Annotated in this window: 52 protein-coding genes and 2 pseudogenes (2 of these 54 only partly in view); 17 read left to right on the top strand and 37 right to left on the bottom strand. The window is 70.8% G+C overall.

The window, feature by feature from the left end:
- The 4 genes from ABTZ59_RS10480 to ABTZ59_RS10465 all read left to right on the top strand — a co-directional run.
- Window positions 1-293 carry the 3' portion of an ABC transporter ATP-binding protein gene (locus tag ABTZ59_RS10480; protein ID WP_351393791.1) on the top strand. The gene continues 436 nt to the left of window position 1, outside the view, so only the last 293 of its 729 coding nucleotides appear in the window; its start codon lies off the left edge, out of view; it ends in the stop codon at window positions 291-293.
- Window positions 275-1,588 (top strand): hypothetical protein, encoded by a 1,314-nt coding sequence (locus ABTZ59_RS10475; protein WP_351393788.1) that lies wholly within the window; start codon window positions 275-277, stop codon window positions 1,586-1,588. The genes ABTZ59_RS10480 and ABTZ59_RS10475 overlap by 19 nt, the downstream gene beginning before the upstream one ends.
- Window positions 1,589-1,747: 159 nt before the next feature.
- On the top strand, window positions 1,748-2,872 hold the full coding sequence (locus ABTZ59_RS10470; RefSeq protein ID WP_351393786.1) for an LOG family protein: 1,125 nt from the start codon (window positions 1,748-1,750) through the stop codon (window positions 2,870-2,872).
- Between the two features lie 216 nt (window positions 2,873-3,088).
- Window positions 3,089-3,571, top strand: a complete 483-nt coding sequence (locus tag ABTZ59_RS10465) for a nuclear transport factor 2 family protein (RefSeq protein WP_351393783.1) — start codon at window positions 3,089-3,091, stop codon at window positions 3,569-3,571.
- Here the strand turns inward: ABTZ59_RS10465 and ABTZ59_RS10460 are convergent.
- The 9 genes from ABTZ59_RS10460 to rpsB all read right to left on the bottom strand — a co-directional run bounded on the left by ABTZ59_RS10460 (window position 3,520) and on the right by rpsB (window position 13,544).
- Entirely contained in the window at window positions 3,520-4,602 is a 1,083-nt protein-coding gene (locus ABTZ59_RS10460; protein WP_351393781.1) for an ABC transporter ATP-binding protein, read from the bottom strand. The two genes, ABTZ59_RS10465 and ABTZ59_RS10460, sit on opposite strands and share 52 nt — an antisense overlap.
- Window positions 4,602-6,215, bottom strand: a complete 1,614-nt coding sequence (locus ABTZ59_RS10455; protein ID WP_351393778.1) for an ABC transporter permease — start codon at window positions 6,213-6,215, stop codon at window positions 4,602-4,604. Before ABTZ59_RS10455 ends, ABTZ59_RS10460 begins: the two co-directional genes overlap by 1 nt.
- Before the next feature lie 125 nt (window positions 6,216-6,340).
- Window positions 6,341-7,456, bottom strand: a complete 1,116-nt coding sequence (locus ABTZ59_RS10450; protein WP_351393775.1) for a thiamine ABC transporter substrate-binding protein — start codon at window positions 7,454-7,456, stop codon at window positions 6,341-6,343.
- A 256-nt stretch (window positions 7,457-7,712) separates the two neighbouring features.
- Window positions 7,713-8,825, bottom strand: coding sequence for a dual-specificity RNA methyltransferase RlmN (rlmN, locus tag ABTZ59_RS10445; protein ID WP_351393772.1), 1,113 nt, complete (start codon window positions 8,823-8,825; stop codon window positions 7,713-7,715).
- Window positions 8,826-8,997: 172 nt separating this feature from the next.
- A complete protein-coding gene (locus ABTZ59_RS10440; protein WP_351393769.1) occupies window positions 8,998-10,068 on the bottom strand; it encodes a phosphatidate cytidylyltransferase in 1,071 nt (356 codons plus the stop codon).
- Entirely contained in the window at window positions 10,068-10,625 is a 558-nt protein-coding gene (gene frr / locus ABTZ59_RS10435; protein WP_351393766.1) for a ribosome recycling factor, read from the bottom strand. Before frr ends, ABTZ59_RS10440 begins: the two co-directional genes overlap by 1 nt.
- Window positions 10,626-10,752: 127 nt before the next feature.
- Window positions 10,753-11,460 carry a UMP kinase gene (gene pyrH / locus ABTZ59_RS10430; RefSeq protein ID WP_503002564.1) on the bottom strand — a complete coding sequence of 236 codons (708 nt, stop codon included), beginning with the start codon at window positions 11,458-11,460 and terminating at the stop codon, window positions 10,753-10,755.
- Between the two features lie 233 nt (window positions 11,461-11,693).
- Window positions 11,694-12,530 (bottom strand): translation elongation factor Ts, encoded by an 837-nt coding sequence (gene tsf / locus ABTZ59_RS10425; protein ID WP_249953710.1) that lies wholly within the window; start codon window positions 12,528-12,530, stop codon window positions 11,694-11,696.
- A gap of 93 nt (window positions 12,531-12,623) precedes the next feature.
- Entirely contained in the window at window positions 12,624-13,544 is a 921-nt protein-coding gene (gene rpsB, locus ABTZ59_RS10420) for a 30S ribosomal protein S2 (RefSeq protein ID WP_351393759.1), read from the bottom strand.
- Window positions 13,545-13,828: 284 nt separating this feature from the next.
- Between rpsB and ABTZ59_RS37350 the strand changes: the two are divergent.
- Window positions 13,829-14,389: pseudogene (locus ABTZ59_RS37350) on the top strand (peptidoglycan DD-metalloendopeptidase family protein); the annotation flags it as partial.
- A 206-nt stretch (window positions 14,390-14,595) separates the two neighbouring features.
- Here the strand turns inward: ABTZ59_RS37350 and ABTZ59_RS10410 are convergent.
- The 18 genes and pseudogenes from ABTZ59_RS10410 to proS all read right to left on the bottom strand — a co-directional run bounded on the left by ABTZ59_RS10410 (window position 14,596) and on the right by proS (window position 29,576).
- On the bottom strand, window positions 14,596-15,135 hold the full coding sequence (locus tag ABTZ59_RS10410) for a TetR/AcrR family transcriptional regulator (protein ID WP_351394010.1): 540 nt from the start codon (window positions 15,133-15,135) through the stop codon (window positions 14,596-14,598).
- Window positions 15,136-15,214: 79 nt separating this feature from the next.
- Window positions 15,215-16,051: an RNA polymerase sigma factor WhiG gene (gene whiG / locus ABTZ59_RS10405; protein ID WP_249953712.1), complete on the bottom strand. Its 837-nt coding sequence runs from the start codon at window positions 16,049-16,051 to the stop codon at window positions 15,215-15,217.
- Between the two features lie 245 nt (window positions 16,052-16,296).
- A complete protein-coding gene (gene dprA / locus ABTZ59_RS10400) occupies window positions 16,297-17,439 on the bottom strand; it encodes a DNA-processing protein DprA (RefSeq protein ID WP_351393755.1) in 1,143 nt (380 codons plus the stop codon).
- Entirely contained in the window at window positions 17,436-19,061 is a 1,626-nt protein-coding gene (locus ABTZ59_RS10395; protein WP_351393752.1) for a YifB family Mg chelatase-like AAA ATPase, read from the bottom strand. The genes dprA and ABTZ59_RS10395 overlap by 4 nt, the downstream gene beginning before the upstream one ends.
- Window positions 19,061-19,438, bottom strand: a complete 378-nt coding sequence (locus ABTZ59_RS10390; protein WP_351393749.1) for a YraN family protein — start codon at window positions 19,436-19,438, stop codon at window positions 19,061-19,063. Before ABTZ59_RS10390 ends, ABTZ59_RS10395 begins: the two co-directional genes overlap by 1 nt.
- 144 nt (window positions 19,439-19,582) lie before the next feature.
- Window positions 19,583-19,891 (bottom strand): DUF2469 domain-containing protein, encoded by a 309-nt coding sequence (locus ABTZ59_RS10385; RefSeq protein ID WP_014675276.1) that lies wholly within the window; start codon window positions 19,889-19,891, stop codon window positions 19,583-19,585.
- Window positions 19,892-19,945: 54 nt separating this feature from the next.
- Window positions 19,946-20,458: an NUDIX hydrolase gene (locus tag ABTZ59_RS10380; protein WP_351393745.1), complete on the bottom strand. Its 513-nt coding sequence runs from the start codon at window positions 20,456-20,458 to the stop codon at window positions 19,946-19,948.
- Window positions 20,459-20,564: 106 nt separating this feature from the next.
- Window positions 20,565-21,353 (bottom strand): signal peptidase I, encoded by a 789-nt coding sequence (gene lepB / locus ABTZ59_RS10375; RefSeq protein ID WP_351393742.1) that lies wholly within the window; start codon window positions 21,351-21,353, stop codon window positions 20,565-20,567.
- An 84-nt stretch (window positions 21,354-21,437) separates the two neighbouring features.
- A complete protein-coding gene (gene lepB, locus ABTZ59_RS10370; RefSeq protein ID WP_351394007.1) occupies window positions 21,438-22,379 on the bottom strand; it encodes a signal peptidase I in 942 nt (313 codons plus the stop codon).
- A pseudogene (lepB, locus tag ABTZ59_RS10365) lies at window positions 22,348-23,377 on the bottom strand (signal peptidase I). The gene lepB (ABTZ59_RS10370) and the pseudogene lepB (ABTZ59_RS10365) overlap by 32 nt, the downstream one beginning before the upstream one ends.
- Window positions 23,370-24,272 (bottom strand): signal peptidase I, encoded by a 903-nt coding sequence (lepB, locus tag ABTZ59_RS10360; protein ID WP_351393739.1) that lies wholly within the window; start codon window positions 24,270-24,272, stop codon window positions 23,370-23,372. The pseudogene lepB (ABTZ59_RS10365) and the gene lepB (ABTZ59_RS10360) overlap by 8 nt, the downstream one beginning before the upstream one ends.
- Window positions 24,273-24,344: 72 nt before the next feature.
- The gene (gene rplS / locus ABTZ59_RS10355) at window positions 24,345-24,695 is read right to left on the bottom strand and encodes a 50S ribosomal protein L19 (protein WP_129772195.1); all 351 of its coding nucleotides are present in this window, start codon (window positions 24,693-24,695) and stop codon (window positions 24,345-24,347) included.
- A 129-nt stretch (window positions 24,696-24,824) separates the two neighbouring features.
- The gene (gene trmD / locus ABTZ59_RS10350; protein WP_351393736.1) at window positions 24,825-25,646 is read right to left on the bottom strand and encodes a tRNA (guanosine(37)-N1)-methyltransferase TrmD; all 822 of its coding nucleotides are present in this window, start codon (window positions 25,644-25,646) and stop codon (window positions 24,825-24,827) included.
- Window positions 25,646-26,275: a ribosome maturation factor RimM gene (gene rimM, locus ABTZ59_RS10345; RefSeq protein WP_351393732.1), complete on the bottom strand. Its 630-nt coding sequence runs from the start codon at window positions 26,273-26,275 to the stop codon at window positions 25,646-25,648. The genes trmD and rimM overlap by 1 nt, the downstream gene beginning before the upstream one ends.
- A gap of 106 nt (window positions 26,276-26,381) precedes the next feature.
- Window positions 26,382-26,621 (bottom strand): RNA-binding protein, encoded by a 240-nt coding sequence (locus ABTZ59_RS10340; RefSeq protein ID WP_351393729.1) that lies wholly within the window; start codon window positions 26,619-26,621, stop codon window positions 26,382-26,384.
- 2 nt (window positions 26,622-26,623) lie between these two features.
- Complete coding sequence (gene rpsP / locus ABTZ59_RS10335) at window positions 26,624-27,070, bottom strand: 30S ribosomal protein S16 (protein WP_129772198.1); 447 nt, start codon at window positions 27,068-27,070, stop codon at window positions 26,624-26,626.
- Between the two features lie 210 nt (window positions 27,071-27,280).
- Window positions 27,281-27,874 (bottom strand): hypothetical protein, encoded by a 594-nt coding sequence (locus tag ABTZ59_RS10330; RefSeq protein WP_030351743.1) that lies wholly within the window; start codon window positions 27,872-27,874, stop codon window positions 27,281-27,283.
- A gap of 286 nt (window positions 27,875-28,160) precedes the next feature.
- Complete coding sequence (gene proS / locus ABTZ59_RS10325) at window positions 28,161-29,576, bottom strand: proline--tRNA ligase (protein ID WP_351393724.1); 1,416 nt, start codon at window positions 29,574-29,576, stop codon at window positions 28,161-28,163.
- Window positions 29,577-29,781: 205 nt separating this feature from the next.
- Here proS and ABTZ59_RS10320 point away from each other — a divergent pair, with 205 nt between their 5' ends.
- The 9 genes from ABTZ59_RS10320 (at window position 29,782) to ABTZ59_RS10280 (ending at window position 38,657) form a co-directional block, all read left to right on the top strand.
- The gene (locus tag ABTZ59_RS10320) at window positions 29,782-30,663 is read left to right on the top strand and encodes a class I SAM-dependent methyltransferase (RefSeq protein ID WP_351393720.1); all 882 of its coding nucleotides are present in this window, start codon (window positions 29,782-29,784) and stop codon (window positions 30,661-30,663) included.
- 143 nt (window positions 30,664-30,806) lie between these two features.
- Window positions 30,807-31,745, top strand: coding sequence for a GntR family transcriptional regulator YhfZ (gene yhfZ, locus ABTZ59_RS10315; protein WP_351393717.1), 939 nt, complete (start codon window positions 30,807-30,809; stop codon window positions 31,743-31,745).
- A gap of 160 nt (window positions 31,746-31,905) precedes the next feature.
- Window positions 31,906-32,292, top strand: coding sequence for a PRD domain-containing protein (locus ABTZ59_RS10310; RefSeq protein WP_351393714.1), 387 nt, complete (start codon window positions 31,906-31,908; stop codon window positions 32,290-32,292).
- 96 nt (window positions 32,293-32,388) lie between these two features.
- Window positions 32,389-32,745 (top strand): DUF2620 domain-containing protein, encoded by a 357-nt coding sequence (locus ABTZ59_RS10305; protein ID WP_351393711.1) that lies wholly within the window; start codon window positions 32,389-32,391, stop codon window positions 32,743-32,745.
- A gap of 34 nt (window positions 32,746-32,779) precedes the next feature.
- The gene (locus ABTZ59_RS10300) at window positions 32,780-34,147 is read left to right on the top strand and encodes a YhfT family protein (RefSeq protein WP_351393708.1); all 1,368 of its coding nucleotides are present in this window, start codon (window positions 32,780-32,782) and stop codon (window positions 34,145-34,147) included.
- Window positions 34,148-34,194: 47 nt separating this feature from the next.
- Window positions 34,195-35,172, top strand: coding sequence for a phosphotriesterase family protein (locus ABTZ59_RS10295; protein WP_351393705.1), 978 nt, complete (start codon window positions 34,195-34,197; stop codon window positions 35,170-35,172).
- A gap of 1 nt (window position 35,173) precedes the next feature.
- Window positions 35,174-36,274: an aminotransferase class V-fold PLP-dependent enzyme gene (locus ABTZ59_RS10290; protein WP_351393702.1), complete on the top strand. Its 1,101-nt coding sequence runs from the start codon at window positions 35,174-35,176 to the stop codon at window positions 36,272-36,274.
- 2 nt (window positions 36,275-36,276) lie between these two features.
- Complete coding sequence (locus ABTZ59_RS10285; protein WP_351393699.1) at window positions 36,277-37,437, top strand: alanine racemase; 1,161 nt, start codon at window positions 36,277-36,279, stop codon at window positions 37,435-37,437.
- A gap of 11 nt (window positions 37,438-37,448) precedes the next feature.
- On the top strand, window positions 37,449-38,657 hold the full coding sequence (locus tag ABTZ59_RS10280; protein ID WP_351393696.1) for a phosphopentomutase: 1,209 nt from the start codon (window positions 37,449-37,451) through the stop codon (window positions 38,655-38,657).
- Window positions 38,658-38,767: 110 nt separating this feature from the next.
- Here the strand turns inward: ABTZ59_RS10280 and ffh are convergent, their stop codons facing one another.
- The 5 genes from ffh to nsdA all read right to left on the bottom strand — a co-directional run bounded on the left by ffh (window position 38,768) and on the right by nsdA (window position 46,439).
- Window positions 38,768-40,306 (bottom strand): signal recognition particle protein, encoded by a 1,539-nt coding sequence (gene ffh / locus ABTZ59_RS10275; protein WP_351393693.1) that lies wholly within the window; start codon window positions 40,304-40,306, stop codon window positions 38,768-38,770.
- Window positions 40,307-40,482: 176 nt separating this feature from the next.
- Window positions 40,483-42,951 (bottom strand): [protein-PII] uridylyltransferase, encoded by a 2,469-nt coding sequence (locus ABTZ59_RS10270; protein WP_351393691.1) that lies wholly within the window; start codon window positions 42,949-42,951, stop codon window positions 40,483-40,485.
- Window positions 42,952-42,987: 36 nt separating this feature from the next.
- A complete protein-coding gene (locus ABTZ59_RS10265; RefSeq protein ID WP_351393689.1) occupies window positions 42,988-43,326 on the bottom strand; it encodes a P-II family nitrogen regulator in 339 nt (112 codons plus the stop codon).
- Window positions 43,323-44,615 carry an ammonium transporter gene (locus ABTZ59_RS10260; protein WP_351393687.1) on the bottom strand — a complete coding sequence of 431 codons (1,293 nt, stop codon included), beginning with the start codon at window positions 44,613-44,615 and terminating at the stop codon, window positions 43,323-43,325. The genes ABTZ59_RS10265 and ABTZ59_RS10260 overlap by 4 nt, the downstream gene beginning before the upstream one ends.
- 342 nt (window positions 44,616-44,957) lie before the next feature.
- The gene (gene nsdA, locus ABTZ59_RS10255; RefSeq protein WP_351393684.1) at window positions 44,958-46,439 is read right to left on the bottom strand and encodes a transcriptional repressor NsdA; all 1,482 of its coding nucleotides are present in this window, start codon (window positions 46,437-46,439) and stop codon (window positions 44,958-44,960) included.
- A 428-nt stretch (window positions 46,440-46,867) separates the two neighbouring features.
- On the opposite strand from nsdA, the gene ABTZ59_RS10250 reads away from it, so the two are divergent.
- On the top strand, window positions 46,868-47,530 hold the full coding sequence (locus ABTZ59_RS10250) for a bifunctional DNA primase/polymerase (protein WP_351393681.1): 663 nt from the start codon (window positions 46,868-46,870) through the stop codon (window positions 47,528-47,530).
- A 144-nt stretch (window positions 47,531-47,674) separates the two neighbouring features.
- On the opposite strand, the gene ftsY is transcribed toward ABTZ59_RS10250, so the two are convergent.
- Window positions 47,675-48,877, bottom strand: a complete 1,203-nt coding sequence (gene ftsY, locus ABTZ59_RS10245; RefSeq protein ID WP_351393677.1) for a signal recognition particle-docking protein FtsY — start codon at window positions 48,875-48,877, stop codon at window positions 47,675-47,677.
- Between the two features lie 164 nt (window positions 48,878-49,041).
- Here ftsY and ABTZ59_RS10240 point away from each other — a divergent pair, with 164 nt between their 5' ends.
- Complete coding sequence (locus ABTZ59_RS10240; protein ID WP_351393674.1) at window positions 49,042-50,526, top strand: purine-cytosine permease family protein; 1,485 nt, start codon at window positions 49,042-49,044, stop codon at window positions 50,524-50,526.
- Window positions 50,527-50,544: 18 nt separating this feature from the next.
- Here the strand turns inward: ABTZ59_RS10240 and ABTZ59_RS10235 are convergent, their stop codons facing one another.
- From ABTZ59_RS10235 to ABTZ59_RS10220, 4 genes are all read right to left on the bottom strand, one after another.
- The gene (locus ABTZ59_RS10235) at window positions 50,545-51,963 is read right to left on the bottom strand and encodes a sugar porter family MFS transporter (protein WP_351393668.1); all 1,419 of its coding nucleotides are present in this window, start codon (window positions 51,961-51,963) and stop codon (window positions 50,545-50,547) included.
- 169 nt (window positions 51,964-52,132) lie between these two features.
- Window positions 52,133-55,789 carry an SMC hinge domain-related protein gene (locus ABTZ59_RS10230; protein ID WP_351393665.1) on the bottom strand — a complete coding sequence of 1,219 codons (3,657 nt, stop codon included), beginning with the start codon at window positions 55,787-55,789 and terminating at the stop codon, window positions 52,133-52,135.
- Window positions 55,790-55,988: 199 nt separating this feature from the next.
- The gene (locus ABTZ59_RS10225; protein ID WP_030351764.1) at window positions 55,989-56,207 is read right to left on the bottom strand and encodes a hypothetical protein; all 219 of its coding nucleotides are present in this window, start codon (window positions 56,205-56,207) and stop codon (window positions 55,989-55,991) included.
- Between the two features lie 393 nt (window positions 56,208-56,600).
- Entirely contained in the window at window positions 56,601-56,882 is a 282-nt protein-coding gene (locus ABTZ59_RS10220; RefSeq protein WP_249953740.1) for an acylphosphatase, read from the bottom strand.
- 134 nt (window positions 56,883-57,016) lie between these two features.
- Between ABTZ59_RS10220 and ABTZ59_RS10215 the strand changes: the two genes are divergently transcribed.
- On the top strand, window positions 57,017-57,267 hold the beginning of the coding sequence (locus ABTZ59_RS10215; RefSeq protein WP_351393662.1) for a CAP domain-containing protein. Its footprint extends 655 nt past the window's final position; the window shows 251 of its 906 coding nt (coding positions 1-251); it begins with the start codon at window positions 57,017-57,019; its stop codon lies beyond the right edge, outside the window.

The following is a 57,267-nucleotide window of genomic DNA, read 5'->3' as shown; positions in this document are numbered from 1 at the left end:
TGTACCAGGCCCAGCGGCAGCGCGTCGCCGTCGCCCGCGCACTGGTCACCACGCCCTCGGTGCTCTTCGCCGACGAGCCGACGGCGGCGCTGCATCTCTCGGACGGGGCACAGGTGCTGCGCACACTGACCACCGCGGCACGCTCGCACCGGATCACCGTCGTCCTCGCCACCCTGGACGAGGAACTCACGGCACTCGCCGACCGTACGGTCGCACTGGTGGACGGACGACGGGTCAACTCGACCCGGCCGTCCGAGACGGAAGGCCGGGCCGCGTGCTCGCTCTCCGTCTAAGCCTCGGCACGCACCCCATGGTCCTGCTGCGCCGGCTGCTGGTCGCCGCGTCCTCGGCCGGGGTCGGTTTCCTTCTGCTGTGCACGCTGGGCTGGGCACTGGACCATCCGGCCGGGTCCCAGTCGCGGCTGCTCTGGTGTCTGATCCCGCTGGCCGCCGCGGTGCAGTTCGCGGTGGCCACGGCCCGTACCGATCAGAGCACCCTGCCACGCTCCGGGCTGTCCGCGGTGGGCCTCGGGCCGTCCCGGCTCGCCGCGCTGGCCGCCTCGTCGACCGCCGTGACCTGCACGCTGGGCAGCGCGGTGGCGCTGCTGTTCTTCCTGCATCTGCGCGGTGATCTGACCGGGATGCCGTTCGACGGCGACGCCGCGAAACTGCTCGCCGCCGGCCGGCCACTGCCGCTGGGCGCGGTGCTGACGCTGCTGGCGGCGGTGCCGGTGGTGGCGACGGTGACGACCTGGCTGGCGCTGCGCACGCGCACCACGACCGGGCTCCGGCCCGCTCCCGTCAGGGCGCCGGCCCGGCCCGCCGTCGCCACGGCGTCGACCGCGGACGCGGACCCGGATCCGGCGTCCGACCAGGCCTTGGAGACGGCTGCGGCCGAGACCGCGGACGCGGCGAAGGCCCAGGACACCGTCGACGAGGAGGCTCGGGCCATGACGCCCGTACGGGTCCCCGACCCGGCACCGGCGCCGGCCGGTCTGCCGTGGGGCGTCGCGATCGCGGCGGCGGGGCTCGCGGTCGAGACCTACGCGAGCCGGGGCGGTGGCGGCACCCCGCCGCCGCTGCCGGGCCACTTCGACGGCAGTTCGGCCGGAGTGCTGGCGGGCTGGGCGCTGACGGCGATCGGCCTGGCCCTGGCCGGACCGGGGATCACCCACCTCTGTGGCCTGCTGCTCCAGGCCATGCGCCCCGGGGCGGTCCGGCTGTTGGCGGGCCGCACGCTGATGGCCGAGGCACGCCGTATCGGGCGCCCGCTGGGTGTGCTGTGCGCGGTGGTCTCGGGCGCGTTCGCCGCGGCGTCCCTGTACGGGCCGGGTGACGAACGGCCCTTCGGCCCGCTCACCGGCCTCGGCGCCGCCCTGGTCATCGGCTGTACGGCGGCCACGGTCCTGACGGCGTTCCTGGAGGCCAGACAGGCCCGCTTCGCCACCACCGAGTCGCTGTACCGGCTCGGCGCCCCCGCCACGCTCCTGCGTACGGCGGCGGCGGTGCGGGCGACCACGATCCTCGTGGTGTTCGCACCGCTGACCTGGGCGGTGGCGGCCCTGGCGGCGATCCCGCTGACCACCTGAGCGACGCCGCTGCCGGAACCGGCCGTGCCCCGCCCGAGCGCGGGGCACGGCCGGTTCCCGCTGTCCGGGGCCGGGGCCGGTGCCGAGGCCGACCGCTCGGGGTACGCGGGCCGGGGGCCGGGCCTCAACTCCCCGCAGGCCACGCCCTATCGTGACCCCATGCCGAACGACGCAGCGTCTCCCGCGCACGCCCAGGACCGCGAGATCGAGTCCCTTGACGAGTTCGACCGGGTCGTCCGGGCCGGAACGCTCGGCGGATACCGGGTGCAGTCCGTCGATCTGACGGCCCGTACGCCCGAACTGCTCCGCACCGACACCGCCGACGCGGTCTTCCTGGGCTGTCCCATGGAGCCCCGTGCCGCCGACAAGGTACGGGCCGACGGCGCCATGGTCTTCCCGCCCGTTCCCCATCTCCCGTTCGATCCGTACCGGGGCTTCGTCTACTCGCCCGACCACCTCTTCGAGGGGCTGGCGGAGGGCGGTTACGAGGCCACGCCCGACGCCCGCGCGTACGCGTGGTTCCAGCGGACGACGTCGGACGGCGACATCCTCGCGTCCATGCTGCGCGCGGTGCACGACGACGCGATCTCCGACGCCCTGGACGAACTCCTGGTGGGCGCCCGGGTGGTGGGCGTGATGGGCGGCCACGCGATGGCGCGCGGCACCGACGCGTACGCCGGCGCGGCCCGGCTCGGCCGCTCGCTCACCCGTTCCGGACTGACCGTGGCGACCGGCGGCGGCCCCGGTGCCATGGAGGCCGCGAACCTCGGCGCGTACGCGGCGGCCCACCCCGACGAGATGCTGGACGAGGCGCTCGGCATCCTCGCGCAAGCACCGTCGTTCGTCCCCTCCATATCCGACTGGGCGCGGGCGGCCTTCGACATACGCGCGCGCTGGCCCAAGGGCGAGGCCTCGATCGGGATCCCCACCTGGTTCTACGGTCATGAGCCGCCCAACGCCTTCGCGGCGCACATCGCCAAGTACTTCGCCAACGCCACCCGCGAGGACGGCCTGCTGGCACGCTCCAACGCGGGGGTGATCTTCCTGCCGGGCGCGGCGGGCACGGTCCAGGAGATCTTCGACAACGCGACGCCGAACTACTACGAGTCGCGCGGCGAACCGACCCCGATGGTCCTGGTCGACCGGGCCCACTGGACGGAGCGACTGCCGGCCTGGCCGCTGCTGACGGCGCTCGCGCGAGAACGCCGGATGGAGTCCCGTATCGCGCTCGTCGACACGGTGGACGAGGCACCGGCGGCGCTCGCCCGGCTCGCGGCGGGCTGAGCAGCGCGCCTGCCGACGACTCAGCCGAGCAGTGCGGCCGCCGTGGCCTCCCGACAGACGATGCACAGGCCCTCCACCTCCGGGCCGCCCCCGCGGGTGCGGCCTGGCACCGCGGCGCCATGACCCGCGAGGTAATCGACGTGGCGGTGCGGCGCGCGGCAGGCTCGTCCTCGCAGGGCCCGTACGGGCTCGACGCGGCCACAGGGAGACGACGAGATGACCGACAGCGCGACCACCTTGCGTACCGACCACACCGGCACCGGCCACACCGGCACCGGCCACGCGGACACCGACCGGACCCGCGCCACCGTCCAGGAACTGCTGCGCCGTATCGCGGAGGGCGATCCCGGCCGGATCGCCGCCCTCTTCGCCGAACGGGTCGACTGGCACATCGCCGAGAACCCCGCCGTCCCGTGGATCCGGCCGCGCGCCACCCGCGCCGATGTCGCGGACCACTTCCGTGAACTGGCCGAGGGCCAGAGCCCCGATCCGGCCGCCGGTTCGGTCGACGCGCTCGTCGTGGAGGGCACGGAGGCGATGCTCAGCGGCACGCTCGCCGGGACGGTACGGTCCACCGGCAAGACGTTCCGCTCGCCCTTCGCGTTGCGGCTGACCGTCGAGGACGGCCTGATCACCGGCTATCGCGTCTACGAGGACAGCTTGGCCATCGCCGCCGCCTGCACGCCCGGTCGGTCCTGAGCGGCCAGCACCACCACGTCCTCGGCGGCGAAGGCGACACCCACCTCCGCCCCCTCCTCCGGCGCGTCGCGCAGCGGGCACTCGGCCTCGATGTCCGGCGCGCCGACGGGCCCGTCGGGCCGTAGCAGCACGGTGACCCGGCCGCCGGTGAAAGTGCGCGCCCCGACCGTGCAGCGCAGCCCTTCGCCGGGGGCCACGAGACGTACGCCGGCGGGCCGTATCAGCACCGTCCGCTCGCCCTGGGCCGATCCGTCGGGGACCGGGATCCTGCCCCAGACCGTGTCGGCGCCCGAGCCCTTCACGGTCGCGTCCACGACATTGTCGAAGCCGAGGAACCGCGCGACGAAGGCGGAGGCGGGCCGCTGCCAGACCTCCAGCGGCGTGCCGGTCTGGGCGATACGGCCGTCGCGCATCACCACCACCCGGTCGGCGAGCGCGAAGGCCTCGCCCTGGTCATGGGTGACGGCGAGGACGGTCGTGCCCAACCGTCCGAACAGGCCGCGCAGTTCGACCACGAGCCGTTCGCGCAGACCTCGGTCCAGCTGGCCGAGCGGTTCGTCCAGCATCAGCAGCCGCGGGCTCGGCGCGAGCGCGCGTGCCAGGGCGACCCGCTGCTGTTCGCCGCCGGACAGCTCGGCGACGGCCCGGCCGCCGGCCCCCGGCAGTCCGACGAGGTCGAGCAACTCCTCGACCCGGCGGGCCTGTTCGTCCCGGGCGGCGCCGCGCATCCGCAGGCCGAAGGCGACATTGCCGCGCACGTCACGGTGGGGGAAGAGCTGGTGGTCCTGGAACATCAGGCCGACCCCGCGCCGGTGTACGGGGACCCCCGACTGATCGGCGCCGTCGAGTGAAACCCGTCCGCCGGCCGGCGCCTGGAGACCGGCGACCACCCGCAGCAGCGTCGACTTGCCGCTGCCGCTCGGCCCGAGCACACAGACGGTCTCGTGCTCGGCGATCTCCAGATCCACCGCGTCGAGCGCGGTGCGGGCGCCGAACCGTACGGTCACGTCCGACAGGGTCAGCAGGGCCATCAGAACTCTCCCGAGCGGTCGGTACGGATACGTTCCAGCAACAGCAGCGACACCGCGCACACCACCATCAGGACCGTGGAAAGGGCCATCGCCTGCCCGTAGTTCAGCTCGCCGGGCCGTCCCAGCAGCCGGGCCACGGCCACCGGCAGCGTCGGCCGGTCCGGTCGCGCGATGAAGACCGTCGCGCCGAACTCGCCGAGCGAGACGGCGAACGCGAACCCGGCGGCGACCAGCGACGCCCGCCGTACCATCGGCAGATCCACCTCCCGCCAGGCGCGCAGCGGCGACGCCCCGAGGACGGCCGCCGCCTCACGCAGCCGCCCGTCCACCGCGCGCAGCACCGGCAGCATGGTCCGTACCACGAAGGGAACCCCCACCAGTGCCTGGGCGAGTGGCACCAGGATCCAGGAGGCGCGCAGATCCAGCGGCGGTTTGTCGAGCGTGATCAGGAAGCCGAAGCCGACGGTCACGGCCGACACCCCGAGCGGCAGCATCAGCAGCGCGTCGAAGCCCCGTACGAGACGGCCCGCGCGCCGGGTGAGCGCGGCGGCGGCCAGTCCGCCCACCACCAGCGCGATGACGGTCGCGACGAGCGCGTACCGCAGGGAGTTCCAGACCGCCTCCAGCGGCGGTACGAGGAAGGTGCCGCCGCTGGAATCCACCGAACCGAGGGCCCGGTAGAAGTCGAGTCCATACCCGCCGGAACCGCTCAGAGAGCGTTCGACGAGGCCCCCCAACGGCACCAGGATCAGCAGCAGTACGGTACCGAGCACCCCGCCGAGCAGCGCCCACTGCCCGGCTCCGCGCGGCCGGCGGGCGGTCAGCGCGGGGTCGACCAGCCGCAGGGCGCCCTCCCGCTTCCGTACGGTCCAGGCGTGCACCGCGAGGACCGCGCCGACCGCCGCGAACTGCACCAGCGTGAGGACGGCGGCGGTGGGCAGATCGAGGAGCTGCGCGGTCTGCCGGTAGATCTCCACCTCCAGGGTGGCGAAGCCGGGGCCGCCCAGGATCTGTACGACCCCGAAGGAGGTGAAGGTGAAGAGGAAGACCATCAGCGCGGCGGCCGCGACGGCGGGGCCGAGGGCCGGCAGGGTCACCCGCCACCAGGCGGCGACCCGTCCGGCGCCGAGCACCCGCGCCGCTTCCTCCTGGCGCGGGTCGAGCTGCGCCCACAGGCCGCCCACCGTCCTGACGACCACCGCGTAGTTGAAGAAGACATGCGCGAGGAGGATCGCCCAGACGGAGGTGTCGAGCCGTAGGCCCCACAGGTCGTCGAGGAGTCCGCCGCGCCCGAGCAGCGCCAGGAAGGCGGTGCCGACGACCACGGTCGGCAGCACGAACGGGACGGTGACGACCGCGCGCAGCAGTTGTCTGCCGGGGAAGTCGAAACGTGCGAAGACATAGGCGCCCGGCAGCGCGATCAGCAGGGTGAGCGCGGTGGAGGCGAACGCCTGCCAGGTGGTGAACCACAGGACGTCGAGGATGTCCGGGCGGGTCAGTACGTCGCCGATCCGGCCGAACCGCCAGCCGTCGTCCGTCTTCAGTCCCCGGCCGAGGATCGCGGCCACCGGGTAAGCGAAGAAGAGCGCGAAGAAGGCGACGGGCAGGGCCATGAGGGCGAGCCGGACGGCGTTCGCGCGAACCCCGGCCCGGCCGCGCCCACCGGCCCGACCGCGCCCACCCGGGCCACGCCCGCCCCGATCTCGCCCAGCCCGCCCGCCGCTCGGCGTCCTCGGTGTTACTTCACTACGAGTGAGGACCACGACTGGATCCACTGCTCACGGTGGGCGGCGATCGTCCCGGGCGCCACGGTCCCGGGCGTGTCGACGGTCGCGCCGAACTTCGTGAACAGCTCCGGCAGCGCGATGTCCTTGACCACGGGGTTGACGAACATGTTCAGCGGCATGTCCGCCTGGAACTTCTCGCCGATCAGAAAGTCCAGCAGCGCCTTGCCGCCGGCCTCGTTCTTCGCGCCGTTCAGCAGGCCGGCGAACTCGGTCTGCCGGAAGCAGGTGCCGGTGGCGACCCCGGTCGGCGCTTCCTCGGGCCGTGGCTCGGCGTACAGCACCTCGACCGGCGGGCTGGAGGCGTACGAGACGACGAGCGGCCGGTCGGCGTTGGCCTTCTTGCCGCCGGCGGACCCGGAGAAGGTGTCGTTGTAGGCCTGCTCCCAGCTGTCCACGACCTGGACGCCGTTGTCCTTCAGCTTCTTCCAGTAGTCCTGCCAGCCGTTGTCGCCGTAGCGCGCGACCGTGCCGAGGAGGAACCCGAGGCCGGGTGAGGAGGTGGCGGCGTTCTCGGTGACGAGCAGGTTCTTGTACTGGGGCTTGATCAGATCGTCGAAGGTGCGCGGCGGCGCCAGCTTCTTGTCCGCGAAGTACTTCTTGTCGTAGTTCACACAGATGTCGCCGGTGTCGACCGGGGTGACGCGGTTCTTGTCCTTGTCGAGGCGCGCGCTCTCCTCGACACGGTCCAGGCCCTTCGCCTCGTACTGCGTGAACAGCCCGTTGTCGAGGGCGCGGGAGAGCAGGGTGTTGTCGACACCGAAGAAGACATCGCCCTGGGGCGAACCCTTCGTCAGGATCTCCTTGTTGAGTGCCTCGCCGGCGTCGCCGCTCTTCAGCACCTTGACCGTGTACCCGGTCTCCTTGGTGAACTCCTCCAGCACGGCGGGCGAGGCGTTGAACGAGTCATGGCTGACGAGGGTGACGGTCCTCGACCGCGAACCGCCGTCGCCATCGGCGGACGACGGGGAACCGTCGGACCCGGCGCAGGCGGCGAGCGCCGAGACACCGAGCGCGGCGGCGAGCGCGCCGGCGGCGGCCCTTCTCGTACGGGTACGGGTACTGCTCACTGACTTTCCTCCTGGGATGTCCAGGAGAAGACGCGGCCCTGCCCGGGGTCCGTACCGGCGGACTCCGGGCAGGGCGCTACAGCTTGAGTGGTGTCCGAACTTCCTACCCAGAATGACCTGGGCAAGGTTCAGAGGGTCTGCGACCGCTGCCCGCTCCCACGGACATGTGCCGCACTCTCAGCGCTGTGGCGCTCCCCTGTCGGAAAATATGCAATGCGTTCAGGCCAAGGTTACCCCCCTGGCGTCGCACAGGCTCCTACCGCTCCGAGGCGGCCAACTGTCCGCACGCTCCGTCGATCTCCTGACCCCGCGTGTCCCGTACGGTCACCGGCACACCATGGGCCGCGATCGCCTCGACGAACGCCTTCTCGTCCTCGGGACGCGACGCCGTCCACTTCGAGCCGGGCGTCGGGTTGAGCGGGATCAGATTGACGTGCACCCGCTTGCCCTTGAGCAGTCGGCCGAGCCGGTCGCCGCGCCACGCCTGGTCGTTGATGTCGCGGATCAGCGCGTACTCGATGGAGACCCGGCGGCCGGACTTCTCCGCGTACTCCCAGGCCGCGTCGAGTACTTCCCGCACCTTCCACCGCGTATTGACCGGGACGAGAGTGTCGCGCAGCTCGTCGTCGGGCGCGTGCAGGGAGACCGCGAGCCGGCACTTGAAGCCCTCGTCGGCGAAGCGCAGCATCGCGGGCACCAGACCGACCGTCGAGACGGTGATCCCGCGCTGCGAGAGCCCCAGACCGTCCGGCTCGGGATCGGTCAGCCGGCGGATCGCCCCGACCACCCGCTTGTAGTTGGCGAGCGGCTCGCCCATCCCCATGAAGACGATGTTGGACAGCCGCGAAGGACCGCCGGGGACCTCGCCGTCGCGCAGCGCGCGCATCCCGTCGACGATCTGGTGCACGATCTCGGCGGTGGAGAGGTTACGGTCCAGACCGGCCTGGCCGGTGGCGCAGAAGGGACAGTTCATCCCGCAGCCCGCCTGCGAGGAAATGCACATGGTGACCCGGTCCGGGTAGCGCATCAGCACCGACTCGACGAGGGTGCCGTCATGCAGCCGCCAGAGGGTCTTACGGGTGGTGTCGTCGTCGCACGAGATGTGCCGTACCACCGACATCAGCTCGGGCAGCAGCTCCGTGGCGAGCTTCTGGCGCGCGGCGGCCGGGATGTCGGTCCACTGCTCGGGGTCGTGCGCGTACCGCGCGAAGTAGTGCTGTGACAGCTGCTTGGCGCGGAACGGCTTCTCGCCGGTCGCGGCGACGGCCTCGCGACGCTCGTCGGGGGTGAGGTCGGCGAGATGCCGCGGGGGCTTCTTGGCTCCGCGGGGCGCGACGAAAGTGAGTTCTCCGGGTGTCGGCGGGGCCATGAAAAACCATATCTCCTCGGTGCGGCGAGGCCGGGCGCCCCCCGCCGTGGCGGGGAGTACGGCAGGACTGTGCCGGTGCCGGGAGACCTCACGGGAGCGGCTTCACAGCCGCGGGGCTCAAAAGGGCCCGCCACCCGTGAGCGGCGAGCCCTTTCAGAGTAACCGGTACCGCTCAGCCCGAGCCCACGAAGAGGACCAGCAGCAGCCAGACCACCGGCGCCGTGGGCAGAAGGGAGTCCAGCCGGTCCATGATTCCGCCGTGGCCGGGCAGCAGTGTGCCCATGTCCTTGATGCCGAGATCCCGCTTGATCATGGACTCGCCGAGATCACCGAGGGTGGCACTGGCCGCGACCGCGAGACCCAGCAGCAGACCCTGCCACCAGAGTCCGTCGTCGATCAGGAACTCCATGCAGAGGGCGCCCGCCGCCATCGCGAAGACGACGGCTCCGGCCAGCCCCTCCCTGGTCTTGCCGGGGCTGATACGGGGCGCCAGCTTGTGGGTGCCGAAGCGCCAGCCGACCGCGTACGCGCCCGTATCGCTGACGACCGTCAGCACGAGGAACATCAGCACGCGCCAGGGACCGTCGTGCGCCGTGAGCATCATCGCGACGAAGGTGGCCAGGAACGGTACGTAGAACGCGGCGAAGACCCCCGCCGTGACATCTCTGAGATAGCCCTCGGGCGGCTCCGTCATCCGCCAGATCAGCACCGCGAGCGCGGTGAGGGCCATCGCGACCCAGGCACCCTCCGCCCCCCGCGCGTATCCGGCGATGACCATCGCGGCGCCGCCGACGGCCAGCGGGACGAGCGGCGCCTTGATGCCCTTCTTCTCGTCGAGCCGTGAGGTCAGCTCCCACAGCCCGATCACCACCGCGACCGCTATGACACCGATGAAGACGGCCTTGACGATGAAGAGCGAGGCCGCGACCACCGCGCCGAGCCCGATGCCGACCCCTATGGCCGCGCGCAGATCACGTCCGGCCCGCTTCTTCGGCGGGGGAGGCGTAGGCGCTGCCATGGGCTCCTGCGGAGTCTTGTCACGGAACAGGGGGCCGCCCGGCCGAGCGGCCCCCCGGTCGTCACGCTGGTCCCCGTTGTCGGCGGGTCCGTCGGGCACGATGGGCATGGGCCGAGTCTGCTGTGCGGGATGCTCATCGTATGCGGGACCCGCCGGAAGGACCCCCGGGTCGGTCGGTCCCCAGTATCCGGCTGTCGACGAGGCTCCCCGGAAAGAGTCGTTCATCAGACTTCGAGCAGCTCGGCTTCCTTGTGCTTGAGCAGCTCGTCCACCTGCGCGACATACTTCGCGGTGGTGTCGTCGAGCTCCTTCTCGGCGCGGCGGCCCTCGTCCTCGCCGACCTCGCCGTCCTTGATCAGCTTGTCGATGGTCTCCTTGGCCTTGCGGCGGACCGCGCGGATCGAGATCCTCGAATCCTCGGCCTTGGTCTTGGCGACCTTGATGAACTCCTTGCGGCGGTCCTGCGTCAGCTCGGGGAACACCACCCGGATGATGTTGCCGTCGTTGCTCGGATTGACGCCGAGGTCGGAGTCGCGGATCGCCTGCTCGATATTGCGCAGCGCGCTCTTGTCGAACGGGGTCACCACGGCCATCCGCGCCTCGGGCACGGCGAACGAGGCCAGCTGGTTGATCGGGGTCAGGGCACCGTAGTAGTCCGCCACGATCTTGTTGAACATCGCCGGGTGCGCCCGCCCTGTGCGGATCGCGGCGAAGTCGTCTTTGGCGACCAGGACGGCCTTCTCCATCTTCTCCTCGGCCTCGAGGAGGGTCTCTTCGATCACCACTTGCTCCTGCGTGTCTTGAGTGGGCCCGGCGTACGAATCGGCCGGCGGAACCTGCGTCGCGTCTTGTCCTGCACGGTGTCCGACCGGCAGGGCTTTGTCCATCCCCGTACGGGGCAGCCCCGGATCAGCTCCGGGTGCCCTGGTCGCTCACGAGTGTGCCGATCTTCTCACCCTTGACCGCACGCGCGATATTGCCTTCCTTCAGCAATTCGAAGACGAGGATCGGCAGCTTGTTGTCCTGGCACAGCGTGATGGCGGTCATGTCGGCGACGCGAAGATCACCGGCGATCACCTCGCCGTACTCCAGGGCGTCGAACTTGACCGCGGCGGGGTTGGTCTTGGGGTCGGAGTCGTACACCCCGTCGACCCCGTTCTTCCCCATCAACAATGCCTCGGCATCGATTTCCAGCGCACGCTGGGCGGCCGTGGTGTCCGTCGAGAAGTACGGCATGCCCATACCGGCGCCGAAGATCACGACGCGGCCCTTCTCCAGGTGGCGCACGGCGCGGAGGGGGATGTAGGGCTCCGCGACCTGGCCCATGGTGATGGCGGTCTGGACCCGGGAGTCGATGCCCTCCTTCTCCAGGAAGTCCTGAAGGGCGAGGCAGTTCATGACCGTGCCGAGCATGCCCATGTAGTCGGAGCGCGCCCGGTCCATGCCGCGCTGCTGGAGTTCGGCGCCCCGGAAGAAGTTGCCCCCGCCGATGACGACCGCGATCTGGGCGCCGTCACGGACGACGGCGGCGATCTCGCGGGCGATGGCGTGGACGACATCGGGGTCGACGCCGAGCGCTCCCCGGCCGGCGAACGCCTCACCGGACAGCTTCAGCATGAAGCGGCCGTGACCGTGGCCCCTGCCGTCGTCACTCTTGTTGCCGTTGCCGTCGTCGCTTGTGTCGGCCTGTTCCATGAGATCTCCTCGTGCGCATACGAAGAAGGCCACTGCCGGGGTCCTTGCGGTTCCCTGTGCGGCAATGGCCTCCTCGTCAGATCTGCGGCCGCCCGACAGGTACCCGGACGACTGCGTCAGACCCTATCGGGGTCTTTGGTTGATCGCGTACAGACTCAGACGCCGACCTTGATGCGCACGAAGCGCGTCAGGGCGACACCGGCCTCGTCCAGGATCTTCTGGACGGACTTCTTGTTGTCCTTGGCGAACGCCTGCTCCGTGACGACGACCTCCTTGAAGAAGCCGTTGACACGACCCTCGACGATCTTCGGCAGGGCGGCCTCGGGCTTGCCCTCCTCGCGCGAGGTGGCCTCGGCCACGCGGCGCTCGTTCTCGACCGTCTCGGCCGGGACCTCGTCACGGTTCAGGTACTTCGGGGCGAAGGCGGCGATGTGCTGCGCGATGTCCTTGGCGACCTCGGCGTTCTCCTTGTCCAGCTGGACGAGGACGCCGACCTGCGGCGGGAGGTCGGGCATGGTGCGGTGCATGTAGGCGGCCACGTAACCGCCGGTGAACTGCGCGAAGCGGTCCAGGACGATCTTCTCGCCGAGGTTGGCGTTCGCCTCGTCGACATACGCCTGCACGGTCTTGCCGGCCTCGATCTCGGAGGCGAGCAGCGCCGGGAGGTCGGCCGGGGAGGTCGCCGCGACATGGGCGGCGAGCGTGTTGGCGACGGTCTGGAACTTCTCACCCTTGGCGACGAAGTCCGTCTCGCACTTCAGCTCAAGCAGGACACCGGACGTCTTGTCCTCGGAGATGAGGGAGACGACGGCGCCGTTCTCGGCCGAACGGCCCTCGCGCTTGGCGACGCCCTTCTGGCCCTTGACACGGAGAAGCTCGACGGCCTTGTCGACGTTGCCGTCGGCCTCGTCGAGCGCCTTCTTGCAGTCCATCATGCCGGCGCCGGTGAGCTCACGGAGCTTCTTGACGTCAGCGGCGGTGTAATTCGCCATGATCTGTAATTCTCTCTCGAAGGTCTGAAGGATCTACGGGTGAACGGCGGGGGCCGGTGGGCCCCCGCCGTCAACTACCGAACCTGGTAAAGGTCAGGCCTGCTCGGTGTCCGCGGCCGGAGCGGCCTCGGCGGGCGCCTCGGCCTGCTCCGCGTCGGCGACCTTCTCCGTCTCCGCGGAGGTCTGGACTTCGCCCTCGGCCTTGGCCTCGGCCGGCTTCTCGGCGTCGTCCTTCTTCTCGCCCTCGAGCAGGTCGCGCTCCCACTCGGCGAGCGGCTCGCCGGCGGCCTTCTCGCCCGGCTTCGAGTCACCGGTGGCGACGCCGGAACGGGCGATGAGGCCCTCGGCGACGGCGTCGGCGATCACGCGGGTGAGCAGGGTGACGGAGCGGATCGCGTCGTCATTGCCCGGGATCTTGTAGTCGACCTCGTCGGGGTCGCAGTTGGTGTCGAGGATCGCGACGACCGGGATGTGGAGCTTGCGCGCCTCACCGACGGCGATGTGCTCCTTCTTGGTGTCCACGATCCAGACGGCGCTGGGCACCTTCTGCATCTCGCGGATACCACCGAGGGTCTTCTCCAGCTTGGCCTTCTCGCGGGAGAGGACCAGCAGCTCCTTCTTGGTGAGACCGGAGGCGGCCACGTCCTCGAAGTCGATCTGCTCAAGCTCCTTCAGACGCTGAAGGCGCTTGTAGACGGTGGAGAAGTTGGTGAGCATGCCGCCCAGCCAGCGCTGGTTGACGTAGGGCATGCCGACGCGCGTCGCCTGCTCGGCGATGGCCTCCTGGGCCTGCTTCTTCGTACCGACGAACATGATGGAGCCGCCGTGCGCGACGGTCTCCTTGACGAACTCGTAGGCGCGGTCGATGTACGACAGCGACTGGAGCAGGTCGATGATGTAGATGCCGTTGCGCTCGGTGAAGATGAAGCGCTTCATCTTCGGATTCCAGCGACGGGTCTGGTGACCGAAGTGGACGCCGCTCTCCAGCAGCTCCCGCATCGTGACGACGGCCATGGCCGTACTCCTTGAGATACTCGGTTGTCGCGTCCGCCGGACGGCAGTCGCGCCTGACGCCCCGATGCGCTGTGCCACGGAAGTCCGAGACCGAGAAGCGCTGACATCGGCGCGAAGGAGGCCGATGGCGGGGCGTGCGAAGTCGACCCGGTGACCCGGATCGCCACAAGAAGTGTACGGGACCTTCGCACCCCCGGGTGACGGCGCTGTCCACAACCCGTCAGTACTCCACAGATCCGGTTCATGATCAGCGCGATGGGGCCCTGGTGCGCGACCGTGGACCCATGACCACTCTCCGTAACCGTGTGGACGTGCGCGTCCCGAGGCTTCCCCGCCTCCCCCTTCTCTGCCCTCTCTCCCGCCCCCTCCCTCTCCCCCGCTTCGCACTCCTCGCTGCTGTCCTGGCTGTTGTCCTGTTGGTCGTTCTGGCTGGCGGCTCGGCTCCGCACGGGCTTCGGTCGTCCCCGGCGGTGGCGGTAGCAGTGGAAGCACCCGGGCGCGAGGGCGCGGGCGGGGTCGGGGGCGGGCATCGAACCGACCGGGCGTGGCCCGTGGGCTCGCGTCCGGAGGTGCTGCGGGGCTGGGAACCGCCCGCTTCGCCGTACGGTCCCGGTCATCGCGGGGTGGATCTGGCCGCGTCGGCCGGGGCCCCGGTACGAGCGGCGGCGGCCGGCCGGGTCTCCTTCGCGGGGCGGGTGGCGGGGCGCGGGGTGCTCTCGATCACGCTGGCCGGTACGGGCGATCCGCCGCTGCGGACCACCTACGAACCGGTGTCACCGCTCGTCGCCGAGGGGGACGAGGTGACGGCGGGCCGGCCGGTCGCGACGGTGACGTGCGCTCCGTCCCACTGCGCGCCGGGCTGTCTGCACTGGGGGCTGCTGCGGGGCGCGGTCTATCTCAACCCGCTGTCCCTGCTGCCCCACGAGCTGCTGCGCCGGGCGCCGTCGCGGCTTCTGCCGGTCTTCGGCGTTCCCGAGCCGGAGCCCGGACGAATCCGGCGGAGCGCGTGGTGGCTACCGGCGGCGCGTCCGCAGGTGCCCGCGCCCGGCCCTCAGCCCCGTACGCCGCGCAGTGCCATGGAGACGGCCGCCTCGGCGATCTCCGGGGGCGCCTCGGCCGCGCCGAGTTCGATACGTCTGACCGCCGCGTCCACGACGCCCTGGAGCAGCATGGCCGCGAGCCGGGGCTGCTGGTGGCCCAGCTCGCCGAGGGCCTCCACGATCATGGCGATCAGACCGCCGTGCGCGGCGCGGATCTTCTCCCGGGCGCCGTCGTCCAGCTCGCTCGCGGAGATGGCGACGACCGCGCGGTGCCGTCGGTCCCCGACGAGCGCGAGCTGACGGCGCACATACGCCTCGATCTTGGCCTCGGGTGTCTCGGCCCCGGCCATGGCCGACTCGACCTCGGCCGCCCAGACCGGGAAGTCGACGGCGCACAGTTCCTCGACGACGGCGGCGCGCGAGCGGAAGTACTCGTAGACGGAGGACCTGGCGAGTCCGGTGCGTTCGGCGAGCGCGGGGAAGGTCAGCGCGTCCGTACCGCCTTCGGACAGGAGGGAGCGCGCGGCGTCCAGCAGGGCGCCTCGTTGCATGGTCCGGTGCTCGGCCACCGAGGCCGCTCGAATCCTGGGCACGCCTCCACTCTACGGATGAGCGGGCGGCGGCACAGCGTCAGCGTCCGACGTCGGCCAGCTTCGCCCGCAGTTGCAGCACGGACTTTGTGTGGATCTGGCTGACCCTGCTCTCGGTCACCCCGAGGACATGGCCGATCTCGGCGAGCGTGAGGCCCTCGTAGTAGTAGAGCGTGACGACGGTCTTCTCCCGGTCGGGGAGGGTGTTGATGGCCCGCGCGAGCAACCGTCTCAGCTCACGGTCCTCGGCGACCTCCACCGGATTGTCGGCGGCCGTGTCCTCCAGGGTGTCCATGAGGCTGAGCCGGTCGCCCCCCTCGCCGCCGACATGCAGCAACTCCTCCAGTGCCACCACGTTCGCGAGGGACAACTGGCTGAAAACCGCGTGCAGTTCCTCCAGCGCGATCCCCATCTCGCCGGCGACCTCGGGCTCCGTCGGCGTACGGCGCAGCTGTGCCTCCAGGGTGGCGTAGGCGCGCTCGACGGCTCTGGCCTTCTGCCGTACGGAGCGCGGGATCCAGTCGAGGGCCCGGAGTTCGTCGATCATCGCGCCGCGGATCCGGGTGATCGCGTAGGTCTCGAACTTGATGGACCGCTCGATGTCGAACTTCTCGATCGCGTCGATCAGACCGAAGACCCCGGAGGAGACGAAGTCGGCCTGCTCGACATTGGACGGCAGTCCCACACTCACCCGGCCCGCCACATACTTCACCAGGGGCGAGTAGTGCAGGATCAACTGCTCGCGCAGCCGCTCGTCGCCCGTGGTCTTGTACGACCGCCACAACTCGTCGAGCGACGAGGGCGCGGGGGGCCGCACGCCGCTCCGGGCGGCAGGGGGCGCCGCCGCGCGGTCAGACCCGGAGGTGTGCTGGGGCATGCGTTGCCTTGAGCCGTTCTGCTGTGACGTGCGGGGGGACATCTGTCGAAGTGGCCGGAATGCATGTGAGCGTAGCGTGACTGGAGCGTCGCACTGAGCGAGGATCGGGCGCCCGGACCCGCCTCGACGGACGCCGTCGACCACACCTTCGATCGGGGGCCGACGCCGCTCGCGCCGGCCCCTGGCGTGTCACCGATCGAGAGACAGAGGTCATCCGCATCACCTTTTCACCCGAATGCCCCAGATCAAGTACCGCCTCGCCGCGCGGCGGCCAACTGCCAGCCGTCCCCGTGCCGTTCGACGAACCCCAACGAGTGCAGTTCGTACAATCTGCCGAGCGCCTCGTCGGTGGTCGTGCCCGCGCCGCGCGCGATCTCCGGCCCTCGCGAGACGCCCCGGGCGGGCAGCGCCTCCAGCACCCGCGCGCTGACCGGGTCGAGCAGATCCCTGGGAAGTACGGGGCCGCGTCGGAGCGGCGCCAGCTCACCCATGTCGCCCACCAGCTCGACCACTTCCGCGGCGTCCGTGACCAGCACTCCCTCACCACGCAGCAGTTCGTGCACACCGGCCGAGAGACCGCTGGTGGCGGGGCCGGGCACGCCCATCGTGAAGCGGCCCAGCCGCTGCGCGGCCCGCGCGGTGACCAGGGATCCACTGCGGTACTCCGCCTCCACCACGACGGTCCCCCTGGTGAGCGCGGCGATCACGCGGTTGCGCAGGACGAACCTGCTGCGGGTGGGATGGTCGCCCGGCGGTAATTCCCCGATGACCAGCCCCTGTTCGGCGATGCGTCCGATCAGTTCGGAGTGACCGCGCGGATAGGCCACATCGACCCCGCAGGCGAGCACGGCCACCGTGGCACCGCCCGCCGCCAGCGCACCGCGGTGTGCCGCGCCGTCCACACCGAACGCCGCACCGGAGGTGACCACCCAACCTCGCTCGGCCAGACCCGCGCCCAGACTCGCCGCCATATGTGCCCCGTACGGAGTACACGCCCTGGCCCCGACCACGGCGACGGAGCGCAGTGACCAGAGCCGCAGATCCGCGGTGCCCCGCACCCATAGCCCCACGGGCGCGGCCGTCTCCAGATCGTCGAGCTGGCTGGGCCACTCCCGGTCACCGGGGCAGACGAACCGGCCGCCGAGCGCGCTCACCGCCGCCAGATCACGCTCGGGGTCCGCCACCGCCGCCCGTATCCGATAACCGCCGAGCCGCCGCTCACCGACCTCGGTGAACCGCTCCGGCCCGGCGTCCGGTGAGGTGAGCCGCTCCAGCAGCCCGACCGCCCCGAACCTCCGCAGCCACAGTCCACCGCACTCGTCCCCGGGCTCCAGGATCCGCGTGAGCGCGGCCCGCGCCAGCCGCTCCCCCGGACCGACGGAGGTCATGATGCCGCTCCGGCGACCGCCGTACCCCGGGTGACACCGGTACGCAGCTCCAGCGCCAGAGCCACATCACGCGATTCCGGCCGGACGCGCCCTGCGAGGTCCGCGACCGTCCAGGCCACCCGCAGCACCCGGTCCAGGCCACGTGCGGTGAGCAGGCCACGCTCCAGATCCCGTTCGGCCGCCGCGAGCGCTCCGGGGGCGACGGGCCAGCGCGTTCGCAGCTCATGGCCGGGCACCTCGCTGTTGACCGTCCACGGTGTGCCGTCCAGCCGGTCCGCCGACCGCTGACGGGCGTCCCGTACCCGCGCGGCGACCACGGAGGTGGACTCGCCCCTGCCGCCCTGCCCCAGCAGATCCGCCCGCTGGACGGGCTGGACACCGACCCGCAGATCCACCCGGTCGAGCAGCGGTCCGGACAGCCGGGCCTGGTAACGGCGGATCGCCGAGGGCGGGCAGTCGCACGCGGCTCCCACCAGCGTGTGCCGCCCGCATGGGCAGGGATTCGCCGCGAGGATCATCAGAAACCGCGCGGGCAGCCGCACCACGCCGGCGCTGCGGGCCACCACCACATGGCCGGATTCCAGCGGCTGCCGCAGGGCGTCCAGCGCCCGGACCGAGAACTCCGGCGCCTCGTCGAGGAACAGCACGCCGCGGTGGGCCAGCGACACCGCGCCCGGTCGCGGCAGCCCGTTGCCACCGCCGACCAGGGACTGCATGGTCGCCGAGTGGTGCGGTGCGCAGTAGGGCGGGGTATGGACGAGCGGTTCGCCGGGCGGCAGCATGCCCGCCACCGAGTGCACGGCGGTGACCTCCAGGGATTCCTGCCTGGTCAGCGGCGGCAGGACACCGGGCAGCCGCTCGGCCAGCATCGTCTTGCCGGCCCCCGGCGGTCCGTGGAGCAGCAGGTGGTGCCCGCCCGCCGCGGCCACCTCCAGCGCCGTACGCGCCGCCTCCTGGCCGGCCACATCCGCGAGATCCGGCCGGTGTCCGTCGCCCGCCCCCATGCCCGTGGCCAGACCGGTGCCCACCCCGGCACCGGGCACCATCAACCCCGCGAGCATCGAGTCAGGACGCCCCCGCGCGGTCTCCGGCACCTCTTCGGGCACCGGCTCGCCGGTCAGTACGGCGATGAGCTGACGCAGGGTCCGTACCCCGAGGACCGACACCCCCGACACCAGAGAGGCCTCGCCCGCGGTCTGCTCGGGCACGACGACCTGGCGGTATCCGGCCTCCGCCGCCGCGAGCACGGCCGGCAGCACCCCGCGCACCGGCCTGACCCGTCCGTCCAGGCCCAGCTCACCGATCAGCACCAGATCGGCGATGGCGCCGGGATCGATTCGCTCGGCGGCCCCGAGCACCGCCGCCGCCACGGCGAGATCGAAGCCGCTGCCGCCCTTGGGCACGGAGGCGGGGCTCAGCCCTACCGTGAGTTTCTTCTGCGGCCACTCGCCGCCGGAGTTCACCACGGCCGCCCGCACCCGGTCCCGGCTCTCCACCAGACTCTTGTCGGGCAGCCCCACCAGGGTGAACGCGGCGACCCCCGGCTCCAGGTCCGCCTGGACCTCGACCACCACCCCCTCGACCCCCACCAGCGCCACCGAGCACGCGCGCGCGAACCCCATCAGGTCACCCCCTGCGCGTGCTCGACCACCGGTGCGCCCCGGCCGGGCAGCAGCACCCCGATCAGATCGATGCGGACCCCGCCCGACGGCGGACCGCCGTACCGCTCCAGCCAGCAGTCCGCGAGCCGTCTCAGCCGATCCGCCTTCACCGGCGTGACCGCGGCCATCGGATGTTCGAACCAGCCGGCTCTGCGGGTCTTCACCTCGCAGACGACCAGCACATCCCGGCCCCCGCTGTCCTTGTCGCGGGCCACGATGTCGATCTCACCGACCCTGCCGCACCGCCAGTTGCGTGCCAGCACGGTCATCCCCGCGTCGACCAGCCGCCGCGCCGCCAGATCCTCGCCGTACTGCCCCAGTGCCCCCGTCGCGTTCATTTCGGCACCACCTCCGGTACCGACTCTGACGCGACCGCCCAGAACTAGTGGATCTTGGTGGACAACCCGGCGGTTGTGGAAAACTCGCTCACTCGCTCGTGACGCCCCAGCCCCTCGCCCAGCGCCCCGGCCCGATCACGGTCTTCAGCCGCCGGGGAGTTCGAGGTCGCTCTTGTTCAGCTCCTCGATATTCACGTCCTTGAACGTGAGCACTCGTACCTGCTTGACGAACCTGGCCGGCCTGTACATGTCCCAGACCCACGCGTCCGCCATCGTGACCTCGAAGAAGACCTCACCCTGCACCGAGTGCACCTGCATCTCGTAATCATTCGTGAGATAAAAGCGACGCTCGGTCTCGATCACGTATTTGAACAGGCCGACGACATCTCGATACTCCCGGTAGAGCTTCAGCTCCATCTCGGTCTCGTACTTTTCGAGGTCCTCGGCGCTCATGGCATGTTCCCCTTCAGCCGTACGTCCCCCTATTGTGCTCCGGCCCCCACGCCCCTAGACGCTCTCGGGGGCGAGGTCCACCGGCTCACCCGGAGGACCCTCGTCGAGCAGCGTGCGCAGCAGCTCGGCGAGCCTGGTCGGGTACACCGTCTCACGCGCCGCCGACAGTTCGGCGGAGGTCCACCACCTCAACCCCGCGACGCTGCGCAGCTCCAGCTCGGTCAGCCCCTCGACCGACGTCTCGGTCTGCGTCGTACGTGCCAGGAAGTACCACTCGTCCTGATCCCAGCGGCGCCCGTCGAACGGGAAGGAACAGGTCCGGCGCCACAGCACGGGTCCCAGCTCCACCTGTGTGATCCCCGTCTCCTCCGCCAGCTCGCGCAGTGCGGCCTCTGCCCGGGTCTCGTCGCCCTCCAGGCCTCCGCCGGGCGTGAACCACCAGTCGTTGTCCGGATCACCGGGCTCGTATCCATGCAGCAACAGAATCCGGTCCGCCGGGTCCAGCAGCACCACCCGCGCCACCCTCCGCAGCACTTGCCCGCCCGACCCGTCCGACCCGCCCGACACAGCTGTCCCTCCAGTCCCTCCAGTGCCCCCAGTGCCCCCAGCCCCTCCAGTGCCCCCAGCCCGGTCAGATCCAGCAGACTCAGCAGATCCAGCAGCCCCAGCAGACTCAGCGGACACCCGTGGACACCCCTTCACCGCTCCCGCCGCCCGTCCGAGGCTTCGAGAACCGCCGGGCGACCGGCCCGTACGCCGCCCCGCCGAAGATCAGCAGCGCCCCGGCCACCACCGCCACCACGATCCATCGCACGGGTCCCGGCCCAGACACCCCGCCCGGCAGCGCGGCGAAGCCCGCCGGCCGGTCGATCACCCCGCCCAGCGGCCAGGCCACGGCGTCGACGCGCGCGTCGACCGCCGAGCGCGGCACCGAGCCCTGCCCCGCGTCCTCCAGATGGACCCGGGAATCCAGCGAACCGCTGCGTTCATCACCGAGCAGAAACAGCTTCCCCTCGGGCACGGTCGCGTCGAAATCTGTCGTGGACGCCCGCCCGCCCGTGGACGCCCGCCCGCCGGCCATTCCCCGTACGTACGGTTCCTCGACCGGAGTGCCGTTGACGGTGAGCCGGCCGTCCGCGTCACAACAGGCGATCTTGTCGCCGCCGACCGCGACCACCCGCTTCACCATCGGCATATTGGCCCAGTCCGCGTCCTTGAAGACCACCACGTCGCCACGGCGTACCTCGTCGCCGGATATCCGCTGCGCCAGCACCCGGTCACCCGCCTTCACGGTCGGGTCCATCGAGTTGGTCGGGACGGTGTACGGCCGGTACTCCACGGCTCCCCAGACGAACCCGCCGAGGAAGAGCACACAACCGACGGCCACGGCCAGCCCCGACAGCACACTGCCGAGGCGGCCATGGCCGCCGTTCGAACGTTCCGCCCGTCCTGTTCCGCTCATCCCAGCACTCCCCCCGTTCCGGAAAACGATCACTCCACCGTTCCGGAGAATGTTCCTCGGAGATCGACGATCCGGGACGGCACCCTACCCGGCGGTACGCCCACGGGTAAGCCGCCTTCGGCGCCACAGCACGAGCGGCACCGCTCCGGCCAGGCCCAGCGCCCCCGGAGCCGCGGCCGAGGCCACCGACGCCGCCGCGCTCAGCCCGGACTGGTCGAACGTGTCGGGCACCGGAAGGAACGACCAGCGGTTGACCGGCCAGGCCACCACGAAGGCGCGCCCGACGACCTCGTCGTTGGAGACCGTGCCGTTTCCGGTCAGCTCCTGGTGGTAGCGGGAGTCCAACGAGTTCTGCCGGTGGTCACCCATCACCCAGATGCTGCCCTTGGGCACGTCGATCGGCCCGAAGGGCTTGTCGTCACAGGGAGTGTTGCCCGGGTAGATGTAGTCGGACTCGTTCAACGGAACCCCGTTGACCTGGACCTTTCCGCCCTTCTTGCACTCCACGGTGTCGCCGCCGACCGCGATGACCCGCTTGATCAGGTCCTTCTCCTCGGCGGACGGCATCAGGCCGATGAAGCTCAGGAACCGCTGTGCCACATTCGGCTCGGGCGCCTGGGTGCTGTCCAGCCAGCCGCCCGGATCATGGAAGACGACGACTTCACCACGCTCCGGTTCGGAGCCGAACCAGGGGGTGAGCTTGTCCACCAGCACCCGGTCGCCCCGCTGAAGGGTGTTCTGCATCGAGTCCGAGGGGATCGAGAACGCCTGTACCAGGAAAGTCTTGATCAGAAGCGCCAGCAGAAGGGCGATCCCGATGAGAAGGGGCAGCTCCTTCCAGAAGGAGCGCGGTTTCCTCGCGTCCGATCCTTCGCCGTCGCTGTCGCCATCCCTGTCGCCGTCGTGGATCCCACCGGACCCGTTCCCGCGTTCCGTCGACCGGGCCGTCACGTTTTCGGGCGACTCGGCGAGCTGCTCGTGTCCCTCCTCGGGATCATCGTGTCCGGATCGTGCGCCGACCGCCACATCCCCCACATCCACTCCTCACTCCGTGCGATTACTCCGTGCGATCGCCTGCCCCGGAGACGGGACAGGCCCACCACTCCCATAACGAGCGGGAGTTCCGCAGGGCTCGGGAGCCGGATCAATCCGTTCAGATCCTGGTAAGACACAGTAGGCGACTCCGACGGTCCCAGTGCCGTCGTCGGCGCGGCGCGCGGGTCCGGAACCGAGGCGTAGGTCTCCCGCTCCTCCAGTCGCCGCCAGTGCCCGACCGGCCAGGCGATGACGACCGCGCGCCCCACGACCTCGTCCTCCGAGATGGTCCCCTTGTCCGCCTCCTGGAGGTGGAAGCGCGAGTCGGCCGAATTGGACCGGTGGTCCCCCATCACGAAAATGCGTCCTTCCGGCACCCGCACCTCGAAGGGGATGGAGGAAGGGACATTCCCGGGATTCAGATACGGCTCGGTGAGCGGGGTGCCGTTGACGGTGACCTTGCCGTCCCGGTCGCAACATTTGACCGTGTCCCCGCCGGTCGCGACGACGCGCTTGATCAGATCCTGCTCGTCGGCGGACGGCAGCAGTCCGATGAAGGTCAGCGCCTGCTTGACCTGCTTGATCACGACCGGTGAGTCGTCCGGCGGCGGCTGCTCGTCGTGGAGCCAGTTGCCGGGGTCCTTGAAGACCACGACATCGCCCCGCTCCGGTTTCGAGCCGAACCATGGGGTCAGCTTGTCCACCAGCACCCGGTCACTGATCCTGATCGTCTGCTCCATCGAGCCCGAGGGGATCACGAACGCCTGGACCAGGAATGTCTTCAGGACCAGCGCGATCAGCACCGCCACGGTGATGAGTATCGGTATCTCCTTCGCCGCGGACCTGCGGCGGCGCTGTTTGACCCGGCGCGCGAGCTTACGGCGCTCCGCGCGCCCCGGCAGCGTCCGGCCGGTGGTGGGCCGGGAGCCGGTGGGCAGCCGGGTGTCCGACCCATGGCTGGGGCGACGGCGCCGCCCCCGCTTACCCATGGGAACCGCCCGGGATCCCCGCGTCACCCGCGGTCCCCGTACCACCTGCGGTCCCCTTGCCACCCGCGGTCTCCGTGCCACCTGGCGCCCCCGCGTCCGCCGGGGTCACCGCGCCTTCCGGGCTCCGTACGTCGTGGAAGGCCCCTGTCGGCTCCAGAACGGCCCAGCGGCCCAGCGGCCAGCCGATCCAGTCCGCCCGTCCGATGACCTTGTCCACGGGCACCATGCCGCCGCCGGGGTCGCCGAGATGGTCGCGGGAGTCGCGCGAATTGCTCCGGTGGTCGCCCATCACCCAGAGCGTGCCCTGGGGTACGACGATGTCGAAGGGGACGCTGGAGGGGGCGTCGCCCGCGTACAGGTACCCCTCGTCCACAGCTCCGCCGTTCACCTCGACCCTGCCCCCCTTGTCGCAGCAGACCACCCGGTCACCCCCCACACCGACCACACGCTTGACGAAGTCGGTCTCGGCGGGTGCGGCGAGACCCAGGGCCGCGGCCGCCCCGTGCAGCAGCCCGGTGACGGGGTTGTCCCCCGGCGGCTCCTGGACGAAGGATCCGGTGCCGTCGAAGACCACCACATCACCGCGCTCCGGCGCGGTACCGAAACGGTACGCCAACTTGTTGACCAGCACGCGGTCCCCGACCTGGAGAGTGGGCCGCATTGAGCCCGAGGGGATCAGGAACGGCTGCACCACGAAGCTGCTGAGCAGCAGCGCGAAGACGGCGCAGGCGAGCCCGAGGAGGCCCGCCCTGCGCCAGGCGGGCCCGGACAGCCCGGAGAGTCCGGGAAGTCCGGTCAGCCGCCCGGAGGAACGCGCGGAGCGCGATCCCTCTTCCGTCCCGTCGTGGGATCCGGAAGAGCGATCGCGCTCCGTCTGCCGTTCTTCGGTGTCCATCGGGGCCAGATCTTATCCGGCGGCCCTGTGAACCCCGGGTGCGTGTCCGGACCGACCCGGACGCCGCGGGTCCTACCTGTCGCGCTTCTCCTTGATCTTCGCGGCCTTGCCGCGCAGCTCACGGAGGTAGTACAGCTTCGCGCGACGGACGTCACCGCGGCTGACCAGCTCGATCTTCTCGAAGATCGGGCTGTGCACCGGGAAAGTACGCTCGACGCCGACGGAGAAGGAGACCTTGCGGACCGTGAAGGTCTCACGGACACCGGAGCCCTGGCGGCGGATGACCACGCCCTTGAACTGCTGGATACGGGAGCGGTTGCCCTCGATGACACGTACGTGGACGTTCACGGTGTCACCGGGACGGAAAGCGGGGAGGTCGCTGCGGAGCGACGATGCGTCGACGACGTCGAGCAGGCTGGCCATGAAGGTCTGCTTCCTCGCTGATGCCACAGGTCATCAGCGGATATCGAGAGAGAGTCCGATGTGCCGTTCGCGTCGGGCGGGCGTCGTTCCCCCTGTGGCAGGGGCGCACGCCGGACGTAAGGCAGCGGCCTATTCTTCCATGGCCTCGGGCCTGCGCCAAAATCGGCCACCGGGCTCCGGCGCCCAGCCCAGGATGGAGAGCATCTCGCGGTCCTTCTTGTCGAAGGACGCGGGATCGCAACGCTCGATCAGATCGGGCCGGTTGAGGGCCGTACGCCGGAACGCCTCGTCGCGCCGCCAGCGCGCGATCCTGCCATGGTGGCCGCTGAGCAGCACATCCGGAATCCCGCGCCCGCGCCACTGCGGCGGCTTCGTGTAGACGGGGCCCTCCAGCAGATTCGCCATCGCGCCGGGGGCGAAGGAATCGTCGCGGTGCGACTCCGCGTTGCCGAGCACACCGGGCAGCAGCCGGGCCACGGCCTCCGTGATCACCAGTACGGCCGCCTCGCCGCCGGCGAGCACATAGTCGCCGATCGAGACCTCGACCACCGGTATCCGGGTCGCGTACTCGTCGATGACCCGGCGGTCGATGCCCTCGTAGCGCGCGGGCGTGAAGACCAGCCAGGGCCGCTCGGAGAGTCCGACGGCCAGTTCCTGGGTGAAGGGGCGGCCACTGGGCGTGGGGACGACCAGGACCGGGCCATGGGCGCCCGACTCGTAGCCGCCCGCCAGGACGTCGTCCAGCGCGTCGCCCCAGGGCTCGGTCTTCATGACCATGCCGGGACCACCGCCGTAGGGGGTGTCGTCGACCGTGTTGTGCCGGTCGTACGTCCACTCCCGGAGGTCGTGTACGTGGACGTCGAGCCGGCCGCGCGCGCGGGCCTTGCCGACGAGTGAGACGTTCAGGGGCTCCAGATACTCCGGGAAGATCGTGACCACATCGAGCCGCATCAGCCGCCGTCCTTACCCGCCGCGCCGTCCTCGCCCAGGACCTCGCCGGCAGCGTCGGCGGCCGGGCCGGTGTCCCGGTCGGTGTCCGGGTCGGTGTCCCGGCTGGAGGCGATCTCCGCCCTGTCGTCGATCAACCCGGGCGGCGGGTCGATGACGGCCCGCTGCTCCTCCAGGTCGATCTCGGTGACGATCTCCGCCACGAAGGGGATCATCACCTCGCTGCCGTCCGGCCGTTCCACGATGAACAGGTCCTGCGAGGGCAGATGCGAGATCTCGGTGATCCGCCCGACCTCCGTGCCGTCGGCCAGCACCACATCCAGGTCCATCAGCTGATGGTCGTAGAACTCCTCGGGATCCTCCGGGAGTTCCTCGGGGTCGACCTCCGCGATCAGCAGAACATTGCGCAGCGCCTCGGCGCCCGTACGGTCGCGTACGCCCTCGAAGCGCAGCAGCAGCCTGCCGCTGTGCACCCGGCCCGTCTCGATCCTCAGCGGTCCGGCCTGGGCCGGTTCCGTGGCGAGTACGGCGCCGGGGCCGAGCCGCAGTTCGGGCTCGTCCGTCCGTACCTCTACGGTGACCTCACCCTTGATCCCATGGGCGCGGCCCACCCGCCCGACCACCAACTGCACTGATACTCCACCTTCTTGTCACGATCACGCGTCACGATCACGCGCGGGAAACAGCGAGGGCCGGGAAGGCCGTGGCCCTCCCGGCCCCTGCCGGTGTTCTGCTGTCTCAGCGGACCTGGTCCACGTCGATGAGATCGACACGGATGCCGCGGCCGCCGATGGCGCCCACGACGGTCCGCAGAGCACGTGCGGTGCGGCCGTTGCGGCCGATCACCTTGCCGAGGTCGTCCGGGTGCACCCGGACCTCCAGCACACGGCCGCGGCGCAGGTTGCGCGAGGCCACCCGCACTTCGTCCGGATTGTCGACGATGCCCTTCACGAGGTGCTCGAGAGCCTCCTCGAGCATGCTCAGGCCTCGGTCGACTCGGCGGCGGCCGAGGACTCGGTCCCGGCTTCGTCGGCCTTCTTGTCGGACTTCTTGGCCTTCTGAGTGATCGCCTCACCCTTGGGCTCGTCGCCGGCGTCCTTCGCGGCGGCCTCGAAGAGGGCGCGCTTGTCGGCCTTCGGCTCCGGCTGGAGCAGCGGCGCGGGGGCCGGCAGGCCCTTGTGTGCCTGCCAGTCACCGGTGAGCTTGAGGATCGCGAGAACCGGCTCGGTCGGCTGGGCGCCGACGGACAGCCAGTAACGCGCGCGCTCCGAGTCGACCTCGATGCGCGAGGGGTTCTGCACCGGGTGGTACAGACCGATCTCCTCGATGGCCCGGCCGTCACGGCGGGTACGGGAGTCGGCGACGATGATGCGGTAGTGAGGCGAACGGATCTTGCCCAGACGCTTCAGCTTGATCTTGACTGCCACTGGAGTGGTGTCTCCTGGTCTTGACGTGGTTGGGCACAACGGGATGCCGCGTGGGGTTGCGGTACCCGATCCGCCCGATGGACGCGTCAGCCGGAGGAGAGAGGGGTCCTGTGCGACTGTCGAGTACAGCTGGCCATTCTGCCATACGACCGCGACCGGGCATGACGCGGCGGCGGGCAGGGGACGGGAGCGGCCGGGACGGCCGCTGACTCAGCCCGCGGCACCGACCACTTCGGGGATACGGAAGGGCTTGCCGCAGCCGCCGCAGACGATCGGGGCCTGGGCGAGGACCGACGGTACGACCCGTACGTTGCGCCCGCAGTCACAGACGGCCTTGACGCGTACCCCGCCGCCGGACGAGCCGTGTCTCGCGGCAGGGCCGCGGAAGCTGCGCTTGGTGTCGGCGGCCGTCGCGACCGTGTGCGCCTTGAGGGCGCGCTGCAATCGTTCGATGGTGGGGCGGTACCGCCGCTTCGCCTCGGGACTGAGCGAGACCAGGGAGAAACCGCTGCTGGGATGCGGCTCCTCGGGATGGTCCAGGCCCATCTCCTCGGCGATGGCGAGGAATCGGCGGTTGTGATAGCGGCCCGCCCGGGAGGTGTCGCGGACACCTCTGGCCGCGGCGATGCCGTGGACCGCTTCGTGAAGCAGTCGTTCGAAGGAGAGCTCGGCGCCACAGGCGGACGACGACTCTCCGATCAGGGACTCTGGCGCGGCAAGATCCGGCAGCTCGGGGTGGGACCGCTGAATATCGGCCCACGCCTGCGCCAGCTCTGCGGCGAGAACAGGTGGTGTCGTGCTCACGTCGTGAATAACGAGCCGGAGCCCTCTCGGGTTCCATTACGGGGCATCTCAAATAATTTGCACGTACCCGTCAGTTGCCCTTGATGCGTCCGGACGAGGGCGGGTGCGCTGATCTGCGGAGAAGCCTCACAGCTCCTCCCAAGGTGGTACGTAGCGACACGTACGCTTCGACGCGTAGACGATCTACGTACACCGGCGCTTCCCCTTGAGGAGGAGGTCCGCCGGGGGAGTTGCGCCGTCGGCGCGACCTCCCAGGGACTCGCCGGACTCCTGGTGACGGATGCGCTCAATACGCACGGGCCACAATGGCGACACTACCCGCCGCATCATCCGTTTCCGGCACCGCCCCGTCCTCGGCGACCAGACACCGTACGGAGACCCCGAGCTCGGCCAGAGCCGCCTCTCCCCAGGTACCCAGCGTCGCCCAGGGGATGCGTGCCCAACCGCCCGCGGCGGCGGCCTCGGCGGCCTCCTCGACGGTGGAGACCTCGGCGGTACGGGCCTCGCGGTGCGCCCTGGACTGCGTCAACAGCAGTGCCTGGTCGTCCTCCAGGACCGTGGGCAGCAGCCCGGCGAGGGCCCCGACGGCCACCGGCTCCTTGCCGCCGGGGATCCGCCGTACGAGCATCGCGGTGCCGTTCTCCAGATCGCGCGGGCCGATCTCGATCCGTACGGGCACGCCCTTCAACTCCCAGTCGACGGCGCGGCGGCCGAAGGGGATGTCGGTACGGTCATCGATCATGACCCGGACGCCGGCGAGCCGGAGCCGGTCGGCGGTCTCGCGGACGGCGGCCAGGACCGGCTCGTCGCCCTTGATGGCCAGCACGACGGCCTGGACGGCGGCGAGGCGGGGCGGCACACGCAGCCCGTCGTCGTCGCCGTGCGACATGATCAGTCCGCCGACCATCCGGGTCGAGGCGCCCCAGGAGGTCTGCCAGACCAACTCCTCGGTGCCCTCCTTCGACAGATACCGGGTGTGGAAGGCCCGCGCGAAGTTCTGTCCCAACTCGTGGCTCGTGCCCAGCTGGAGGGCCTTGCCGTCGCCCATCATCCCTTCGAGCGTCAGGGTGTTGACGGCCCCGGCGAAGCGCTCGCGCGCGGTCTTGCGGCCCAGGACGACATCGATCCCGAGGACTTCGGTCATGAAGTCCGCGTAGACGTTGCGGTGGATGTGCGCGGCGTAGTCCCTGGCGTCCTCGTAGTCGGCATGGGCGGTGTGGCCCTCCTGCCAGAGGAATTCGGTGGTGCGCAGGAAGACGCGGGGGCGCATCTCCCAGCGGACGACATTGGCCCACTGGTTGATCAGCAGGGGCAGATCGCGGTAACTGCGCACCCACTTGGCGAAGTACTCGTTGACGATCGTCTCGGAGGTGGGCCGTACGACGACCGGCTCCTCAAGGTCCTTGCCGCCGCCGTGGGTGACGATCGCCAGTTCGGGCGCGAAACCCTCGACGTGCGCCGCCTCACGGGTCAGATACGACTGCGGGATGAAGAGCGGGAAGTACGCGTTCGAGGCGCCTGCCGCCTTGATACGGGTGTCCAGCTCCTGCTGCATCCGCTCCCACAGCCCGTACCCATATGGCCTTATCACCATCGTGCCGCGCACCGGCCCGTTGTCGGCCAGTTCGGCCTTGTTGATCAGATCCTGGTACCAACGCGGGAAGTCGTCCGCCCGGGGCGTGAGAACTGGTGCCTTCGCCATGGCGCGCATCGTACGGGCTCGGGCGTACGGAACCGGCCATGCGCGCGGGGGCGCACGCCCGGGGCATACACGCTTTTCCCGCCGCCCACTGGACGCGGGCACGGATGCGGAGTTCTCTGGCATACGGGGGAAGAACGCGCGCACGCACACGGGGGGGCTGTCCATCAGGGCACGACCGACCTCTTGGCGGATTGGGGCGCTATCCATGACACGTACGCTCGGCCGGCACCACCAGCGGTTCGCGCACCCCGGCGCAGCACCGGCGGTTCTCCCCGACGCGGGCGCGCGCGCCCGCGACTGGGCCGAGATCCAGGAACGGATGCTGGTGCCGCTCTACGAAGCGGTGTACGAGCGGCTGGAGGTCCGCGAGGGGACCCGGGTGCTCGGTCTCGGCTGCGGCTCGGGGCTCGCCCTGCTGCTCGCGGCCGCGCGGGGTGCGCGGGTGACCGGTGTCGACTCCGACACCGAGCGGCTGGCGCTGGCCCGCGAGCGGCTGCGCGCCGACCGGGAACGGGACGGCCGGGCGGACCGTGCGGCCGACGCGGGCACGCTGCTGCCGGTGGACCGGATGGCCGACGCCGCGCCGGGGCCCGGCCGTTCACCGTACGACCTGATCACCGCTTTCCAGCCGATCGGCTCCGTCGCGGGCGACGCGAAGGGGCTCGGTCCCGCGCTCGACGAGGCGATACCACTGGCCCGGCGCGGTACACCCGTGGTGCTCGCGGGCTGGGGTCCGCCCGAGCGCTGCGCCACGGACGGTGTGCTGCGGATCGCGGGCCGGCTGAGCGAGCGTCCACGCGAGGAGGCCCGGCGGCGGGGGCACCGCGACGATCTGGAGGAGATCGCGGCGCGGGCCGGTCTGAAGCCGGCCGGTTCGGGGCGAGTGGCCTGCCCGTTCGGGTACGCGGACCAGGAGAGCGCGGTCCGTGGCCTGTTGTCGACGGGGGTGTTCGACGGCGCGATCCGGACGACGAACCGGCGGCTGGTGGAGAAGGAGATCGGCGAGGCGCTCCATCCGCATCTGCGCCGTGACGGCACGGTCTGGATGCCGAATGTCTTCCGGTATCTGATCGCCCGGACTTCCTGAGGACCCGGACCGGGGCGCGGACCCGGACTTCCTGGGGACCCGGCCCCGGGCCTGGACCCGCGGACCCGGCCCCGGCCTCGGCCCGGAAACGGACCGGTGCGGAACCCTGGACAGTATCCAGAATCCTGTTTACTGTCTCGTTCGTGACTGGCTTCGACGAGCGTTTCCTGACCCGCAACGGCCTCGCGGCCCGGCAGCTGGCGGTTCTCCTGCTGAACCACGAGCCGGAGACCCGCCTGCCGCGCGTGCGGGACTTCGCCGTGGAGCTGGGCGTCGGGAACGGCACCGTCCAGGCCGCGCTCCAGCTGCTGGAGAACGCCGAGGCGATCGAGACGACGGCCCGGGGCCATTTGGGCACCTTCCTCGTCCGCTCGGACCGCTCCATACTGTGGCGGCTCTCCGGACTCGGCACGCTCCTCGCCGCGATGCCGCTGCCGTACTCCCGCCGGTACGAGGGGCTGGCGACGGGGCTGCGCGCCGCCTTCGAGGAGGCCGGCGCGCCCTTCGCGATCACCTTCATGCGGGGCGCCGGCGCCCGTACGACCGCGCTCCTCGAAGGGAAGGCCGATCTCGTCGTCCTCTCGCGCTTCGCCGCCGACCGGCTGATCGAGGACCATCCGGTCGAGCTGGTCGCGGATCTGGGCCCGGCCACCTATGTCGGGGCGCACGGACTGCTGATGCGGCGCGGCTCCGACCCGGGGACCCCGGGGCTGCGCGTCGCCATCGACCACGCTTCCGAGGATCAACGAATGCTCGCCGAGCGCGCGTTCGCCGGGCGCTCGGACATCGAGTGGATCGAGGCCTCGTACATGCAACTGCGCGAGCTGTTCGAACACGATCGGGCCGACGCCACCGTCTGGAACCTCGATGAGGTGCAGGGGCTGCTCGGCACGAGCGTGGACGTCCTGCCGCTCGGCGACGAGGTCACCCGCGATCTGGCGCTGCGCAACTCCAGAGCGGCGATCATCGGCAGGACGGAGGGGGCGAAGGCGCTCGGCGCCGTACGTGAGTCCCTTGATCTGTCGGTGGTCACCACCCTCCAGGCCGAGGTGTTGCGCGGTGAGCGCACGCCCTCGTACTGACCGCCCGGCCCGCCCGCGCGAAAGGACACCTCGGGAGCCCACGCGCAGCCAGAAAATACAAAATCCTGGTTACTGTCCGATCCCTCCGCCCGAGGAATCGGACCCTGCGGAATCCGCCCCCGAGGAATCGGCCCCCAAGGAATCGAAGGAAAGGACAACCATGGACGACCAGCTCGCCCTCCGCGTCCGGCTGTTCCGCGAGAGCGGCCAGGTCAGGCCCGAGGTCGCCGCGTTCGTGACCGAGGAGCTGGCCGCCCTGGCCGCCAAGGGCCATACCGTCACCGAGGCCACGGCGGGCATGCTCACCAGCCATCTGATGATGGCCCTCGACCGGCTGCTCGACGGCGCGCCGATCGAGGAGTTCAAGACCGACGAGCAGGTGGCGGCCGAACTCGCGGGACATCCCGAGGCCGTGGCCCGGGCCCGCGCGATCTCCGTCCGCGCAGAACGGGAGTTGGGCGCTCCGCTTCCCGATTCCGAGATCAACTTCCTGGGACTGCATCTCGCCGTACTGGCCCAGAACTCCCCCGCCTCACACCACTCGTAGGACTCACCGCTCGTAGGACCACCCGTAAGACCACTCGTAGGACCGCTCTTAGGACCACTCATAGGTCTCACCACTCGTAGCGCGAAGGACCCAGCCATGACGAAGATCCTCACCGGTGGCGTCGGCAAGACCGAGGTCGCCAACACCGTCTCCGCACTCGGCCTCGACGGCCTGGAGATCACGGTCTCCAACGACATGGACGCCGCGATGAAACTCCGCGCCGGACAGGCCGACTACTACCTCGGCACCTGTCACACCGGCGCCGGCGCCTCCCTCGGCATCCTCGTCGGCCTCCTCGGCCGACCGCTCTGCCACACCTTCGGCCGCCATGTCCCCACCGAGGACGAGGTCGCCGCCCTGCTGGCGGACGGCAAGAAGGTCTTCGGCTTCGCCATCGACCAGATCGACGTGATCGCCCCGATCATGGCCCGCGCCCTCACCGCGCGCGGCTGACCGAAGACCTGTCAGGGACCGGAGGAGAGACCCCGTGAGCAGCACCGTCCTCGCAGCGAGTACCAGTCTGGACTTCTCGCTGACGCAGAAGCTTTTTGTCATAGCCCTGTGCGCGCTGACCGCCTTCGTCTCGCACATGGCGCTGGCCGTGTTCAACGACGGCGTACGCCCTTTCATGCTCGACTTCATCCAGGGACGCGCCAAGCGGAGCGCCACCACCGCGGTCTCCTTCGGCCTCTCGGCGGGTTTCATCTTCGGCCTCGGCGCCCCGATGGCGCTGTCCAGCGGTGTGCTCAACCCCTGGCTGCTCTTCCTCCCCACCGACATCCTGGGCATCCTCGCGCCGCGGAAGTGGCTCGCGCCGCTGCTCGGCGGCGCCTGGGGCGCGGTGGTCGTCTTCGGCCTCAGCGGCGCCAACGACGTGGCGCACGATCTGCCCGTCGACTTCCTGACGGCGATGCAGCAGATGTCGACGCCGATCCTCTTCCTCTTCACGCTCTTCCCGGTGCTCGCCATCACCAAGCAGTTCGGCCGGCTGCGCGGCGGCCTGGCCGCCGTGCTGGAGCTGGCGCTCGTGATCATGACGATGAAGCTCTGGCCCAGTGTCTTCGCCGGCTCACTGGCGATGGCGGCCGGTGTACTGCTGCTCATCGGCTTCGCCGTACGGAAGGATCTGCTCCAGCGCAAGGAGGACCGGGCCGTCGCGCTGGCGGCCGGCGAGGAGACCTCGGGTACGGGACAGTCCGTGACCGCCCCGGACGATCCGATGGCCTCGCTCTTCAGCGCCGGCGCGCTGCGGCTGCGCCGGTATCTGCCGCTGTTCATGGTGCTGGGCGCCGGCGTCTGTGTACTGGCGCAGATGCATGTCTTCGGCGGCGGCGAGGCGACCAGCTTCCTGATCGCCAAGGGCCAGTACAGCGAAGCCGCGCAGGTCGACTTCTACCGGGTCTTCGGCTTCATCCCGCTGATCGCGACGACCGCGCTCGCCTCCGGCGCGTACGGCATCGCCGGTTTCACACTCGTCTACCCCATCGGCTATCTGATGCCGAACCCGATCCTGGCGGCCGTCGTCGGCGCCGCGGTCTTCGCCCTCGAAGTGCTGGCCCTGTCCTCCATCGGCAAGGTTCTGGGCAAGCTGCCGAGCGTGCGCGACTCCTCCGAGCATCTGCGGAGCGCGATCACCGACACCCTGCAACTGGCGATCCTCTTCGGCTCACTGCTCGCGGCCAATGTCATGGGCGGCGGACTCGCGATCCTCATCGTGGGCGGGCTCTATCTCCTCAACGAGGCGATGGGCAGGCCCGTGGTGCGGATGGCGGCGGCGCCCGCGGCGGTCATCGCCGGCGGCGTTCTCCTCAACATCCTCTACTGGCTGGATCTGTTCACCCCGGTCAAGGGCTGACCCCACGAGGGTCCGGACGGACCCGCCAGGAAGGCACCCCCACTCTCATGCCTCGTCTCACCACCGTCGCCGGGCCGCTGCCCGTCTCCGCCGTGCGCGGCCCGGCCCTCTCCCATGAACATCTCGTCCTCGATCTCGACCGTACGGGTGACGGCGCCGCCGTCCTCGACCCGGGACGCCATCTGGCGGCGGTCACCTCCGAACTGACCGCCCTGCGCGATGAGTTCGGGCTCTCCCTGATCATCGAGCTGACCTGCCGCGGCATGGGCCGCGACCCGCGCGCGCTGGCGCGTGTCGCCGAGGAGTCCGGGGTCGCGGTGGTCGCGGCCACCGGCTGGTACTACGAGCCCTTCCACCGGGACGAGATCGGCGGCACACCCGTCGACACGCTCACCGCGACGCTGGTCCGGGAGATCACGGACGGGCTCGACTCCACCGGGATCCGCCCCGGTGTCCTCGGCGAGATCGGCAGCCACGGCGACCTGCCCAGCGAGCCGGAGCGCCGCGCGCTGCTCGCCTCGGCGCACGCCGCGCTCGCCACCGGGCTGTCGGTCGCCACCCATGCCCAGCTCGGCCGCGGCGGGCTCGCCCAGCTCGAACTGCTCACCGGTACGGGCCTGGCGCCGCACCGGATCTCCATCGGCCACCAGGATCTGCTGGACGATCCCGCCGTCCACCGCGAACTGGCGGCGAGCGGCGCGTATGTCGCCTTCGACACCGTCGGCAAGGAGTCCTACCAGAGCGACGACACCCGGCTTCGGCTGCTGCTCGCCCTGCTGGACGCCGGTCACGCGGATCGCGCTCTGCTCAGCTGCGACATCTCGCGCCACGGCTACCTGGAGTCGGAGGGTGGCCAGGGGTACGGACATCTCTTCCGGTCCTTCCTGCCCAAGGCGCGCGCGGCGGGCGTGGACGACGACACGATCGATCTGATGACCCGGCGCAATCCGCTGCGCTTCCTGACGGGCACCGACCCGGATACCGCCACCGAAATCGACACCGACACCGACATCGAGGTGATCTGAGATGCCCGAGCTCCCGCGGACCTTCCCGCTGGCGACCGTCACCCTGGAGGACGCGGCCCGGCGGCAGTTCCGGCTCCTGGAGTGCACCGCCGAGCACTTCGAGGGACCTCAGCTCTTCGAGGCGGACGCCGGAGTCGTACCGGGGCTCGGCCGCCCCCGTACGACCGCCCGCGTCGAGGCCGTACTCGCCGACTACTTCGGCGCCGAGGACGCGGCGCTCGTCCAGGGCGCCGGTACGGGCGCGATCCGCGCCGCGCTCGGCGCGGCCGTCTCCCCCGGTGACCCGCTGCTGATCCACCGGGCCCCGGTCTACCGGACGACCGCCGTCACCCTGCGCGGCCTCGGGGTCCGTACCACCGAGGCCGACTTCAACGACCGCACGGCGCTCCGGCGCGCCCTGGAGTCCGGCGCGTTCTCCTGGGCGTACGTCCAGCACAGCCGGCAGCGGCTCGCCGACTCCTACGATCCGGGCGAGGTCCTCGCCGACTGCCGCGCCGCCGGCGTCCGTACGGTCGTCGACGACAACTACGCGGTGATGCGCGTCCCCGCCTCCGGCGTGGAGCTGGGCGCGGACGCCTCGTGCTTCTCCCTCTTCAAACTGCACGGCCCCGAAGGCGTCGGCGCGGTCGTCGGTGCCCGCGATCTCGTCGGGCGCCTGCGCGCCGACAACTACTCCGGCGGCGGCCAGGTCCAGGGCCACCAGGCGCTCGACGCGCTGCGCGCGCTCACCCATGTCCCCGTCCTGTGGGCGCTCCAGTCCCAGGTGGGCGCGGAGATCGCGAAGCGGCTCACCGCCGGTGAGGTACCGGGCGTGGCCGAGGTACGGATCGCCAACGCCCAGGACCGCTGTCTGCTGGTACGGCTCGACCGCCCGGTCGCCCGTGAGCTGCCCGCCGTCGCCGCGCGGCACGGCGCCGCGCCCTATCCCGTGGGCTCCAACTCCCGCTACGAGATCGCGCCGCTCGTCTACCGGATGTCCCGTTCGTCGCTCGACGACGAACCCGGACTCGCCGACTGGACCGTACGGATCAACCCCATGCGGGCCGGAGCCGATCTCGTGATCGGGATCCTCCGCCGTTCGCTGCACGACCTGAAGGGCTGATCGTGTTCCTGGACACCGTCCTCTCCCGCAACCCCGCGCTCGTCGACACGGCGACCGCGCTGCACCGCTCCGGTGCCGTCCCGCCCGACACGTATGTCATGGACGCGGACGCCGTCGAGGCCAACGCCGCGCTGCTGGCTGCCGAGGCCGAGCGGCTCGGGATCTCGCTGTGGTTCGTGGTCAAACAGTTCGGCCGCAACCCCGCGTTGATCCGGGCCGTCGCCCGGCACATCCCCCGGTTCGCCGCGATCGACGCGTCCGAGGCGCGCGTCCTGCACGCCGCCGGGGCACGGGCTGGCAACCTCGGCCATCTCGTCCAGATCCCCCGCCGCGACCTCCCCGAGATGCTGTCCTGGCGGCCCGAGGCGGTGACCGTCTTCGACCTTGCCAACGCGCGGGCCGTCTCGGCGGCCGCCGGTGAAGTGGGCCTCGTCCAGGACGTGTTCGTACGTCTCGAAGGCGTGCCGGGCTCCGTCTACCCGGGCCAGGAGGGCGGCGTACCGCTCGACGCGCTGGACGAGTTCGCGGCCGCCGTCGAACAACTGCCGTCGATCCGTATCGCCGGGGTCACCGCGTTTCCCTGCGTCCTGTGCGACCCGGTCACCGGTCTGCCCGCCCCCACCCCCAACTTCGAGCTCGCCCTCAAGGCAAGGGAACTGCTCACCGCCCGCGGCCACCACCCCGTCGCGCTCAGCGCTCCCAGCGCCACCTCCATGGCGACCCTGCCGCTGCTGGCCGAACTGGGCGCCACCCACGGCGAGCCCGGCCACTCGCTCACCGGCACCACGCCGCTCCACGCGATCGACCCCCGCCAGCCGGAACGGCCCGCCTACGTCTACGTCAGCGAGGTCGCCCACACTCTCGCGGACGGCCGGCCCGCGCTCCACGGCGGCGGCTTCTATGGCCGCGCCGGCATCCGCACCGCCCTGATGCCGCGCACCGGTCTGCGCCTTCCGGTCCAGGGCGCCCCCGCCGAGAACATCGACTACTACCGCCTGCTGGACGCGCCCCCCTCCGGCGAGGTGCGGGCCGGGGACACCGCCGTACTCGCCTTCCGTACGCAGATCTTCGTCACCCGCTCGACCGTCGCGGTCGTCGCCGGCCTCTCCACCGGGAAACCCCGGCTGACCGGGCTGTACGACGCGCGGGGCCGGGCCCTGTAAGGAGCCACCCCATGAGCAAGACCGTCATCCTCGTCATCGACGGATTCGGGATCGGCGCGATGCCGGACGCGGGGGAGCTGCGGCCCGGCGATGTCGCGGCCGACACCTGCGGGCATGTACTGGACCACTGCCGCGCGTCCCTGGGCCGCCCGCTGCGGCTGCCCGCGCTGGGACGACTGGGCCTCGGCCTGGTCCATCCCCACCCCGACCTGGCCAGGTCCACCAGGCTGCCGGTGACCGCGGGCCGCGCGGCGCTCGGCTACCCGGGCGCGGACACCTACGCGGGCCACCAGACCATGATGGGCGCGGACTTCAGCCATGTCACGGTGGCCCGGCTGGCCGATCATCTCCCCGAGGTGATCGCGGCCCTGACCGCGGCCGGCCACCGCGCCGAACCACTCGACGGCCGGCCCCTGCTCCTCGTCGACGGCGCGGCACTCGTCCACGACAACCTGGAGGCCGACCCGGGCATCAACTGGAACGTCTCGGGCCGCCTGGACGACCTGCCCTTCGACCGGATCCTCGCGATCGCCCGTACGGTAAGGACCGTGGCGCCCGTGGCCCGCGTCATCGCGGTCGGCGGCCACGCGGACGGCCCCCTCAGCGCGTACGTACGCGACGGGGACGGCGGCACGGTCGGCCTGGACACCCCGGCGAGCGGCTTCTACCGCAACGGCGGACTCCAAGTCCAGCACCTGGGCGCGGACCTGGACCACACCCGCCAGCTCCCGGACCTGGCGGCCCGCGCGGGCATCCCGGTGACGCTGATCGGCAAGGCGGCGGACATCCTGGCGTGCGATGCCGCCGTGCGGCGGCCGGCTGTCCGGACGGCGGATGTCCTCGCGCACACGCTGGAGGCGGTACGCGCCCCCGGTGACGGGCTCATCGTCACCAACGTCCAGGAGACGGACCTCGCCGGGCACCAGCAGGACACCGACCGCTACGGCCGGATCCTGGAACAGACCGACGCGGGCCTGTCGGCGCTGCTCGGGCTGCTGTCGGGGCCGGGCGACCGGCTGACGGTGACGGGCGACCACGGCAACGACCCGACGATCGGCCACGCGTACCACACACGCGAATACGTCCCGGTCCTGACGTACACCGCGAACGGCGGGGGCCCGGAACTGGCGCGGGACGCGGGGACGCTGGCGGAGGTAGGCGCGGACGCGGACGCGTGGCTGCGGCGGAGCGTGCGCGGGGACCGTGTGGTCTCTCGCTGAGCCCGGTGCCGTGCGCGGGTTCGTCGTGGTGCCGGGGGGGGCGGGGCCCCGGTCCACGACGACGAGGCCGCAACCCACAACCCGCACCCCGCAACCCCGCAACCCGCTGACTAGCTCATGAACTTCTTGAACTCGTCCGGAAGTTCGAACGACTTGTCCTGCCCCCCGGCCGGCAGGCCATTCGCCGCCTCCTCACGGCGCGCCAGCGCCGCCTGCTCCTCCGCCTTGCGCTTCATCGGGTTGCCCGACCGCTGCTTCCCCTTCGCCTGCTTCGTCTTCTTCTTCGTGCGGCCCGGACCGCCGCCCATCCCCGGAACGCCCGGCATCCCCGGCATCCCGCCGCCCTGCGCCATCTTCGACATCATCTTGCGAGCGTCGAAGAACCGCTCCACCAGGTTCTTCACGGCGCTGACCTCGACGCCCGAACCCCGCGCGATCCGGGCCCGGCGCGAGCCGTTGATGATGACCGGGTCCTGACGCTCCCCGGGAGTCATCGACTTGATGATCGCGGCGGTGCGGTCCACGTCCTTCTCGTCGATGCTGTTGATCTGGTCCTTGATCTGTCCCATGCCCGGGAGCATGCCGAGCAGCTTGCTGATGCTGCCCATCTTCCTGACCTGTTCCATCTGCGCCAGGAAGTCGTCGAGCGTGAAGTCCTTGCCCTTGCTGCTCGCCAGCTTGGAGGCCATCTTCTCGGCCTCGGCCTGGCTGAACGTCTTCTCCGCCTGCTCGATCAGGGTGAGCAGGTCACCCATGTCGAGGATGCGGGACGCCATACGGTCCGGGTGGAACGCGTCGAACTCGTCCAGCTTCTCGCCGTTCGAGGCGAACATGATCTGCTTGCCGGTGACATGCGCGATGGAGAGGGCCGCGCCGCCGCGGGCGTCGCCGTCGAGCTTGGAGAGGACCACGCCGTCGAAGCCGACACCGTCGCGGAACGCCTCCGCGGTGTTGACCGCGTCCTGGCCGATCATCGCGTCGACGACGAAAAGGACCTCGTCCGGGCTGACCGCGTCGCGGATGTCCGCGGCCTGCTTCATCAGCTCCTCGTCGATACCGAGGCGGCCCGCGGTGTCGACGATGACCACGTCGTGCTGCTTGGTCTTCGCGTACTCGATGGAGTCCTTCGCGACCCTGACCGGGTCGCCGACCCCGTTGCCCGGCTCGGGCGCGTACACCGAGACGCCCGCGCGGTCGGCGACCACGGAGAGCTGCGTGACGGCGTTGGGACGCTGGAGGTCACAGGCGACGAGCAGGGGGGTGTGGCCCTGGCCCTTCAGCCAGAGGCCGAGCTTTCCGGCGAGGGTGGTCTTACCGGCGCCCTGGAGACCCGCGAGCATGATCACGGTGGGCGGCTGCTTGGCGAAGCGCAGGACACGGGTCTCGCCGCCGAGGATGCCGATGAGCTCATCGTTGACGATCTTGATGACCTGCTGCGCCGGGTTCAGCGCCTGGGAGACCTCGGCGCCGGCCGCGCGCTCCTTGACCTTGGCGATGAAGGCGCGGACGACGGGCAGCGCGACGTCGGCTTCGAGCAGGGCGATACGGATCTCGCGGGCCGTTGCGTCGATGTCCTCCGGGCTGAGGCGCCCTTTGCCCCGGAGGCTCTTGAATGTGGCTGCGAGGCGGTCGGAGAGAGTGTCGAACACGGTGGTCGCGGATCCTCAGGTCGGGGGCGGATGAGGGGGGCTGTCCCGCGCGGTGAAGGACAGACCGTCCCCCAGGGTATCCGGCCGCGCGCGGTGCGGTCTGCCCTGTGGATAACCGGGACGTACGAAGCGCGGACGACAGCGGACGACATACGGAGCGCGGACGAGGCGGACCGTCAGCGCAGGGCGGCCTCCACCGCGTGGGCCAGCCCGGCGGCGGCCTTCTCGGTCAGCGGCCGGCCCCGCTCGTTCGTCACATAGAACGCGTCGACCGCGTTCGCGCCCAGCGTCGACACATGCGCGCTGCGCACCCGTACCTTCGCCTCCTCCAGGGCACGGCCGATGCGGTGCAGCAGCCCCGGTGCGTCCTGGGCGCGCACCTCGATGACCGTCGCGAGCTGGGAGGCGGTCGGCGCGACGGTCACGCGCGGCGGCGGGGCGGTGACACCACGGCGGCGCGGATAGGCGGCCTCCCGTTCGGCGAGCCTGGACGGGATGTCGAGCGAGCCGTCGAGGGCCCGTACGAGATCGGCGCGGAGCCGGGCGGCCTGCGGCAGGGAGCCGTACTCCGCGGCCACCCGCCAGCTCAGCAGCAGGACCTCGGTGGTCACCTTCCCCTGTCCCGCGCCCTTGCCCAGCTCCGCGGGCAGCTCGACGGCGCGCAGATCCGCCGCGCGTACGGTCAGCCGGTGCAGGGCGAGCACCCCGGCCGCCGCGGGCAGTACCCCCGGCTGGTCGGGCAGGGCGATGAGCAGTTCGACGCCGACGGGTTCGGGTGCGCCGTCGTCCTGCGGGGCCTCGGTCTGGGCGTGCAGCGCCAGTACGGGACCGCCGGTGCGCAGCGCCTCGACGGCCAGCCGTTCCTGCTCGGCGCTGGGCGCGGCGGCTTCCGGTTCCGCGATCTCGTCGCCCGCGAGGACGGCGGCCACGCGGGCGACGAGATCGTCGACGAGCGAGGCGCGCCATGCCGACCAGGCCGCCGGCCCGGTGGCCAGCGCGTCGGCCTCGGTGAGCGCGTGCAGCAGTTCCAGGGTGGCGAGCGAGCCGACCCGGTCGGCCACCGCGCCGACGGTCGCGGGGTCGTCCAGATCGCGCCGGGTCGCGGTGTCGATGAGCAGCAGATGGTGGCGTACGACCGTGGCGATGACGCCCATGTCCTCGCGGTCGAAGCCGATCCGGGCGGCGACGTCGCGGGCGATGACCTCACCGGCCACGGAGTGGTCGCCCGGCCAGCCCTTGCCGATGTCGTGCAGCAGGGCGCAGATCAGCAGCAGGTCGGGACGGCCCACGCGGCGGGTCAGCGAGGACGCCTGGACGGCGGTCTGCACGAGATGGCGGTCGACGGTCCAGGTGTGTACGGGGTTGCGCTGGGGCCGGCAGCGGACCCGCTCCCAGTCGGGCAGGAACTGGGTGATCAGGCCCTCGGCCTCCAGTGCCTCCCAGACCGGGACGGTCGACTCACCGGCGCCGAGCAGAGTGATCAGCTCCTGGCGTGCCTCGGCGGGCCAGGGCACCGGCAGCGGCTTCGAGGCGGCGGCCAGCCGGCGCACGGCGTGCAGCGAGATCGGCAGACCGGCCTGGGCGGCGGCAGCGGCGGCCCGCAGGGGCAGGACGAGGTCGCGCTCGGGGCGGGCGGTACGGGCGAGGACGACCTCGCCGTCCTGCTCGACCACGCTTTCGGCGAGCGGGCTGCGGTCCTGGGCGGGCTTGCCGCCGAGCATGGCCCGCAGCCGGGGGCGGACGGCCCGGGAGCGCAGTACGCGGTTGACCTCGCGCCAGGTGACATCGGAGGCGTACGAGACGGTGCGCCCCGCCTCGTACACCTGCCGCAGCAGCGTGTCGGCGTCGAGCAGCCCGAGTTCCGCGGCGACCGGGTCCTGTTCCTGGAGGGCGAGCCGGTCGGTGGCCCGGCCGGTGGTCAGATGCAGGGCGTCGCGGGCGTCGAGCAGCCGGCGTCGGGCGTCGTAGAGCCCTTCGCGGGGCGCGTCGGCGAGCCAGGAAGCGGCGACGGCGCGCAGCGCGGTGGCGTCGCGCAGTCCGCCCCTGGCCTCCTTGAGGTCGGGTTCCAGCAGGAACTGGAGCTCGCCCTGGCGCTCGGCGCGCTCCCGGCAGAGTTCGTCCAGTTCGGGGAGGCGTTTGGGGGCGCTGTTGCGCCAGTCGGCGAGGATCGCGGTGCGTACGCCGCTGACCAGGCCCAGATCCCCGGCGACATGCCGGGCGTCGAGGAGTCCGAGCTGCGCCTTCAGGTCCTCGGCGGCGGTCTTGCGCGCCTCGGCGGGGGTGCGTACGGAATGGTCGAGGGCGAGCCCGAGGTCCCACACCGGGTACCAGACGCGGTCGGCGAGTGCGGCGATCGCGGCGGGGCCGGATCTGCCGTCGTGCAGGAGCAGCAGATCGAGGTCGCTGCGCGGTGACAGTTCGCCACGGCCGTAGCCGCCGACGGCGACGAGCGCGGCGCCGCGCACCCCGGCCTCCAGGGCGGCGGTGGTGAACAGCGCGTTCAGCCAGCCGTCGGTCAGCCTGGCCAGGGCGGCACGGCGCGGCGGCCCGGACCGCGCCTTCTCCTGGAGGAGGCGCAGCCGGGCCGCCGCGTAGCCGCTGGGTCCCGAGTCTGCCTGTTCGGTCGTCTCTTCGAGGCTCGTCACCCAGTCGTTCCCGTCTCTCGTGCCCGTCTCTCGTGCCTAGAGTGCGTCCGGGCCGCGCTCGCCGGTCCGTACCCGGACCGCCGTGTCGACCGGCACGCTCCATACCTTCCCGTCACCGATCTTGCCGGTGCGGGCGGCCTTGACCACCACATCGATGAGCTGTTCGGCGTCGCCGTCCTCGACCAGCACCTCGACGCGGATCTTCGGTACGAGGTCGACGGTGTACTCCGCACCGCGGTAGACCTCGGTGTGGCCGCGCTGACGGCCGTAGCCGCTGGCCTCCGTGACCGTGAGCCCCTGGACGCCGAAGGCTTGCAGGGCCTCCTTGATCTCGTCCAGCCGGTGCGGCTTCACGACTGCGGTGATGAGCTTCATGCGTCCACCTTCTTGGTCTTCGCCGCGGCGGCGAGGGTCTCGTCCTGGCTGGCGGCGGCGACGCTACTACGGCCCGAGGGCGAACCCCCGACCGCGCTGAAGTCGTACGCGGACTCGGCGTGGTACGCCATGTCGACGCCGCTCGTCTCGTCGTCCTCGGAGGCGCGGAAGCCGATCGTGACATCGACGATCTTGGCGAGGATCCAGGAGACCACGAAGGAGTAGGCCATCACCGCGAAGGCGCCGACGGCCTGCTTGCCCAGCTGCGAGAGTCCGCCGACGCCACCGGTGGCGAGAACACCCACGAGCAGGGTGCCGATGACACCGCCGACCAGGTGGACGCCGACCACGTCGAGGGAGTCGTCGTAGCCCAGCTTGAACTTGAGGCTGACGGCCCAGGAGCAGACCGCGCCCGCGACGACACCGATGAGCAGGGCGCCGAAGGGGTTGACCGCCGCGCCGGACGGGGTGATCGCGACAAGGCCCGCGACCGCGCCGGAGGCGGCGCCCAGCGTGGTGAACGCGCCGTGCCTGACCCGCTCGTAGATCAGCCAGCCGAGCATCGCGGCGCCGGTGGCGATCTGTGTGTTGAAGGCCATGAGGGCGGCGGTGCCGTTGGCGGCCAGCGCCGATCCGGCGTTGAAGCCGAACCAGCCGAACCACAGCAGCGCCGCGCCGAGGACGACGAGCGGCAGGCTGTGCGGCCGCATCGGGTCCTTCTTGAATCCGATCCGCTTGCCGACGACAAGGACCGCGGCGAGCGCTCCGACACCCGCGTTGATGTGCACCGCCGTACCACCGGCGAAGTCGATCACCCCGAGCTTGAAGAGCCAGCCGTCGGACTGCCAGACCCAGTGGGCGATCGGGAAGTACACGACGGAGACCCAGAGCGCGATGAACAGCGCCCAGGCGCTGAACTTCACACGGTCCGCGAGCGCCCCGCTCATCAGCGCGGGGGTCAGGACGGCGAACATCAGCTGGAAGAGGGCGAAGGCGAAGACCGGAATGCCTTCGTTGCCTCCGGTCAGGGTGTCGACCGTGATGCCCTTGAGGCCGATGTGGTCGAAGTTGCCCAGCAGACCGGCGCCGATGTCGTCACCGAAGGTCAGCGAGTACCCGTAGAGCACCCACAGCACACTGACGATCCCGAGCGAGATCAAGGACATCATGAGCATGTTGAGGGCGCTCTTCACCCGCACCATGCCGCCGTAGAAGAATGCCAGGCCGGGCGTCATCAGCATGACGAGCGCGGCACTGATCAATACGAATGCGGTATCTGCGCCATTCAAGGCCAGCGTCTCCTCGTGGGTGGGAACGGCCCCGTGCGGATGCTCAAGCTAGGTGTGGGCCGACTGTGCTGAGGAGATTGGCGCAGCGCGGTTTCGGCCAATGCCGCTCGATGTTTCACGACAGTGACGAAGACGTCCTGTGTGTTACGTGCCGATGAACCGACGGATCTGGGCGGCCGGCCGCGGATACCCTCTGCGGACATCGGAAACCGGCCGCGGCGGTCACCCTGTGTCCTGGCGGCGGGGGAGCCGTGTCGGGCTGTACGGGGTGACTGCCGCGGCCGGAGCTTTCGGCGGGGCGGTCGGCGGGTCCGGCCGGGCGGCCGGGGTGCGTCCGGTCGCTCAGACGGCCTCCGCGGACTCGGGCAACTGGGCGGTGAGCCGCTCGGTGAGATCGACCACGCCCGCGACATCGCCGAAGTCCCGGGCGGCGGTGTCGAGCGTCTTGCGCAGCCGGGTGTTGACCCGCTCGGAGCGCACGCTCTCCGCCACCTTCAGGGCCTTCTCCGCGAGGACGGTGGACTGCTCGGGCTCCTTCTTGAGGAGATGGACGGTGGCCAGACCGATCAGGTTCAGCGCGTACGACCGCTGGTGGTCGTTGTCCTGGGCGAACAGATCGACGGCGCGCCGCATGACGGGCTCGGCGAGGGAGGCGTAGGTGGGGCTGCGGCCGGCGACATAGGCGAGGTCGCGGTACGAGTGGGCGTTCTCGCCGTTGAGCTCGGCCTCGGAGAAGAATCGGATCCAGTCGGGTTCCACCTCGCCGTCGGCCCCGGCGTCGGAGAAGGTGTCCTCGGCCATCCTCACGGCCCGCTTCGTCTTGCTGGGCTGGCCCATGTTGGCGTACGCGCGCGCCTCCATCGCATACAGCATGGCCTGGGTCCGGGCGGTGGCGCAGTCCCGGCTGCCGTACTGCGCGAGATGGATCAGCTCCAGCGCGTCGTCGGGCCGGCCGAGATGGATCATCTGGCGGCTCATGGACGAGAGGATGTACGAGCCGAGCGGCTTGTCCCCGGCCTCCTTCGCGGCGTGCAGGGCGAGGACGAAGTACTTCTGGGCGTTGGGCTGGAGGCCGACGTCGTAGCTCATCCAGCCGGCCAGCTCCGCCAGTTCGGCCGCGCACCGGAAGAGCCGCCGCGAGGTGGCCTCGGGCTGGGGCTCCTGGAGCAGGTCGGTGACCTCGTGGAGTTGTCCGACGACGGCCTTGCGCCGGAGTCCGCCGCCGCACTGCGCGTCCCACAGCCGGAACATCGCGGTGGTCGACTCCAGCAGATCCAGCTCTGGCCCGGAGAGCCGGGTGGCGCGGGACGGGGTGGCGACGGGTTCCTCGTCGGACTGTTCCTGGCCGCCCGCCGAGGTGGGCACCAGCCAGCGCTGCATGGGCTCCACCAGCGCGGGACCCGCCGCCAGCGCCAGCGAGGTGCCGAGAAAGCCGCGCCGCGCCAGCATCAGATCGCTGCGGGAGAACTCGCTGATCAGCGCGACGGTCTGGGGACCGGCCCAGGGCAGATCGACCCCGGAGACCGAGGGCGACTGATGCGCGGAGCGCAGCCCCAGCTCCTCGACGGCCACGACGGCGCCGAAGCGCTCGGAGAACAGCTCGGCGAGGATCCGCGGGATCGGCTCGCGCGGCTGCTCGCCGTCGAGCCAGCGGCGCACCCGCGAGGTGTCCGTGCTGATGTGATGCGCGCCCATCTGACGTGCCCTGCGGTTGACCTGACGCGCCAGTTCGCCCTTCGACCAGCCACTGCGCAGGAACCACGAGCCGAGTTGCCCATTCGGGCGCTTGCCGGTAGTCGTACCGCCTGCGCCACTGCCGCCCACTGGAACGCCCCCATCCGCTGAAGCCACTTGTCGCGCGAACCGCTATCAGAATGCCGTGAGCACGGGGTGCCTGTCCGCCCGTTGCCCCCCTTCGAACAGGAAACCGAGTTGCCCTTGGCATACCCGCGGGAGTGCCTTACCCCGGGTTCGTGTACTGAAAGTAATCCTACGATCACGGGCCCAGCGAGGGTGATTCCACAATCGCCACCATTCGCCACCCCTTCGAATGAACTCGCCCACGGCCGGGCGCGATTGACTTGACGCACTTCGATCGGAGCGGGCCGAAGCGCTGCACACCGGGGCGCGCGAATCCGGCCCCACTACCCCCAATGCCACTTCGCGCCGCCTCGACCGCCCCGATGGCGACGGAGTGTCACGGGCAGACTGCGAGACGTAACCACCGGCGAGTTCGACCCGTTGGAGGGGGCATGGGCTTCACGATCGGCGGCATCCGGGAGATGCGGTCCGGCTCGCGCCGCCGCGGCCGCACCACTGAGTGCACCGCGGTGGCGGAGTACACGGGCCTGTGGGGCTGGGACGTCGTTCCCGGCGCGGTTCCCGCGGCGCGGGCCTCCGGCGCGCGGTGCTCCTGCGGCGAGCCCGGCTGTGCGTCGCCGGGCGCCCATCCGCTGGCGTTCAGTCCCGAGGTGTCGGCGGGCGCCACCCTCGACGACGTCACCAAGGTGTGGTCGGAGGTGCCGGGCGCGGCGGTGCTGCTGCCGGTGGGCCGCGGCTTCGACATCATCGACGTGGCGGAACCGGCGGGGAGCCGGGCCCTCGTACGGCTCGAACGGATGGGACTCCCCCTGGGCCCGGTCATGGCGACACCCGAGGGCCGCGCCCACTTCCTGGTGGCGCCGGGCGCGGCGGCGGAGCTGCCGGAGCTGCTGTACCGGATGGGCTGGGACGACGCGGACCTGGATCTGCACGGTCTGGGACCGGGAGCGTATGTGATGGCGCCGCCGTCGGAGGTGGCGGGACTGGGGCCGGTGCGGTGGCTACGACCGCCGTCCCTGGACACCGGGGCCGAACCCCCACCGGCGAGGCTGCTCCTGGGCACGCTGGCGTATATCTGCCACCGCCTGGCCTGACCGCGGGAGGCGCGGCTGTCGGCTGCCGGGCGCTCCGGCCGGCGCGGTGATCCACCGCGCCGCCTCGGGCACGGCCGCGTGGTCGTGGCGGGAGGGGGCCGAGGCCCCGACCCCCGCCGGCACGACGGACAGGCGCGAGAGGCGCTAGTCCCCGATCAGCGCGTTGACGAACGCCTCGGGTTCGAACGGCGCCAAGTCGTCCGGGCCCTCCCCCAGCCCCACCAGCTTCACCGGTACCCCCAGCTCCCGCTGCACCGCGATCACGATGCCGCCCTTGGCCGTGCCGTCCAGCTTCGTGAGGACGATGCCGGTGATGTCCACGACCTCCGCGAACACCCGCGCCTGCACCAGCCCGTTCTGGCCCGTCGTGGCGTCCAGGACCAGCAGTACCTCGTCCAGCGGCCCGTGCTTCTCCACGACCCGCTTGACCTTGCCCAGCTCGTCCATCAGCCCGGTCTTGGTGTGCAGTCGGCCCGCCGTGTCGATGAGGACGACGTCCGCGCCCTCCGTGATGCCCTCCTTGACCGCGTCGAAGGCGATCGACGCCGGGTCGCCGCCCTCGGGGCCGCGTACCGTACGCGCGCCGACCCGCTCGCCCCACGTCTGGAGCTGATCGGCGGCGGCGGCGCGGAACGTGTCCGCCGCGCCCAGTACGACCGAGCGGCCGTCCGCGATCAGTACCCGCGCCAGCTTGCCGGTGGTCGTGGTCTTGCCGGTGCCGTTGACCCCGACGACCATCACGACCGCCGGGGTGTCGAGACCGCTCTCGGTCTTCACCGCGCGGTCGAAGTCCGTGCCCAGGAGGTGGACGAGCTCCTCCTTGAGCAGCGCGCGCAGTTCCTCGGGCGTCCGCGTGCCCAGTACGCGTACCCGCTCGCGCAGCCGCTCGACCAGTTCCTGGGTCGGTGCGACACCGACGTCCGCGATCAGGAGGGTCTCCTCGATCTCCTCCCAGGTCTCCTCGTCGAGGTGCTCGCGGGAGAGAAGCGTGAGCAGTCCCTTGCCGAGGGAGTTCTGCGAGCGGGCGAGCCGGGCGCGCAGCCGAATCAGCCGGCCGGCGGACGGCTCGGGGATCTCGATCGCGGGCGCCGGCGCCTCCGCCTCGACGGCGACCGGCGTCTGCGTACCGTCCGGGAGGCCGACCTCCTCGATCGTGCGGCGCGGCTCGTCGTGCGGTGCCTCCGCCTCGTCGCCGACATGTGGCTCGGCAGGGGGAGCTGTGAGGGTCGGCGCGCTCGACGGCGGCTCGGGCGGCAGCTTCTTCTTCTTGCGGCTGCCGACCACGAGGCCGCCGATGAGGCCGACCGCGACCAGGGCGATGACTACAACAAGGATGACGATTTCCATAACGCTCCCAGTATCAGCCACGGCCGGGAGGGCCCTGGCTTCAGAGGATCACACGAAGATTCCCGTGACGATTTGGACCTTTTGCGTCGAACGTACGATGCTGGGGGTTCTGGGTCCGCCCGGACTCCCCTCTCTGGAGCCCCCACCCCCTACGGAGCCTCTTCATGCCCCACGCCCCCGAAGGCGCGATAGAGACCCGCGGTCTGGAACCCGTCCCCGATGACGAGCGCACCGGCCATGCCCGCCAACTCTTCCCCACCTGGGTGGCCGCGAACATCAGCGTGCTGCTGCTCACGATGGGCGCCGGTCTGATCGTCTTCAACGGTCTGAACTTCTGGCAGGTGCTGACCGTCGCCGTCGCGGCGCCCGTCGTGTCGTACGGCATCGTGGGGCTGGTCTCCCTCGCCGGGAAGCGCGGCGGCTCCCCGGGTATGGCGCTCTCCCGGGCTGTCTTCGGCCAGCGGGGGAGCCTCTTCCCCGGGGCGCTGATCTGGGTCGCCCGCTGGGGCTGGGAGACGATCAACGCGGTCACCGGCGCTTATGCCGTGCTGACGGTTCTCGACTTGCTCTTCGGCGTCAAGCGCGACACTCCGCTGATCGTGATCACACTGCTGCTCTTCGTGGCCTGCACCTTCCTGGTCTCGGGCCTCGGCATCAGAGCGCTCCGCGTGTGCGGCACCTGGTCGACGTATCTCTTCGGTGCCTTCAGCGCGCTGGTGCTGGTGTATCTGGTGACGCATACGGACTGGTCGGCGGTCTTCGAGCGGCCCGCGGGGTCGACGGCGATGATGGTCGCCGGGATCGGGACGCTCGCGGCGGGCGGGATCAGCTGGGTGCCCTCCGGCCCGGACTTCACGCGTTATCTGCCCCGGTCCGCCTCCGGCCGGTCGGTGGTCGGCTGGACCGTCGGCGGCGCGGGGATCGTGGTGCTGCCGATGGTGCTGATGGGTGCGGTGATGGCGGTCGGCACCCCGGGGCTCGCCGCCGCGCGGGACCCGGTGTCGTTCATCGGCGAGCTGCTGCCCGCCTGGATCGCCGTGCCGTATCTGCTGATCGGGCTGGTCGGAATGCTGCTGATCAACTCGATGTCGATGTACTCGGCGGGGTTCACCGCGCAGACTCTGGGCATCAAGGTGCCGCGTGCCTGGGCGGTCAGTGTGAACGCGGTGATCAGTCTGATCCTCGGCTTCCTGCTGATGGTGGTGGCCACCAGCTTCCTCGGCTCGTTCGTCTCGTTCCTGACGCTGCTCGCGGTGGCGTTCTCCGCGTGGATCGGCGTCTTCGGGGTGGACATGCTCCGGCGGCGTACGTACGACGGCGCGGCGCTGATGGACACCACACGGACCAGCGCCTACTGGTACCGGGGCGGCTTCGCCTGGTCGGCGACGGCCGCCTGGGGTACGGCGCTGGTGCTGGGGCTGCTGTTCACCGAGGTGGACTGGTTCTCGGGCCCGCTCGCCGACACCTGGCCGGGTCAGAACGGTCTGGGCTGGGTCATCACGACCGTCGTGGCGGCGGCTCTCTACGCGGTCCTGCCGCGCGAACGGACTCCGGCGCCGACCCCCGAAGCGTCGACCGCCCATGCCCCGAGCGCCCAAGCACCGACCGAGGAAGCCAGGCCCGAGGAACAGAAGCTGCCCGTCGCTTAGAGCCTGGGGCCTCAGGCTCTAACCCATCTCTTCGAGCGACTTGCCCTTCGTCTCCTTCACGAACAACAGCACGAAGGCGATGGAGAGCACGGCGAAGCAGGTGTAGATGATGTACGTGCCCGAGAGGTTCCACTCGGCGAGGCTCGGAAAGCTCGCGGTGATGACCCAGTTGGCGATCCACTGCGCCGAGGCCGCCACCCCGAGCGCGGCGGCGCGGATCTTGTTCGGAAACATCTCACCGAGGAAGACCCAGACGACGACGCCCCACGACAGCGCGAAGAACAGCACGAACACATGGGCCGCGATCAGGGCGACCGTCCCCTCCGTGCTCGGCAGTTCGCCGTTCACCAGGGGCGCGGAGAACGCCCACGCCTCGAAGGCGAGCGCGGCGGCCATCCCCGCCGAGCCGACGAGCGCGAGGGGCTTGCGGCCGACCCTGTCCACCAGGACCATCGCGATCACGGTGCCGATGATGTTCACGATCGACGTGGTGAACGAGTAGAAGAACGAGCTGGACGGGTTGACGCCGACCGACTGCCAGAGCGTCGCCGAGTAGTAGAAGGCGACGTTGATGCCGACGAGCTGCTGGAACATCGACAGTCCGATGCCGACCCACACGATGGGCAGGAAGGAGAATCGGCTGCCCTTCAGGTCCTTGAAGGTCGACTTGTGCTCACGGCGCATGGCGTGGTCGATCTCGGCGACCCTGGCGTCCAGATCGACATCCTCGTTCTCGACCTCCGCGAGCACCTTCTTGGCGCGGTCCACCTGGCCCACGGAGATCAGATAGCGCGGTGACTCGGGGATCGCCAGGGTGAGCAGACCGTACAGAAGCGCCGGGACGACCATCACTCCGAGCATCCACTGCCACGCCTCCAGCCCCAGCAGCCGGCCGCGCTGCTCGCCGTCGGCGAGCTGGAGGATGCCGAAGTTCACCAGCTGGGAGATGGCGATACCGACGACGATCGCGGCCTGCTGGAAGGAGCCGAGCCGGCCCCGGTAAGCGGGCGGGGAGACCTCGGCGATGTACGCGGGGCCGATCACCGACGCCATGCCGATGGCGAAGCCGCCGATGATCCGCCAGACCGCCAGGTCGTAGATGTCGAACGGCAGCGCGGAGCCGACGGCGCTGACGGTGAAGAGGGCCGCGGAGATCCGCATGCAGCGGATTCGGCCGATCCGGTCGGCGATCCGGCCCGCCGTGGCGGCACCGATCGCACAGCCGATCAGGGCGATGGCGATGACCTGCGCGAGGGCCGCCGCGCCGATGTCGTACCTGCTCCTGATGGCTTCCACGGCGCCGTTGATCACCGAGCTGTCGTAGCCGAAGAGGAAGCCGCCCATCGCGGCCGCGGCCGTGATGAAGATGACATGACCGAGGTGCTCCGGTGGGGCGGCGGGGCCTCCGGACGGCGATACCCCCGCTGTGCTGGTCACATGTGCTCCTGGTACCGCCCGGCTGCCGGCGCCGGACGTGGGGTGGTCGAGCCCTTCCAGTGGGTCACAGCTCACCTCCGGTCACCACTCGTACGCGTGCCCGGCGCGAACAGGGGGTGACGCGGGCGGGAAGTGACGCGAGATGACGCGAACGGGAGGTGATACGCGGTCAGCGCAGTCGCTGGCTGATGACCTTGGAGACCCCGTCGCCCTGCATGGAGACCCCGTACAGCGCGTCGGCGACCTCCATGGTCCGCTTCTGGTGGGTGATCACGATCAGCTGGGAGCTCTCCTGGAGCTCCTGCATGATGCGGATCAGCCGCTGGAGATTGGTGTCGTCGAGCGCCGCCTCGACCTCGTCCATCACATAGAAGGGGCTCGGCCGCGCCTTGAAGATCGACACCAGCAACGCCACCGCCGTCAGGGACCGTTCGCCTCCGGAGAGCAGCGACAGCCGCTTGACCTTCTTGCCCGGCGGCCTGGCCTCCACGTCCACCCCCGTGGTGAGCATGTTCTCGGGGTCGGTGAGGATGAGCCGCCCCTCGCCGCCCGGGAAGAGCCGCGAGAAGACCCCCTCGAACTGCTCCGCCGTGTCCCGGTACGCCTCGGTGAAGACCTGTTCGACCCGTTCGTCGACCTCCTTCACCACGAGCAGCAGATCCGCCCGGGTCTTCTTCAGGTCTTCGAGCTGCTCGGAGAGGAACTTGTGGCGTTCCTCCAGCGCGGCGAACTCCTCCAGGGCGAGCGGATTCACCTTTCCGAGCTGCTGATGCGCCCGTTCGGCCGCCTTGAGCCGCTTCTCCTGCTCGGCCCGCACATACGGCTTCGGCTGGTTGCGCGGATCCGCCGGGTCCTCGGGCAGTTCCTCGCCCTCCGCGGGCGGGGACGGCGGTACGAGCTGATCGGGGCCGTATTCGGCGATCAGCCCGGCCGGCTCGACGCCCAGCTCTTCCAGGGCCTTGGCCTCCAGTTGCTCGATCCGCATCCGCTTCTCGGCGCCCAGTACCTCACCGCGGTGCACGGAGTCGGTGAGCTTGTCCAGTTCGGCCTTGAGATCGCGGCCCTGGTTGCGCTCGGCGGCCAGCTCACGTTCGCGCTCGGCCTTGGCCGCCTCGGCGGCGACGCGCTCGGCCTCGGCGCGTACGACCGACACCTCCACATGCGCCAACAGCTGCCGGGCGCCCGCCGCGACGGCCCCGGCCACGTGGGCCTCGTGGCGCAGTCGCGCACGGCGCTGTTCCGCCCGCGCCCGCGCCTCGCGCTCGGCACGCGCTCCCCGGTCGAGCGCGTCGGCCCGGCCCGCGAGCCCCTTCACCCGCTCCTCGTGGGTACGGACCTGGAGCCGGGCCTCCATCTCGGTCTGCCGGGCGTTGGCTCCGTCGGCGGCGAGCCGGTCCCGTACGGAGGTGTCCGGCTCCTCCTGGACCGGGGCCTCCTCCGCGACCAGCAGCCGTTCCGCGAGTTCCTCCGCCTCGGCGGTGGCGCGCTCCAGCGCTTCCTGGGCCCTGCCGGCGGCCGCGGTCGTACGCTCGGCCTCCCCGGCGGCCGCGCGTGCCTGCCCGGAGAGCCGTCCCAGCTGCCCGGACACGGCGGACTTCGCCCGGTCGGCGGCCCGGCGCCGCTCCCCCAGCTCCTCCACCAGTGCGGCGCGCTCGGCCCGCCGCTCGGTGGCGCGGCGCTGTGCCCCGGCCAGTTCCTCGCACCGTACGGCCAGCTCCGCGAGGTCGGCGGCGGCCTCGTCGACGGAGGCCTGTACCTCCAGCAGGCTCGGCGCGCCCGCCGAGCCGCCGTGCGCGAAGTGCGCGCTGAGCACATCGCCCTCGGCGGTCACGGCGATGAGCCCGGGCCGCGCGGCGATCAGGTCCTCGGCGTCCTCCAGCGTCCCGACGACCACCGTGTCCCGTACGAGCCGCCGTACGGCGCGCAGCAGTTCGGCGGGGCCGCTCACCAGGTCGATGACATACGGCACGGCGCCGGCGCGGACGGCGGTACGTACGGGACGGTCGGCGTCGTCCGTACCGCGTCCTTCCGCCGCCGTCTGGCCGGGCACGCCCGGGGCCGGAGCCGTCCCGGAGCCGGCCCCCGGACCGGGCTCGTCCGCCCCGGCAGAGCCGGCCGGCAGAAGCGCGGCCCGGCCCGCGTCCTGCTTGCGCAGCAGCCGGATGGCCTCGGCGGCCGTCGTCGGATCGGCGACGGCGATCGCGTCCGCGGCGGCGCCGAGCGCCGCGGCCACCGGGATCTCGTACCCGGGGGTGACGGTGAGCAGTTCGGCGGCCGGGCCGAGCAGGCCGGAAAGGTCCTCGCGGGAGGCGAGGAGCGCGCCGGTGCCGTCCTTGCGGCGCAGGCCGAGGGCGAGCGCCTCATGGCGGGCCGCGAGGGCCGCTCGTTCGCGTTCGGCCGTGGTGGCGGCCTCGCGCGCCGCCGTCAGCTCGGCCTCCGCCGCGGACAGGGCGCCGCGGGCGCTGTCGTACCGCTCGCCCAGTTCAAGGTCCTCCGCGTCCAGGCCGTCCACCTCGGCCTTGAGCTGTTCGTACTCCTCCTGGGCGGCGACCGCGCGCTCGCGCGCCTCGTCACGGGACGCGGCGAGGCGGCCGATCTCCGCCTGGGCCGACGCCGCCCTGCCTCGGGCGGCGTTGACCTGGCCGTGCAGCCGGGCAAGGCCCTCGCGGCGGTCGGCGATCGCGCGGGCGGCGTCCTTGAGCCGGCGTTCCTCCGCGGCCAGTCGGCGTTCCAGCTCGGCGCGGTGCGCGACGGTGTCCTCGCGGGCGTGCTCGGCCGCCTCCAGCGCGGCCTCCAGCTCCGCCTCCTGCTCCCGGATCCGGGCGGCCTCGCGCTCCATGTCCTCGGGGTCGCGGCCACGGCGCTCGTCCGTGGGGGCCGCGGTCGCGCTCTTCACCCGCGCGTCGGCCAGCGAGACCGTGCCCCGTACCCGCTCGGCCAACTGGGACAGTTCGTACCAGGTCTGCTGGGCCCGCTGGAGGCGCGGCGCCAGCCGCCGTACCTCGTCCTCCAGCTCGGCTTCCCGGGTCAGCGCGGCCTTGAGCCTGCCCTCGGTGGATTCCTTGCGCTGCTTCAGTTCGGCCTCGTCGGCGATCTCCGTGCGCAGCGCGTCGCGCAGCCTGACCAGGTCGTCGGCGAGCAGCCGCAGCCGCGCGTCGCGCAGATCCGCCTGTATGACGGCGGCCCGCCGGGCGACCGCCGCCTGCCGTCCGAGGGGTTTGAGCTGGCGGCGCAGCTCGTCGGTGAGGTCCTGGACGCGGGCCAGGTTCGCCTGCATGGAGTCCAGCTTCCGCAGCGCCTTCTCCTTGCGCTTGCGGTGTTTGAGTACTCCGGCGGCCTCTTCGATGAACGCCCGGCGTCCCATGGGGTCGGCGTGCAGTACGGAGTCGAGCTGGCCCTGGCCGACGATGACATGCATCTCGCGGCCGATACCGCTGTCGGACAGCAGTTCCTGGATGTCGAGAAGACGGCAGGTGTCGCCGTTGAGCTGGTATTCACTGCCGCCGTTGCGGAACATGATCCGCGTGATCGTGACTTCCGCGTAGTCGATCGGTAGCGCGCCGTCAGTGTTGTCGATGGTCAGCGAGACCTCCGCGCGGCCGAGCGGCGGGCGCCCGGTCGTCCCGGCGAAGATCACGTCCTCCATCTTGCCGCCTCGCAGCGACTTCGCACCCTGCTCCCCCATGACCCAGGAGAGCGCGTCCACGACATTGGACTTTCCCGAGCCGTTCGGACCCACGACACAGGTGATCCCCGGCTCGAAGCGCAGCGTCGTGGCGGAGGCGAAGGATTTGAACCCGCGCAGGGTCATGGCCTTGAGATGCACGCCGTCGGACTCTACCCGGCTCCGATCGTCCCTCGCCGGTTTCACCGCCGAACGTGCAGGGCACATCAGACGTTAAGAAAGGCGTGGCCGCGCCAACAATGCTTCGTACAGCGGAAGATGGAAAGAAAGAAGGGACGCCGAGGCGTCCCTTGCATATCTTGCGAGAGTGTTTCTCACCCGACCCCGAGGGGGGCTGTTGTCAGGTGAGCGCCGGCTCCGCCTGGGGTACATCGATGTCGATGCCATTGAGCAGCGACTCTCCGGGGTGCTGTGCGACGGCGGCGTTCAGTACGTCGTTCTCGGACTGGATCCGTACGAGTTCGGATTCGAGGTCCTGGACGCGCTGCTGGAGCCGTCGCATCTCGGCGAGGAGTCGCGGGTCGGAACCGCCGACATAACCGAGAAGCGCCTTTGCCATGATGAATGGTCCTCCACACTGAGTGACCGACCGGATGCGGTGTGGGTCGTGAGGGAAATCGCACCCGCGGTGTTTGGCAGTCCTTGTTCATCACTGTTCATCACTGCGGTTCTTACTGCCAAACAGCTAAGGTGCGCGGGGATTCCAGCGTCTCACCAAAAAGTTTGACGGTCAACACGATCACACCCCGTGCCGACGGGCGGCCCGGTGGCGGGCGCCCGCGAGGGGTGCGGCCCCGGCTCTGTCACGGGGCCCCTGGGGGCGTGGAGATCATCGTTGTTCGGGCAGCCTGGCACGACTGGCGGTTCTTGGCAACCACCAGGTCACCGCCGACTTGCGCATGAGCAGGCCGGCATCCCCGAGCCTCTCGGCGCCGCCGGGGACGGCGCGGTCTCAGCGGATCGCGAAGGTCTCATAGCCACCGCGCGGGGTGTCCCAGATCTCAGTGACTCCGTCCACACGCCCGGGTGTGTCGGAGGAGCGCAGCCATTCCAGCAGACGGTGGCAATTCTCACGTGGCCCTTCGGCGACGACCTGCACCCTGCCGTCGTCCAGATTGAGGGCGAATCCGGTGAGGCCGCCGATCTCCAGAGCGTTTGCCCTGGTGAACCAGCGGAAGCCCACTCCTTGCACTCTTCCGCGTACCCAGGCCGTCACGCGAACGTCTTCTTTCATGCACGCAAGCTAACCGGCCAATTGCCTCCGGCACCCGGCGCCCCCGCGGACCATGCCGTACAGTCCCGTCGCAATAGCCTCACTCGTACGGGTGAGACCTGGACACGTTGCCGTCGAGAGCATGAGGAAGGCACATGGGACGCCACCGCCGCTCAGCCGCCGCCCCGCCCGTCGAGGACCACGTGGACGGTGCGCGCCGCAAGAGGCGGATCGCCACCCCTGTACGTACGGGCCTGCTGGGCGCCTCCGCCGCCATGGCGGTAGGAGCCGTAGCCGTCGCCTCGGGCCTGCTGCCCGGCGGCGGGGACCACTTCACGGTCGGCGGCAGCGCCAACGGCGGACAGATACGTACCGAGGGTGCTCCGGAGCTTCAGCAGCAGGGCGG

It is taken from the genome of Streptomyces sp. NPDC094034, from assembly GCF_040303865.1.
Taxonomy (GTDB): Bacteria; Actinomycetota; Actinomycetes; order Streptomycetales; family Streptomycetaceae; genus Streptomyces.
The sequence above is the reverse complement of the archived record's forward strand: the minus strand, read 5'-3'. Positions and strand labels throughout refer to the sequence as shown.

Coding starts and splice junctions, on each gene's coding strand:
- ABTZ59_RS10470 (WP_351393786.1), top strand. CDS start 1,748: ATGCCGAACGACGCAGCGTCTCCCGCGCACGCCCAGGACCGCGAGATC.
- ABTZ59_RS10465 (WP_351393783.1), top strand. CDS start 3,089: ATGACCGACAGCGCGACCACCTTGCGTACCGACCACACCGGCACCGGC.
- ABTZ59_RS10460 (WP_351393781.1), bottom strand. CDS start 4,602: ATGGCCCTGCTGACCCTGTCGGACGTGACCGTACGGTTCGGCGCCCGC.
- ABTZ59_RS10455 (WP_351393778.1), bottom strand. CDS start 6,215: ATGGCCCTGCCCGTCGCCTTCTTCGCGCTCTTCTTCGCTTACCCGGTG.
- rlmN (WP_351393772.1), bottom strand. CDS start 8,825: ATGGCCCCGCCGACACCCGGAGAACTCACTTTCGTCGCGCCCCGCGGA.
- ABTZ59_RS10440 (WP_351393769.1), bottom strand. CDS start 10,068: ATGAACGACTCTTTCCGGGGAGCCTCGTCGACAGCCGGATACTGGGGA.
- pyrH (WP_503002564.1), bottom strand. CDS start 11,460: ATGCTGAAGCTGTCCGGTGAGGCGTTCGCCGGCCGGGGAGCGCTCGGC.
- tsf (WP_249953710.1), bottom strand. CDS start 12,530: ATGGCGAATTACACCGCCGCTGACGTCAAGAAGCTCCGTGAGCTCACC.
- rpsB (WP_351393759.1), bottom strand. CDS start 13,544: ATGGCCGTCGTCACGATGCGGGAGCTGCTGGAGAGCGGCGTCCACTTC.
- ABTZ59_RS10410 (WP_351394010.1), bottom strand. CDS start 15,135: ATGCAACGAGGCGCCCTGCTGGACGCCGCGCGCTCCCTCCTGTCCGAA.
- whiG (WP_249953712.1), bottom strand. CDS start 16,051: ATGCCCCAGCACACCTCCGGGTCTGACCGCGCGGCGGCGCCCCCTGCC.
- dprA (WP_351393755.1), bottom strand. CDS start 17,439: ATGACCTCCGTCGGTCCGGGGGAGCGGCTGGCGCGGGCCGCGCTCACG.
- ABTZ59_RS10395 (WP_351393752.1), bottom strand. CDS start 19,061: ATGGGGTTCGCGCGCGCGTGCTCGGTGGCGCTGGTGGGGGTCGAGGGG.
- ABTZ59_RS10390 (WP_351393749.1), bottom strand. CDS start 19,438: ATGAACGCGACGGGGGCACTGGGGCAGTACGGCGAGGATCTGGCGGCG.
- ABTZ59_RS10385 (WP_014675276.1), bottom strand. CDS start 19,891: ATGAGCGCCGAGGACCTCGAAAAGTACGAGACCGAGATGGAGCTGAAG.
- lepB (WP_351393742.1), bottom strand. CDS start 21,353: ATGAGCGGAACAGGACGGGCGGAACGTTCGAACGGCGGCCATGGCCGC.
- lepB (WP_351393739.1), bottom strand. CDS start 24,272: ATGGACACCGAAGAACGGCAGACGGAGCGCGATCGCTCTTCCGGATCC.
- rplS (WP_129772195.1), bottom strand. CDS start 24,695: ATGGCCAGCCTGCTCGACGTCGTCGACGCATCGTCGCTCCGCAGCGAC.
- trmD (WP_351393736.1), bottom strand. CDS start 25,646: ATGCGGCTCGATGTGGTCACGATCTTCCCGGAGTATCTGGAGCCCCTG.
- ABTZ59_RS10340 (WP_351393729.1), bottom strand. CDS start 26,621: ATGCTCGAGGAGGCTCTCGAGCACCTCGTGAAGGGCATCGTCGACAAT.
- proS (WP_351393724.1), bottom strand. CDS start 29,576: ATGGCGAAGGCACCAGTTCTCACGCCCCGGGCGGACGACTTCCCGCGT.
- ABTZ59_RS10320 (WP_351393720.1), top strand. CDS start 29,782: ATGACACGTACGCTCGGCCGGCACCACCAGCGGTTCGCGCACCCCGGC.
- ABTZ59_RS10310 (WP_351393714.1), top strand. CDS start 31,906: ATGGACGACCAGCTCGCCCTCCGCGTCCGGCTGTTCCGCGAGAGCGGC.
- ABTZ59_RS10305 (WP_351393711.1), top strand. CDS start 32,389: ATGACGAAGATCCTCACCGGTGGCGTCGGCAAGACCGAGGTCGCCAAC.
- ABTZ59_RS10295 (WP_351393705.1), top strand. CDS start 34,195: ATGCCTCGTCTCACCACCGTCGCCGGGCCGCTGCCCGTCTCCGCCGTG.
- ABTZ59_RS10290 (WP_351393702.1), top strand. CDS start 35,174: ATGCCCGAGCTCCCGCGGACCTTCCCGCTGGCGACCGTCACCCTGGAG.
- ABTZ59_RS10280 (WP_351393696.1), top strand. CDS start 37,449: ATGAGCAAGACCGTCATCCTCGTCATCGACGGATTCGGGATCGGCGCG.
- ABTZ59_RS10265 (WP_351393689.1), bottom strand. CDS start 43,326: ATGAAGCTCATCACCGCAGTCGTGAAGCCGCACCGGCTGGACGAGATC.
- ABTZ59_RS10250 (WP_351393681.1), top strand. CDS start 46,868: ATGGGCTTCACGATCGGCGGCATCCGGGAGATGCGGTCCGGCTCGCGC.
- ftsY (WP_351393677.1), bottom strand. CDS start 48,877: ATGGAAATCGTCATCCTTGTTGTAGTCATCGCCCTGGTCGCGGTCGGC.
- ABTZ59_RS10240 (WP_351393674.1), top strand. CDS start 49,042: ATGCCCCACGCCCCCGAAGGCGCGATAGAGACCCGCGGTCTGGAACCC.
- ABTZ59_RS10225 (WP_030351764.1), bottom strand. CDS start 56,207: ATGGCAAAGGCGCTTCTCGGTTATGTCGGCGGTTCCGACCCGCGACTC.
- ABTZ59_RS10220 (WP_249953740.1), bottom strand. CDS start 56,882: ATGAAAGAAGACGTTCGCGTGACGGCCTGGGTACGCGGAAGAGTGCAA.